Annotated in this window: 49 protein-coding genes (2 of these 49 only partly in view); 31 read left to right on the top strand and 18 right to left on the bottom strand. The window is 43.3% G+C overall.

All coding sequences use genetic code 11. From position 1 onward, the window contains the following. A protein-coding gene (locus KP803_RS02330; protein WP_248007213.1) for a YchE family NAAT transporter crosses the window boundary here: on the bottom strand, positions 1 to 9 show its beginning. 630 nt of this gene lie to the left of the window's left edge; the window shows 9 of its 639 coding nt (coding positions 1-9); the start codon lies at positions 7 to 9; its stop codon lies off the left edge, out of view. Positions 10 to 637: 628 nt separating this feature from the next. On the opposite strand from KP803_RS02330, the gene adhE reads away from it, so the two are divergent. Together adhE and KP803_RS02320 are read left to right on the top strand one after the other, a co-directional pair. Continuing rightward, positions 638 to 3,310 (top strand): bifunctional acetaldehyde-CoA/alcohol dehydrogenase, encoded by a 2,673-nt coding sequence (adhE, locus tag KP803_RS02325; protein ID WP_248007212.1) that lies wholly within the window; start codon positions 638 to 640, stop codon positions 3,308 to 3,310. Between the two features lie 239 nt (positions 3,311 to 3,549). Continuing rightward, on the top strand, positions 3,550 to 3,888 hold the full coding sequence (locus tag KP803_RS02320; RefSeq protein ID WP_248007211.1) for a glycine zipper family protein: 339 nt from the start codon (positions 3,550 to 3,552) through the stop codon (positions 3,886 to 3,888). A 204-nt stretch (positions 3,889 to 4,092) separates the two neighbouring features. Here the strand turns inward: KP803_RS02320 and KP803_RS02315 are convergent, their stop codons facing one another. Then, entirely contained in the window at positions 4,093 to 5,652 is a 1,560-nt protein-coding gene (locus KP803_RS02315) for a SulP family inorganic anion transporter (RefSeq protein ID WP_248007210.1), read from the bottom strand. A gap of 254 nt (positions 5,653 to 5,906) precedes the next feature. Continuing rightward, positions 5,907 to 8,933, bottom strand: a complete 3,027-nt coding sequence (gene rne / locus KP803_RS02310; protein WP_248007209.1) for a ribonuclease E — start codon at positions 8,931 to 8,933, stop codon at positions 5,907 to 5,909. Positions 8,934 to 9,528: 595 nt separating this feature from the next. Here rne and rluC point away from each other — a divergent pair. Further along, positions 9,529 to 10,476 (top strand): 23S rRNA pseudouridine(955/2504/2580) synthase RluC, encoded by a 948-nt coding sequence (rluC, locus tag KP803_RS02305; protein WP_248007208.1) that lies wholly within the window; start codon positions 9,529 to 9,531, stop codon positions 10,474 to 10,476. Positions 10,477 to 10,576: 100 nt separating this feature from the next. Here the strand turns inward: rluC and KP803_RS02300 are convergent, their stop codons facing one another. Beyond that, positions 10,577 to 11,167, bottom strand: a complete 591-nt coding sequence (locus tag KP803_RS02300) for a Maf family protein (RefSeq protein ID WP_248007207.1) — start codon at positions 11,165 to 11,167, stop codon at positions 10,577 to 10,579. Between the two features lie 147 nt (positions 11,168 to 11,314). Between KP803_RS02300 and yceD the strand changes: the two genes are divergently transcribed. The 15 genes from yceD to KP803_RS02225 all read left to right on the top strand — a co-directional run bounded on the left by yceD (position 11,315) and on the right by KP803_RS02225 (position 24,424). Beyond that, positions 11,315 to 11,842, top strand: a complete 528-nt coding sequence (gene yceD / locus KP803_RS02295; RefSeq protein ID WP_248007206.1) for a 23S rRNA accumulation protein YceD — start codon at positions 11,315 to 11,317, stop codon at positions 11,840 to 11,842. A 48-nt stretch (positions 11,843 to 11,890) separates the two neighbouring features. Then, positions 11,891 to 12,061 (top strand): 50S ribosomal protein L32, encoded by a 171-nt coding sequence (gene rpmF, locus KP803_RS02290; RefSeq protein ID WP_004737376.1) that lies wholly within the window; start codon positions 11,891 to 11,893, stop codon positions 12,059 to 12,061. 9 nt (positions 12,062 to 12,070) lie between these two features. Continuing rightward, positions 12,071 to 13,096: a phosphate acyltransferase PlsX gene (gene plsX, locus KP803_RS02285; RefSeq protein ID WP_248007205.1), complete on the top strand. Its 1,026-nt coding sequence runs from the start codon at positions 12,071 to 12,073 to the stop codon at positions 13,094 to 13,096. A gap of 5 nt (positions 13,097 to 13,101) precedes the next feature. Then, positions 13,102 to 14,052 (top strand): beta-ketoacyl-ACP synthase III, encoded by a 951-nt coding sequence (locus tag KP803_RS02280; protein ID WP_248007204.1) that lies wholly within the window; start codon positions 13,102 to 13,104, stop codon positions 14,050 to 14,052. 95 nt (positions 14,053 to 14,147) lie between these two features. Further along, entirely contained in the window at positions 14,148 to 15,074 is a 927-nt protein-coding gene (fabD, locus tag KP803_RS02275; RefSeq protein WP_248007203.1) for an ACP S-malonyltransferase, read from the top strand. A 73-nt stretch (positions 15,075 to 15,147) separates the two neighbouring features. After that, positions 15,148 to 15,885 (top strand): 3-oxoacyl-ACP reductase FabG, encoded by a 738-nt coding sequence (gene fabG, locus KP803_RS02270; RefSeq protein WP_248007202.1) that lies wholly within the window; start codon positions 15,148 to 15,150, stop codon positions 15,883 to 15,885. Between the two features lie 235 nt (positions 15,886 to 16,120). Then, entirely contained in the window at positions 16,121 to 16,354 is a 234-nt protein-coding gene (acpP, locus tag KP803_RS02265) for an acyl carrier protein (RefSeq protein ID WP_005595964.1), read from the top strand. A 90-nt stretch (positions 16,355 to 16,444) separates the two neighbouring features. Continuing rightward, on the top strand, positions 16,445 to 17,686 hold the full coding sequence (fabF, locus tag KP803_RS02260) for a beta-ketoacyl-ACP synthase II (protein ID WP_248007201.1): 1,242 nt from the start codon (positions 16,445 to 16,447) through the stop codon (positions 17,684 to 17,686). A 104-nt stretch (positions 17,687 to 17,790) separates the two neighbouring features. After that, complete coding sequence (pabC, locus tag KP803_RS02255) at positions 17,791 to 18,594, top strand: aminodeoxychorismate lyase (protein ID WP_248007200.1); 804 nt, start codon at positions 17,791 to 17,793, stop codon at positions 18,592 to 18,594. Further along, positions 18,591 to 19,607 (top strand): endolytic transglycosylase MltG, encoded by a 1,017-nt coding sequence (gene mltG / locus KP803_RS02250; protein WP_248007199.1) that lies wholly within the window; start codon positions 18,591 to 18,593, stop codon positions 19,605 to 19,607. Before pabC ends, mltG begins: the two co-directional genes overlap by 4 nt. Then, entirely contained in the window at positions 19,604 to 20,275 is a 672-nt protein-coding gene (gene tmk, locus KP803_RS02245) for a dTMP kinase (RefSeq protein WP_248007198.1), read from the top strand. Before mltG ends, tmk begins: the two co-directional genes overlap by 4 nt. Before the next feature lies 1 nt (position 20,276). Next, positions 20,277 to 21,239, top strand: a complete 963-nt coding sequence (gene holB, locus KP803_RS02240; RefSeq protein WP_248007362.1) for a DNA polymerase III subunit delta' — start codon at positions 20,277 to 20,279, stop codon at positions 21,237 to 21,239. Further along, positions 21,230 to 21,997, top strand: coding sequence for a TatD family hydrolase (locus KP803_RS02235; protein WP_248007197.1), 768 nt, complete (start codon positions 21,230 to 21,232; stop codon positions 21,995 to 21,997). Before holB ends, KP803_RS02235 begins: the two co-directional genes overlap by 10 nt. Positions 21,998 to 22,441: 444 nt before the next feature. Further along, on the top strand, positions 22,442 to 23,875 hold the full coding sequence (gene ptsG / locus KP803_RS02230; protein WP_248007196.1) for a PTS glucose transporter subunit IIBC: 1,434 nt from the start codon (positions 22,442 to 22,444) through the stop codon (positions 23,873 to 23,875). Positions 23,876 to 24,016: 141 nt separating this feature from the next. Next, positions 24,017 to 24,424 carry a hypothetical protein gene (locus KP803_RS02225; protein WP_248007195.1) on the top strand — a complete coding sequence of 136 codons (408 nt, stop codon included), beginning with the start codon at positions 24,017 to 24,019 and terminating at the stop codon, positions 24,422 to 24,424. 79 nt (positions 24,425 to 24,503) lie between these two features. Here KP803_RS02225 and KP803_RS02220 read toward each other — a convergent pair whose 3' ends face one another. The 3 genes from KP803_RS02220 to KP803_RS02210 form a co-directional block, all read right to left on the bottom strand. Beyond that, positions 24,504 to 24,599, bottom strand: coding sequence for a MetS family NSS transporter small subunit (locus tag KP803_RS02220; RefSeq protein WP_248007194.1), 96 nt, complete (start codon positions 24,597 to 24,599; stop codon positions 24,504 to 24,506). A 2-nt stretch (positions 24,600 to 24,601) separates the two neighbouring features. After that, positions 24,602 to 26,071, bottom strand: a complete 1,470-nt coding sequence (locus tag KP803_RS02215; protein WP_248007193.1) for a sodium-dependent transporter — start codon at positions 26,069 to 26,071, stop codon at positions 24,602 to 24,604. Positions 26,072 to 26,545: 474 nt separating this feature from the next. Beyond that, on the bottom strand, positions 26,546 to 27,169 hold the full coding sequence (locus tag KP803_RS02210) for an outer membrane protein (protein WP_427916913.1): 624 nt from the start codon (positions 27,167 to 27,169) through the stop codon (positions 26,546 to 26,548). 107 nt (positions 27,170 to 27,276) lie between these two features. On the opposite strand from KP803_RS02210, the gene cydH reads away from it, so the two are divergent. After that, positions 27,277 to 27,366, top strand: coding sequence for a cytochrome bd-I oxidase subunit CydH (cydH, locus tag KP803_RS02205; protein WP_248007192.1), 90 nt, complete (start codon positions 27,277 to 27,279; stop codon positions 27,364 to 27,366). A gap of 13 nt (positions 27,367 to 27,379) precedes the next feature. After that, positions 27,380 to 28,570 (top strand): patatin-like phospholipase family protein, encoded by a 1,191-nt coding sequence (locus tag KP803_RS02200; protein WP_248007191.1) that lies wholly within the window; start codon positions 27,380 to 27,382, stop codon positions 28,568 to 28,570. Between the two features lie 91 nt (positions 28,571 to 28,661). On the opposite strand, the gene pyk is transcribed toward KP803_RS02200, so the two are convergent. Next, positions 28,662 to 30,107 carry a pyruvate kinase gene (pyk, locus tag KP803_RS02195; RefSeq protein ID WP_248007190.1) on the bottom strand — a complete coding sequence of 482 codons (1,446 nt, stop codon included), beginning with the start codon at positions 30,105 to 30,107 and terminating at the stop codon, positions 28,662 to 28,664. Positions 30,108 to 30,368: 261 nt separating this feature from the next. On the opposite strand from pyk, the gene mlc reads away from it, so the two are divergent. Together mlc and KP803_RS02185 are read left to right on the top strand one after the other, a co-directional pair. Beyond that, positions 30,369 to 31,586 (top strand): sugar metabolism global transcriptional regulator Mlc, encoded by a 1,218-nt coding sequence (gene mlc, locus KP803_RS02190; protein ID WP_248007189.1) that lies wholly within the window; start codon positions 30,369 to 30,371, stop codon positions 31,584 to 31,586. A gap of 120 nt (positions 31,587 to 31,706) precedes the next feature. Beyond that, positions 31,707 to 32,654: a chemotaxis protein CheV gene (locus KP803_RS02185; protein WP_248007188.1), complete on the top strand. Its 948-nt coding sequence runs from the start codon at positions 31,707 to 31,709 to the stop codon at positions 32,652 to 32,654. Positions 32,655 to 32,942: 288 nt separating this feature from the next. Here the strand turns inward: KP803_RS02185 and KP803_RS02180 are convergent, their stop codons facing one another. From KP803_RS02180 to KP803_RS02165, 4 genes are all read right to left on the bottom strand, one after another. Beyond that, the gene (locus KP803_RS02180) at positions 32,943 to 36,074 is read right to left on the bottom strand and encodes an error-prone DNA polymerase (protein ID WP_248007187.1); all 3,132 of its coding nucleotides are present in this window, start codon (positions 36,072 to 36,074) and stop codon (positions 32,943 to 32,945) included. Positions 36,075 to 36,097: 23 nt separating this feature from the next. Further along, the gene (locus KP803_RS02175) at positions 36,098 to 37,561 is read right to left on the bottom strand and encodes a Y-family DNA polymerase (protein ID WP_248007186.1); all 1,464 of its coding nucleotides are present in this window, start codon (positions 37,559 to 37,561) and stop codon (positions 36,098 to 36,100) included. A 2-nt stretch (positions 37,562 to 37,563) separates the two neighbouring features. After that, positions 37,564 to 38,241 (bottom strand): translesion DNA synthesis-associated protein ImuA, encoded by a 678-nt coding sequence (imuA, locus tag KP803_RS02170; RefSeq protein WP_248007185.1) that lies wholly within the window; start codon positions 38,239 to 38,241, stop codon positions 37,564 to 37,566. 192 nt (positions 38,242 to 38,433) lie between these two features. Continuing rightward, entirely contained in the window at positions 38,434 to 39,174 is a 741-nt protein-coding gene (locus KP803_RS02165; protein WP_248007184.1) for a YciK family oxidoreductase, read from the bottom strand. Between the two features lie 109 nt (positions 39,175 to 39,283). Here KP803_RS02165 and sohB point away from each other — a divergent pair, with 109 nt between their 5' ends. Continuing rightward, on the top strand, positions 39,284 to 40,342 hold the full coding sequence (gene sohB / locus KP803_RS02160) for a protease SohB (RefSeq protein ID WP_248007360.1): 1,059 nt from the start codon (positions 39,284 to 39,286) through the stop codon (positions 40,340 to 40,342). A gap of 85 nt (positions 40,343 to 40,427) precedes the next feature. On the opposite strand, the gene rrtA is transcribed toward sohB, so the two are convergent. Continuing rightward, positions 40,428 to 40,988, bottom strand: coding sequence for a rhombosortase (gene rrtA, locus KP803_RS02155; protein WP_248007183.1), 561 nt, complete (start codon positions 40,986 to 40,988; stop codon positions 40,428 to 40,430). Between the two features lie 3 nt (positions 40,989 to 40,991). On the opposite strand from rrtA, the gene KP803_RS02150 reads away from it, so the two are divergent. Next, positions 40,992 to 41,639, top strand: coding sequence for a tRNA-uridine aminocarboxypropyltransferase (locus KP803_RS02150; protein WP_248007182.1), 648 nt, complete (start codon positions 40,992 to 40,994; stop codon positions 41,637 to 41,639). Between the two features lie 11 nt (positions 41,640 to 41,650). Here the strand turns inward: KP803_RS02150 and KP803_RS02145 are convergent, their stop codons facing one another. The 4 genes from KP803_RS02145 to KP803_RS02130 all read right to left on the bottom strand — a co-directional run bounded on the left by KP803_RS02145 (position 41,651) and on the right by KP803_RS02130 (position 47,535). Then, complete coding sequence (locus tag KP803_RS02145; protein WP_248007181.1) at positions 41,651 to 42,970, bottom strand: anti-phage deoxyguanosine triphosphatase; 1,320 nt, start codon at positions 42,968 to 42,970, stop codon at positions 41,651 to 41,653. Positions 42,971 to 42,999: 29 nt separating this feature from the next. Then, positions 43,000 to 45,444, bottom strand: coding sequence for a bifunctional diguanylate cyclase/phosphodiesterase (locus tag KP803_RS02140; protein WP_248007180.1), 2,445 nt, complete (start codon positions 45,442 to 45,444; stop codon positions 43,000 to 43,002). A gap of 116 nt (positions 45,445 to 45,560) precedes the next feature. Further along, a complete protein-coding gene (gene yfbR / locus KP803_RS02135; protein WP_248007179.1) occupies positions 45,561 to 46,163 on the bottom strand; it encodes a 5'-deoxynucleotidase in 603 nt (200 codons plus the stop codon). 157 nt (positions 46,164 to 46,320) lie between these two features. Beyond that, positions 46,321 to 47,535: a pyridoxal phosphate-dependent aminotransferase gene (locus tag KP803_RS02130; RefSeq protein WP_248007178.1), complete on the bottom strand. Its 1,215-nt coding sequence runs from the start codon at positions 47,533 to 47,535 to the stop codon at positions 46,321 to 46,323. A gap of 217 nt (positions 47,536 to 47,752) precedes the next feature. Between KP803_RS02130 and KP803_RS02125 the strand changes: the two genes are divergently transcribed. The 6 genes from KP803_RS02125 to menE all read left to right on the top strand — a co-directional run bounded on the left by KP803_RS02125 (position 47,753) and on the right by menE (position 55,135). Then, entirely contained in the window at positions 47,753 to 49,060 is a 1,308-nt protein-coding gene (locus tag KP803_RS02125; protein ID WP_248007177.1) for an isochorismate synthase, read from the top strand. Then, positions 49,057 to 50,805, top strand: coding sequence for a 2-succinyl-5-enolpyruvyl-6-hydroxy-3-cyclohexene-1-carboxylic-acid synthase (gene menD, locus KP803_RS02120; RefSeq protein WP_248007176.1), 1,749 nt, complete (start codon positions 49,057 to 49,059; stop codon positions 50,803 to 50,805). The genes KP803_RS02125 and menD overlap by 4 nt, the downstream gene beginning before the upstream one ends. Further along, a complete protein-coding gene (gene menH / locus KP803_RS02115; RefSeq protein WP_248007175.1) occupies positions 50,795 to 51,592 on the top strand; it encodes a 2-succinyl-6-hydroxy-2,4-cyclohexadiene-1-carboxylate synthase in 798 nt (265 codons plus the stop codon). The genes menD and menH overlap by 11 nt, the downstream gene beginning before the upstream one ends. 49 nt (positions 51,593 to 51,641) lie before the next feature. Next, positions 51,642 to 52,508, top strand: coding sequence for a 1,4-dihydroxy-2-naphthoyl-CoA synthase (gene menB / locus KP803_RS02110; protein WP_248007174.1), 867 nt, complete (start codon positions 51,642 to 51,644; stop codon positions 52,506 to 52,508). A gap of 210 nt (positions 52,509 to 52,718) precedes the next feature. After that, complete coding sequence (gene menC, locus KP803_RS02105; protein WP_248007173.1) at positions 52,719 to 53,705, top strand: o-succinylbenzoate synthase; 987 nt, start codon at positions 52,719 to 52,721, stop codon at positions 53,703 to 53,705. Further along, positions 53,705 to 55,135, top strand: coding sequence for an o-succinylbenzoate--CoA ligase (gene menE, locus KP803_RS02100; protein WP_248007359.1), 1,431 nt, complete (start codon positions 53,705 to 53,707; stop codon positions 55,133 to 55,135). The genes menC and menE overlap by 1 nt, the downstream gene beginning before the upstream one ends. A gap of 209 nt (positions 55,136 to 55,344) precedes the next feature. On the opposite strand, the gene nagE is transcribed toward menE, so the two are convergent. Continuing rightward, complete coding sequence (gene nagE, locus KP803_RS02095; protein ID WP_248007172.1) at positions 55,345 to 56,814, bottom strand: N-acetylglucosamine-specific PTS transporter subunit IIBC; 1,470 nt, start codon at positions 56,812 to 56,814, stop codon at positions 55,345 to 55,347. A gap of 179 nt (positions 56,815 to 56,993) precedes the next feature. On the opposite strand from nagE, the gene KP803_RS02090 reads away from it, so the two are divergent. Beyond that, positions 56,994 to 57,671 carry the 5' portion of a LysR substrate-binding domain-containing protein gene (locus KP803_RS02090; RefSeq protein WP_248007171.1) on the top strand. The gene runs 201 nt beyond the window's last position, so the window shows 678 of its 879 coding nt (coding positions 1-678); it begins with the start codon at positions 56,994 to 56,996; the stop codon falls past the right edge of the window.

Below are 57,671 nucleotides of genomic sequence, written 5' to 3'. Positions count from 1 at the left end.
TGACGTCATAGCGATAACTCAACAACAAGATAAAGGGTGAATAATTTTGCCGCGATTCTATGGTAAAACGATTGTGGGTACGAGTGAAAATGAAGAGAAAAGTATGATTTTTTTTGACCAGTTCTTTGTAATAAAACTAATCTGATTTATAGCGCTTCGTTGACAGGTGAAAGTTAAATTTCGTCGAAAATAAATGAGTTTAATCCCACATTTATGACAATTTTTTCTATCATTAATGTCACATTTGTCTCAAAAAAGTATATGCTCGTAGCACGAAAAAAGCTTCTTTATGTGTGCTTTTTTGTAGGGAAATGAAACTTTTTTACAGATTTTTGAAAGTTATTTATTTTTATTTATCTGTTTGTTTGATTTTTAAGCATGCAGTGATTCTGTTTTTCTTTATTATTATCATGCTCTTAGGTGAGCGGTGGCGTTTGTAGCACTACTTTGTAGGTAATTGCCTTTTGAGAACTGATCTGCGTCAATTTCTTTCGTGGTGTGAAATATTATACTCAGTCCTGAAAGCAATTTACTAAGTATGTGTGTCAGGTAGAGACCTTGACAGTAGTTTTGAAGAAGGCGCCAACGCAATCTTAATAAAAAGTTTTTAATATTTATTTATTTTAGGAGATCCACTATGCCTGTAACTAACTTAGCTGAACTAGATGCTCTAGTAGCTCGCGTAAAAGCAGCTCAAGAAGAGTTCTCAACTTTTTCTCAAGAAAAAGTAGACGCAATCTTCCGCGCAGCCTCTCTAGCAGCTAACCACGCTCGTATCCCTCTAGCGCAACAAGCGGTAGAAGAGTCTGGAATGGGTATCGTTGAAGATAAGGTAATCAAAAACCACTTTGCTTCAGAGTTCATTTACAACAAATACAAAGACGAAAAAACGTGTGGCATCTTAGAAGAAGATGACAGCTTAGGTACAATGACAATTGCTGAGCCTATCGGTATTATCTGTGGTATCGTTCCAACGACTAACCCAACGTCAACAGCAATCTTCAAGTCTCTAATTTCTCTTAAAACACGTAACGGCATCATCTTCTCGCCACACCCTCGTGCTAAAAATTCTACAAACGACGCAGCTAAACTTGTTTTGGATGCAGCGGTAGCAGCGGGTGCTCCAAAAGATATCATTGGTTGGATTGACCAACCTTCAGTTGAGCTTTCAAACGCGCTTATGAAGCACGACGGTATCGCACTTATCCTTGCAACTGGTGGTCCAGGCATGGTTAAAGCAGCATACTCTTCAGGTAAGCCGGCTATCGGTGTTGGTGCTGGTAACGTGCCAATCGTCATTGACGAAACGGCTGACATTAAACGTGCAGTAGCTTCTATCCTTATGTCTAAGACATTCGATAACGGCGTTGTTTGTGCTTCTGAGCAAGCAGCAATCGTTGTTGACGAAGTATATGACGAAGTGAAAGAGCGTTTTGCTTCTCACAAAGCATACGTATTAAACAAAACTGAAGCAGATAAAGTACGTAAAGTACTTCTTATTGATGGCAACTTAAACGCGAAAATCGTTGGTCAGCCTGCTCCTGCAATCGCTGAAATGGCGGGTGTTAAAGTGCCTGCTGACACGAAAGTTCTTGTTGGTGAAGGTCTTGGTAAAGTAAGCGTTGACGACGAGTTCGCTCACGAAAAACTGTCTCCAACGCTAGGCCTATTCCGTGCTGACGATTTCGAAGACGCTGTTGCTCAAGCAGTAACTATGGTTGAAATTGGTGGTATCGGACACACATCTGGTCTTTACACGAACCAAGATACAAACACTGACCGTATCCGTTACTTTGGTGACAAACTAAAAACAGCACGTATTCTTGTAAACATCCCATCTACTCACGGTGGTATCGGTGACCTTTACAACTTTAACGTAGCACCGTCTCTAACTCTTGGTTGTGGTTCTTGGGGTGGTAACTCTATCTCTGAGAACGTAGGTCCTAAGCACCTTATCAACAAGAAAACTGTAGCGAAGCGAGCTGAAAACATGTTGTGGCACAAACTACCTAAGTCTATTTACTTCCGTCGTGGTAGCCTTCCAATCGCTCTTGGCGACCTAGAAGGTAAGAAACGCGCATTCCTAGTTACTGACCGTTTCCTATTCAACAACGGTTACGCTGATGATGTTGTTCGTCTTCTTAAAGCGCAAGGCATCGAAGTTCAAGTATTCTTCGACGTAGAAGCGGATCCAACGCTATCTGTAGTAGAGAAAGGTGCAGAAGCAATGAAGAGCTTCCAACCTGACGTTATCCTAGCTCTAGGTGGCGGTTCTCCAATGGATGCAGCTAAGATCATGTGGGTTATGTACGAGCACCCAGAAACGCACTTCGAAGAGCTAGCAATGCGCTTTATGGATATCCGTAAACGTATCTACAAGTTCCCTAAGATGGGCCAGAAAGCTGAGCTAGTATGTATTACTACTACTTCAGGTACAGGTTCTGAAGTGACGCCATTTGCTGTTGTAACTGACGATAAGACTGGTGCTAAGTACCCACTAGCTGACTACGAAATCACGCCAAACATGGCTATCGTTGATGCTAACCTAGTAATGAACATGCCTAAGTCTCTAACAGCGTTCGGTGGTTACGATGCAGTAACTCACGCTCTTGAAGCTTACGTATCTGTTCTAGCGAACGAGTACTCAGACGGTCAAGCTCTACAAGCTCTTAAGATGCTTAAAGAGTACCTACCATCAAGCTACAAAAATGGTGCCGCTGACCCAATCGCTCGTGAGAAAGTACACAACGCGGCAACAATTGCTGGTGTAGCGTTTGCGAATGCTTTCCTAGGTGTGTGTCACTCTATGGCTCACAAAATTGGTGCTGAGTTCCACCTACCACACGGTCTAGCTAACGCACTACTTATCTCTAACGTTGTACGCTACAACGCGAACGATAACCCAACGAAGCAGACTGCTTTCTCTCAGTACGACCGCCCACAAGCACGTCGTCGTTACGCAGAAGTTGCTGACCACCTAGGCCTAAGCCAAGCTGGTGACCGCACTGCACAGAAGATTGAGCGTCTACTAACTTGGTTAGAAGAGCTTAAGAAAGACCTAGACATCCCTCTATCTATTAAAGAAGCGGGTGTTAACGAGGCTGACTTCATCGCTAAACTTGATGAGTTAGCGGTAGAAGCGTTTGATGACCAGTGTACTGGTGCAAACCCACGTTACCCTCTAATTACTGAGCTAAAAGAAGTTCTAACAACGGCATACTTCGGTACTGCATACGTTGAAGGTGAAACTTTCGAAGGCACGACAGTAATCAAGAAAAAAGCTGACCAAAAACCAGCTAAAAAGAAGTAAGACTTCTGACGTTATAAGATGTTTCGCTAGCACGAAATATTGATTATCAAGCCCCAGCCAACAGGTTGGGGTTTTTTTATCGTTGTATTTCTCGATAACCGTTTTGTAATGGCTAGGGGAGGTGATTCACCATTGATGGAGAATCACCTTATTACATTAGGAATAATCGTTATTCCATTAATTGTACGGCGTTTCTTTATACTGTTTGAATAACTAAAGCTCAACAGGAAAACCTAGATATGAAACGCGTAACTTTACTATCACTGGCAATGGCTTTCTCTTTAAGTGCTAACGCTAACTTAATCATTGATAAATCTGGTGTGGATGAAAAAGACTATGTCTTTGACATGCACCAATGCGAAGAAATGGCTGGCCAAGTTCAAAAAGATAAGCGTTCTCGTGGTGCTGTCGGTGGTGCTCTAAAAGGTGCTGCAATCGGCTCTGCAGGTGTTGCTATTGCGGGTGGTTCTGGCTCTGAAGGGGCGAAGAAAGGTGCGGCTGTTGGTCTTGGTGCAGGTATTATTGGAGGTAGCCGTGACCGCCGAGAAAATCAAGCAAACTACGAGCAAGATCAGTAAACCGTTATGCGTAACTGTATGACAAACCGTGGTTATGTTGTGCTGAATTAATAGTAAAAATAAAGATAACCTTGAGAGGAAGCCGATGTGCTTCCTTTTTTATTACTTACAGTTTAGGCGTAGGGGTTAACAGGAAGAAAAAGGCTTACCCAGAGGTAAGCCTTATAATTATTTCATATAACGTTAGTTACTGTAATGTGAGACTTAGCCTGCTAAGACGTCAGTCGCAACTTTGTAGCTAGGGTCTTCTTTCACGTTGATTTCGACTAAGCTGCCCGCTTTGTGCAGCAGAGCACGACAATCAGGGCTCAAATGGCGAAGATGAAGAGTTTTGCCTAACGTTGAGTAACGTACAGCCAGTGTTTCAATTGCCTCAATTGCTGAGTGGTCTGCAACGCGTGAGCTTGCGAAATCGACAATGACATCTTCAGGATCATTTTGGAAATCAAAAAGCTCCAAGAAGTTTGCTGCAGAACCAAAGAAGATTGGGCCATTTACGTGATACTCTTTTGAGCCTTCTTCATTAATCTTGCTACTTGCGTAGATATGCTTAGCGTGCTCCCAAGCAAACATCAGCGCCGAGACGATAACACCAACCGCCACTGCTATCGCAAGGTCTGTCAATACGGTAACAATCGTTACTAGAACGATAACGAAGAAGTCTTGTTTAGGTACGCGGCGCGCCAACTTAAAGGTTGCCCACTCAAACGTACCAATAACAACCATGAACATCACGCCAACAAGCGCCGCTAATGGAATCATCTCGATTAAAGCTGAAGCAAAAAGAATAAACGCAAGCAGAGCAACGGCAGCGACAATACCAGACAAACGTCCACGACCACCGGAATTAACGTTGATCATAGATTGTCCAATCATCGCACAACCACCCATCGCGCCGAATACTGAACAGGTGACATTGGCAAGGCCTTGGCCGACACACTCACGGTTTGATTTACCACGAGTGTTTGTCATTTCATCAAGAACGGTCAGTGTTAATAGAGACTCTATAAGGCCGATAGCCGCTAGGATAATCGCGTAAGGCAAAATGATCTGTAGCGTTTCTAGGTTAAACGGCACCATCGGGATAGCAAAGGTTGGCAAAGAACCTGCAAGTGTTGCATTTGCATCACCAGACATTGTTCTTAGAAAATCAACAACAGTATTTGTCTCTAATCCAAGGCCTAGAACAAGGAGTGTCACTGTAACAATAGCGACAAGAGAAGAGGGCACAGCTGTGGTCAATTTCGGCAAAAAGTGAATAATAGCCATCGTCAGTGCAACTAAGCCAAGCATCAGCATCATTTCACCCTGAGGCAACCATGACAATGCACCTGAAGCGTCTGGAGTTTTAAACTGACCGAGCTGAGCAAGGAAAATAACGATCGCAAGGCCATTTACAAAACCGATCATAACCGGATGTGGCACCATGCGAATAAATTTACCAAGCTTGAAAAGACCGGCTGAGATTTGTAAAAATCCAGCTAGCATAATAGCGGCAAATAGATACTGAACCCCGTGAGTAGCAACAAGGCTGACCATAACGACAGCCATCGCGCCGGTCGCACCGGAAATCATGCCTGGTCGTCCACCAAATATAGAGGTGATTAAACCAACGATAAAGGCGGCATAGAGTCCGACCATAGGGTCAACACCTGCTACAAAAGCAAAGGCTACGGCTTCTGGGACAAGAGCTAGGGCAACGGTCAGTCCAGATAGGACGTCATTTTTTACAGAATGTTTAGAAAACTGTGGAAATTCAAACATGATTACTCAGTATTTTGGCTGGTGGGTTTATCCTTAAACAACACTTTCGATGAATAGAGTAAATATCCGAGACTGAAGAACAATCTATCTTGAAGTGTGAGCAAGTGTAAATGAATGTGAATCGGCGCATGCTACCTAAAAGTGTGATTAAGTTCAATGATTAACCTATTATAGATTAATATCACTGTTACTCGCTTTGATACGCTAAAAAAAAGGCCGCTAAAATTAGCAGCCTTTTATACCTGATAAGCTTCTTAGAAACTTTGAGGCTTGGTTGTTACCGCTCCAGCTTGGCTACGAGCAACTTGGCTACCAGCGCCTTTTGCTTGGTAACGTTCAGCTCGTAGAGGCATCGCAACAACTTCAATCTCTTTAATTTCCTGAGGCCCTGGAGCCTTAGTCATTACCGAGGTTGCGTGAGCCTTCACTCGAGTTCCTTTAGGAGAAGTAGCGACTGCTTTAGGTGCTTCGCTCGCTTTTTCAGCAACAGGAGCTGGCTTAGCTTTAGTTTCTTCGTTACTAGCAGTAGGAGTTTCATTAGCAATCGGTGCTTCAAGCGTTTCTACTTTTTCCGATTCAACTGCCTGAGTCACTTCTTCAACTTGCTTAGTTGCAACAACTTCAGTTTTTTCTTCTACAACAGGCTCAACAACAGGTGCTGCCTCTACCACTGGCTCAACTTTAACGGTTGCAGCAGTGTCAACGCTGCTAATTTCGTCGTTCATAAAGGTTGGACGAATAACAATCTTACCCATTGCCATCTCTGGCATTGCAAAGCCCGAAAGAGCGATGTTCGAAGATTGTTCGGCTTTGTTGTCGTTAGAGCGCTGTTTAGCCTTATGGTTTGGCTTAGCAAGATCATAACGAGGCATTACTTTACCCATTGCCATCTCTGGAGACGCAACGCCACCTTTACGTAGACGGAATGGATTCGGGCGACGATCACGGCCACGACGACGACGTTGACCACTTGCACGCAGGTGACGTGGTGAACGGCGATTACGGCGTTGTTTCGGCTGCTCTTCTTGAGCTGTTTCGTTTGCTTCAACTTTCGCTTCAACCTGCTCGGCAGCTTCAACAGCGGTTGCTACTTCTTCTGCCTTGTTAAGCTCTGCTTCTTTTTGTCCATTAACGCGTACTTTCTTGCTCAGTTGACGTCGTTGACGGCGCTCTTTGATTTTTACTGCTTTAGTTTCAGAAGGAGCCTGTTGCTGTTGAGTTTTTTGAGCATCAGCAGCAATTTGTTGGCCTTGTTCTGCAACTTTGGATGTTTTTACTTCATCGCGGTTGTTGCGACGATCATTTCTTGGCTTACGAGTATTAGGCTTGCGTTCTTGCTTGGCTTTATCCTCGCTCCCCGTTACTTGTTCGTCACGAGCTGGTTTGCGCTTGTTACGATCGCGGTTATCTCGATTGTCACGATTATCACGATTATCGCGGTTGTTGCGACGGCGCTGATCATTACGATTACGACGTGGACGTGTATTTCGCTGCTCTTCTGGCTTTTCTTCCTTCACTTCTTCTTTTTTCGTCTCTTCTGGAGAGCCGTTAAAGAAGTCACTCAGTGCTTTGAACATACGAGAAATAAAGCCAGGCTCTTGTTTCTCTGTTTTTTCTACCTGTGCTGCTTGAGCTGCTTTTGGCGCAGGTGCTGGTGTTGGTGCTGTTTGAGCTGGAGATGCAAATCCTTGAAGCGCTGGTTGTTCAATCTTACGTGGTTTAATCTCTTGCTCTGCAGGCTCTTTGCTTTCCGCTTCTTTCAAAGCATCAATTTTTTGAGGAAGCAGGTAAGAAAGTAGATCAAACTCTTCACCTTCACGCACTCGAATAACTTCGAAGTGAGGCGTTTCCATATCAGAGTTTGGAACCACGGTAATCTTAACTTCTTGGTTCTTCTCAATATGATTCACTGAGCGACGCTTTTCGTTAAGCAGGTAAGAAGCGATTGGAACAGGGACGACAGCAAGAACTTGAGCAGTGTTGTCTTTCAATGCTTCTTCTTCAATAAGACGAAGTACAGAAAGCGCTAAAGATTCATTGTCACGAACAACACCAGTACCGGTACAACGAGGACAGATATGGTGGCTTGCTTCTGCTAATGATGGGCTCAAACGCTGACGAGACATCTCTAATAGACCAAAGCGAGAAATGCGACCAATTTGAACACGAGCTCGGTCTAAACGAACGGCATCACGTAAGCGGTTTTCAACTTCACGTTGGTGACGAACTGGCGTCATATCGATAAAGTCGATAACAACTAGACCACCTAAGTCACGCAGACGTAATTGACGAGCAATCTCATCAGCCGCTTCTAGGTTAGTGTTAAGTGCTGTCTCTTCGATATCGCCGCCTTTTGTTGCGCGTGCAGAGTTGATATCGATAGACGTTAACGCTTCAGTTGGATCGATAACAATTGAACCACCCGATGGAAGACGAACTTCACGTTGGAATGCAGATTCAATTTGGCTTTCTATTTGGTAGTGGCTAAATAGAGGTACTTCGCCATCGTATTTTTTAACTCGGCTAACAAAGTCAGGGCGAATTAGTTGGATGTGTGCTAAAGCGCGCTCATAGATAGTATTGCTATCGATCAGAATCTCACCAATATCACGACGTAGATAGTCACGAATAGCACGTACAATAACGTTACTTTCTTGGTGGATAAGGAAAGGAGCAGTATTAGTTTCAGAAGCCTGCTTAATAGCACCCCAATGGTTTAATAGTACATTAAGATCCCACTCTAGCTCTTCTGCACTTTTACCAACACCAGCCGTACGAACAATCAGTCCCATGCCTTGTGGAAGCTCAAGCGTGCTAAGTGCCGCTTTAAGCTGAGTACGCTCATCACCTTCGATACGACGAGAGATACCGCCAGCACGAGGGTTATTTGGCATAAGAACAAGGTAGCTACCTGCAAGTGAAACAAAAGTCGTTAATGCAGCACCTTTGCTACCACGCTCTTCTTTTTCTACCTGAACAATAACTTCTTGGCCTTCTTTCAATACTTCTTTGATGTTAGGACGACCTTGATAGGTGTAACCTGCTGGGAAGTATTCACGTGCAATTTCTTTGAGAGGAAGAAAACCGTGTCTTTCTGCACCGTAGTCAACAAAAGCTGCTTCTAAGCTTGGTTCGATACGGGTGATACGGCCTTTATAGATATTTGCTTTTTTTGATTCGTGCCCAGGACTTTCAATATCTAGATCAAATAGTCGTTGGCCATCTACCAAAGCAACACGCAACTCTTCTTTTTGAGTTGCGTTGATTAACATTCTTTTCATTTAATAATCTCGTTATCTTTCTTTATATTAATTGTTCTTATTGCTTTAGTTCGTTTTCACGGTGCCAGATCCCATGGCTAAAAGTGCAGCCTCCCGGCTGGAGGGGATGCTCTGTGGGCACGTCAGTCGTCACAAACTAAAAGCTTGTGACCCGCGATTTGCGGAGAATACTCAACATGAAAATACGACGAGTAGAGCAATAAGTTGACTAAATTCAGAAGCGTCTTACGCCAGTTGCGGCACTACGGAATAAAGTAATCTACTCAGTTAACTGTGCAGTTTCACGCTTGATTTTGTTTAAATAATCACCGAAGCGTGAATAGCAGCTGTGAACTATAGCAGTGCAAAGAAATCACAGCAATCTGCTTTGTTATAAACAGGCAAAAAAAAACAACATTCTTCCTGCGTTGGGTCACGTATTTCATTGTTTTTCTGTGTATTTATTCTAGTAGGAGGGAAACCAATGAATGAATGTTTATTTTTTATCCACAGCAACGAGGGCATAACTGCTAAAGGAGTAGGTGTTTGCAAGAATTCGTTCGTTCTTCACTAAGAAAATGTGAAATATAACAGGTTAGAGTGATACACTAACGAAATGAGTGAAATAAGAACTAAAGTCCAGTTCGTCGATATCGACGAAGACATGGCGGGTCAGCGAATAGATAACTTCTTACGCAACCAATTGAAAAATCTTCCTAAAAGCATGGTCTATCGGATCGTGAGAAAAGGCGAAGTTCGAGTAAATAAAAAACGCATCAAAGCGGAGTATAAGCTTCAAGCTGGTGATATTGTCCGAATTCCTCCTGTCACGCTTGAAGAGAAAGACGATGAACCGGTAATCAGCACAAAGCTGAACAAAGTCGCGTCGCTAGAAAGCAATATCATTTTTGAAGATGATCACGTTTTGATTTTGAATAAACCATCAGGCCTTGCGGTTCACGGCGGTAGCGGCTTGAAGTTTGGAGCGATTGAAGCGTTACGCGCCTTACGCCCTACGGCGAGGTTTCTGGAGCTTGTTCATCGTATTGACCGAGATACTTCTGGTATTTTACTGGTTGCTAAGAAGCGTTCTGCACTTCGACATCTTCAGGCTCAATTTAGGGAGAAAACCGTTAAAAAGTTTTACTTCGCATTGGTGATGGGGCAGTGGAAGGCGACCTGCAAAGCGATCAACGCGCCGCTATTAAAAAACGAAGTAAACAGCATTGTTCGGGTTAACCCAAAGGGTAAGGCGTCAGAAACGCGATTTAAAATAATCGAGAAGTTTGATGATGCGACGTTAATTCAAGCAAGCCCAATAACAGGCAGAACGCACCAAATTCGTGTCCACACTCAATACGCTGGACACCCTATTGCGTGGGATGACCGATATGGCGATCGTCGATTCGATGCTTATACGGGTAAGTGCGGATTAGATAGGCTGTTTTTACACGCTGCAAACATCAAATTTGTTCACCCTTCAACCGAAAAGGTTGTCGATATTAGTGCACCGTTAGAAGCCAAACTTGAACGAGCTTTAAAGGCCTTAAGAAAAAGCAGTTAGTGCGATTGTCATCTATTATGACTTGTTTGCTTAACCGATTGTGCTCCTAGTTTAGAATAAATACGACTGGCGATTATCGTCAGTCGCATTTATATGTAGCCTACTTCTGAGCCAATACATCAAAACCTTTTGATTTCAACATAGTGATTAAATCAATCAAAGGTAATCCAACGAGTGCGTTGGGATCTTTCCCTTCAAGCCTCTCAAACAGTGCAATACCTAATCCTTCACATTTAAAGCTTCCCGCACAAAAAAAGGGCTGCTCTTTGTCAACGTAGTTTTCAATCGTTGCGCTATCTAAATCACGAAAGTACACATGGAACTCATCAACAATGGTTTCGCACGTTTTTGTTGCACTGTTATACAAAGCCAAGCCGGTATAAAAGGTGATTTTTTTTCCACTTTGAGCCTTAAGTTGTTTAATGGCGTTTTCTCTCTTTAATGGCTTACCTACGATCGTGTCGTTTATCACGCAGACTTGATCGCTGCCAATGATTAAGCTTGGTTGATCAGTGTGGCAAGATTTGGCTTTGGTTGTGGCTAAGCGACTGACTAACGCTTTTGGTTCTTCATTAGGAAGCGGTGTTTCATCGCAGTTAGGCTGGGCTGTGATAAACGGTATTACCAGTTTATTTAAAAGCGCTTGGCGAAATGGCGAAGTTGAGGCCAATACTATTTGGTAATTATGCATTTTTAGATACAATGTGTGGGTTTTAGACGACAGCATAACTTAATAGTGAATGCTGTTAATAATTCTCTCTCTTGAAAGGCAAAAAAGTCCAACTTTTTTACCTTTTTCTTTGACTAAACGTATTTTGAAAGATAAGATTCGCGCCCTATGCAAAAGGTAAAAATACAACGCACGGTTAATCCTGCAAAAACAGCACAAAGAAGAACAGACATAGATGGCATCATCCAGGTCAGTCTTCTTAAGCGTTTAAAGGAAGCAACCGAAGGCGTTAAACGCGACGCAGAAGTCTCAATGTCATTTGGGCTTGATGAGCAGCGACTCGTAGTTATCTCTGGTAAAGCTAACGTCGATGTCGACTTGGAATGTCAACGCTGTAATGAGGTTTTCACACATTGTTGTGAAGTCCAATTCACATATACTCCTTGTAATGAGAAGAGTGAAGAGGAAGCACCGGAAGAGTACGATTTGGTAGATCTGAACGAGTACGGTGAGTTAGACCTTATTGAGTTAGTTGAAGATGAGTTCATCTTAAGTTTGCCTCAAATCGCAATGCACGACGAAGCTGATTGTAGCGTTGATACAAATAACATGGTGTTTGGTGAAATTCCTGAAGAAATTATTGAGGAAGAAGAAAAACCGAACCCCTTTGATGTTTTAAAAAACTTAAAGAGCTAACTTATTAACAAGTAAGTATCTTTAAGAATTTACATAGGAGTAGGGTCAATGGCCGTACAAAAGAGCAAGAAATCACGTTCAATGCGTGGCATGCGTCGTTCACACGATGCACTTACTACAGCTGCACTTTCTGTAGATGCAACTTCAGGTGAAACTCACCTACGTCACAACGTGACTGCCGAAGGTTTTTACCGTGGCAAAAAGGTTATCAACAAGTAAGGTTGACCTTTGCAAAATATAACCGTTGCGCTTGATGCAATGGGCGGGGACTTTGGTCCTCGTGTTACAGTGCCTGCCGCCGTGCAGGCACTGTCGTCTTACCCAGAGCTCAAAGTTATTTTGATAGGTGATCGAACCTCGATCACAACTCAACTCTCTTCACTTGGTTACGCAGCCAATGATCGATTGATCGTTGAACATTGCGACCGAGTCATTTCTAATCTCGAAAAACCTTCCCTGGCCCTACGTAATAGTTCAGGCACATCAATGCGTGTAGCGATTGACGCTGTTGCAAACGGTGAGGCTGATGCTTGCTTAAGCGGCGGTAATACCGGTGCGTTGATGGCACTGTCTCGTTTTCGCCTCAAGCTTCTTCCAGGTATAGAGAGACCAGCACTCATTTCTGCACTGCCTACGGCTCAAGGAAACAAAACTTGGATGCTTGATTTAGGTGCGAATGTTTCCAGTGATGCTGATTCACTATTCCAATTCGCTGTAATGGGAAGCGCTTTAGCTGAACAATATTTATCTCGACCAGCTCGTGTCGCTATCTTAAATATTGGTGCAGAAGAAATTAAGGGCAATGACCTGGTCAAGCGTTGCGCCGAGATGTTATCCCAAAGCCAATCTGTTCACTTTACTGGATATATCGAAGGTAATCAGTTATTACATGATGCTGCCGATGTCGTCGTTTGTGATGGCTTCGTTGGTAATGTATGCCTAAAGGCATGTGAAGGTACTGCTCAACTCTTTATTGATAAATTAAAAGCAAGTATGCGAAAGAATTCGATAAAAGGTTGGGTGGCAAAAAAGTTATTTTCTGGGCTGTTTGATGAGTTAAAAACATTGAACCCCGACCAGTATAATGGTGCAAGTTTGCTAGGATTGCGCGGCATTGTTATCAAAAGTCATGGAAGTGCCGATGTAGCAGCCGTCGTCAACGCGATTGGAGAAGCGGTACATGAGGTCAAACGACAAGTTCCAAGTCGTATCAGCGATCGTTTAGAAGCGGTTTTACTCGAGAGGCATTATTAGTTTTCATGTATAGCAAAATTTTAGGTACAGGCAGCTACCTGCCAACTCAGGTGCGTACAAACGCAGACCTTGAGAAAATGGTAGAGACAAGCGACGAATGGATCGTGACTCGTACGGGCATTAAAGAACGTCGCATAGCAGCAGAAGATGAAACTGTTGCAGATATGGCTTACCACGCAGCAGTGAATGCGATTGATATGGCGGGTATCGATAAACACGATATCGACCTAATTATCGTTGCAACAACGAGTAGCAGCCACGCATTTCCTTCATCAGCTTGCCAAGTTCAAGGTAAGCTAGGTATAAAAGGTTGCCCAGCATTTGATATTGGTGCTGCTTGTTCTGGTTTTGTTTATGCGCTCTCAGTCGCTGACCAACACATTAAGACAGGCATGTGTAAAAATGTGTTAGTGATTGGTGCTGATGCGTTGTCAAAGACATGTGATCCTACCGATCGATCAACCATCATCTTGTTTGGTGATGCGGCGGGTGCCGTTGTTGTCGGCGCAAGTGAAGAGCCTGGCATTTTGTCTACCCACATCTACTCCGATGGAAAATTTGGTGAGCTACTCAGCCTTGGTGTTCCAGAGCGTGGTGGTGATGCTGACAAGTGGTTACACATGGCGGGTAATGAAGTGTTTAAAGTGGCGGTAACGCAACTCTCTAAACTCGTTAAAGATACGCTTGCGGCAAATAATATGGATAAATCTGAACTAGATTGGTTAGTTCCGCATCAAGCGAACTATCGAATTATTTCAGCGACAGCAAAAAAACTAACGATGTCGCTAGATCAGGTCGTTATTACGTTAGACAAGCACGGTAATACCTCTGCGGCTACTGTCCCGACTGCGCTTGATGAAGCAGTACGTGATGGGCGTATTCAACGTGGTCAGATGCTCTTATTAGAAGCATTCGGCGGTGGTTTTACTTGGGGCTCAGCACTGGTTAAGTTCTAAGCTCGAACGAATTTTTAGGCTAAGGCGCACTTGTTGAAGTGAAATCAACGTTGGTGTGCCTTTTCTCTTTTAACAATATTTAAAGGAAAATAACAATGAGCAAATTTGCTATCGTATTTCCAGGTCAAGGCTCTCAAGCTCTTGGTATGCTTGCAGAGCTAGGTGAGCAGTTTGATGTCGTCAAGCAAACATTTGCTGAAGCATCAGATGTTCTAGGTTATGACCTTTGGGCTCTTATTCAAGATGGCCCTGCCGAGGATCTTAATCAAACCTTCCGTACTCAGCCTGCTTTACTTGCTTCTTCTGTTTCTATCTGGCGTGTATGGCAAGAGCTTGGTCTTGAGCAACCTGAAAACCTAGCGGGTCACAGCTTGGGCGAGTACTCTGCACTAGTGTGCGCAGGCGTTATCGATTTCAAACAGGCAATCAAATTGGTTGAGCTACGTGGCCAGTTAATGCAAGAAGCAGTTCCTGCAGGTGTTGGTGCAATGTACGCCATTATTGGTCTTGATGATGAGTCAATTGCCAAAGCTTGTGAAGAAGCAGCGCAAGGCGAAGTTGTTTCACCAGTTAACTTTAACTCTCCAGGCCAAGTGGTTATAGCGGGTAATAAAGACGCTGTTGCTCGTGCGGGTGCACTTTGTAAAGAAGCGGGTGCTAAACGTGCACTTCCACTTCCAGTATCCGTTCCATCTCATTGTGCTCTTATGCAGCCAGCGGCTGATAAACTTGCAATTGCTCTTGAACAGATTGAATTTAACACGCCAACACTGCCTGTTATCAACAACGTAGACGTCGTAGCAGAAAGTGAACCAGCAAAAATTAAAGCAGCATTGGTTCGCCAACTTCATAGCCCAGTTCGTTGGACTGAAGGTGTTCAGCTGATGAACGAGCAAGGCGTAGAAAAATTATTAGAGTTTGGCCCAGGTAAAGTACTAACAGGCCTAACTAAACGAATCGTAAAAACACTTAGCGCAGCGGCGGTTAACGATGTTGCTTCTTTGGAAGCGGCTAAGTCTTAATTGGCCATAGTTTAATTTGCTAACTCAGTTTACTTATTAACGAGTAGCGAGCTAAGAAAATAAGGAAGAACAGATGATTAATCTAGAAGGCAAAATTGCTCTAGTGACTGGCGCAAGCCGTGGTATTGGCCGCGCAATTGCTGAATTGTTGGTTGAACGTGGCGCGACCGTTATTGGTACAGCGACAAGCGACAACGGTGCTGCAGCAATCAGTGAGTATCTTGGTGAGAACGGTAAAGGTCTTGCATTAAACGTGACAGATGTTGACTCAATCGCAGCAACGTTGAAGACGATTAATGAAGAGTTTGGTGTTATCGACATTTTGGTAAACAACGCGGGTATCACTCGTGACAACCTTCTTATGCGTATGAAAGATGACGAATGGAACGATATCATCGATACCAACCTAACGCCTATCTACCGTATGTCTAAAGCAGTACTGCGTGGCATGATGAAAAAGCGTAACGGTCGCATCATCAACGTAGGTTCTGTTGTAGGTACTATGGGTAATGCTGGTCAAGCAAACTATGCAGCAGCGAAAGCCGGTGTTATTGGTTTTACTAAATCGATGGCTCGTGAAGTGGCTTCTCGTGGCATTACTGTTAACACAGTAGCGCCAGGCTTTATCGAAACAGATATGACAAAAGCACTGAATGATGACCAGCGCGCTGCAACATTATCTAATGTCCCTGCAGGGCGTTTAGGTGACCCTCGTGAAATTGCTTCAACAGTCGCATTTTTAGCGTCACCAGAAGCTGCTTATATCACAGGTGAAACTTTGCATGTTAATGGCGGCATGTATATGGTTTAATACCACAGTTTTCGACATTTAGAGTAAGTTTAAATAAGAATTTGCTCTACACTGTTGAGGGCTTGGCTGGATCGTGAACAATAGTTGGGCATGATTTAAGTCAATAATGTACTGAATTTCGGTTAAAATCGCTAAAATTGTGGTTTGACCAGCAAGGTCTCTCTTGCAACTTTCAATAGTTTGAATAAACTACGGAATCATCGCATTTAGGCGACATCTGTAAAGGAAAAGAAAAATGAGCAACATCGAAGAACGCGTAAAAAAAATCATCGTTGAACAGCTAGGTGTAGACGAAGCAGAAGTTAAAAACGAAGCTTCTTTTGTTGACGATCTAGGTGCAGATTCTCTAGATACAGTTGAGCTTGTAATGGCTCTAGAAGAAGAATTTGATACTGAGATTCCAGATGACGAAGCTGAGAAGATCACTACTGTTCAAGCTGCTATCGACTACGTAAACAGCGCTCAGTAATATCTCTCCCAGGCGGCTTTCTAGCCGCCTGTGTTTTTCTAGTATATACACCCCTTTCATAGAACCATTTCATTTCCGGAGAATTATATCGTGTCCAAGCGTCGTGTTGTTGTCACTGGCATGGGTATGCTGTCACCGGTAGGCAACTCTGTAGAATCATCTTGGAAAGCCCTGCTCGCCGGTCAAAGCGGTATCGTTGATATCGATCACTTTGACACTACCAATTTTACAACTCGTTTTGCAGGTCTAGTTAAAGACTTTAACTGCGAAGAGTATATGACTAAAAAAGATGCTCGTAAGATGGATTTGTTTATCCAGTACGGCGTCGCGGCAGGTATCCAAGCAATGGATGACTCTGGCCTACAAATCACTGAAGAGAATGCTCCACGCGTTGGCGTAGCAATCGGTTCAGGCATTGGTGGCTTAGAGTTAATCGAAAAAGGCCATAATACTCTTCTTGAGAAGGGGCCTCGTAAAGTAAGCCCATTTTTTGTTCCATCAACAATCGTAAATATGGTTGCTGGGCACTTATCTATTATGCGTGGCTTACGCGGTCCAAACATTGCTATCTCTACAGCTTGTACTACAGGTCTTCATAATATTGGTCATGCGGCTCGTATGATTGCTTACGGTGATGCTGAAGCTATGCTAGCTGGTGGCTCTGAAAAAGCATCATCTGAGCTTGGTATGGCTGGCTTTGGTGCTGCTAAAGCGCTTTCAACGCGTAATGACGAACCTCAGAAAGCGTCACGCCCTTGGGATAAAGACCGTGACGGTTTTGTTCTAGGCGATGGTGCTGGCATGATGGTACTTGAAGAGTACGAACATGCTAAAGCTCGCGGAGCGAAAATCTACGCTGAACTTGTTGGTTTCGGTATGTCTGGTGATGCTTATCACATGACTTCACCAAGCGAAGATGGCTCTGGTGGAGCGCTTGCAATGGAAGCGGCCATGCGTGATGCAGGCATCACTGGTGAGCAGATTGGTTACGTTAATGCACACGGAACGTCTACGCCAGCAGGCGACGTTGCGGAAGTTAAAGGCATTAAACGCGCTCTAGGTGAAGCTGGCGCTAAGCAAGTATTGGTATCATCAACGAAATCAATGACGGGTCACCTTCTAGGTGCTGCGGGTTCTGCTGAAGCTATCATTACCGCGTTGTCCCTTGTTGACCAAATTGTGCCACCGACAATAAACCTTGATAACCCAGAAGACGATTTAGATATCGATCTTGTTCCACATACCGCTCGTAAAGTGGATATGGAATACGCTGCGTGTAACTCATTTGGTTTTGGCGGTACAAACGGATGTCTTATCTTCAAAAAAATCTAGATAAGCAAAAGTCTTAAATTGACTTGTATTGAAACGGCTTGATGCTTAGCATTAAGCCGTTTCTTTTTTTGTAGTGCCATTGTTTATCACGATAAGGAAGTTGTATGTTTTGGGTAAATGGACAGCCTAGTGAGGCCATCTCGTTAACCGATCGCTCATTTCAATATGGTGATGGCTGCTTCACGACGATGCTAACGCGAGAAGGCAGAATAGAAAACTGGAGTGCCCACCAGTCTAGAATGGAGCGATGTTTAACATTATTAAATATCGATCAACCAAACTGGAACCAAGTCCAAGATTGGTTAAAAAAAGCCGCTTTGACCTCCCCAAAAGGTGGGCTTCGCCTTAATATTACTCGCGGCGAGGGTGGTCGGGGTTATAGTTGTTATGGTGTCTCAAACATCAATATTGTTATCAGCCACTTTGCTTATCCAGCACAATATAAAACTTGGGGTGAACACGGTATCGAGTTAGGCGTTTGCCACTATCAACTCGGACTTAATCCACACCTTGCTGGGCATAAACACAACAATCGCTTAGAACAGATATTGGCTAAGCAAGATATCGATTCACAGGGCTTTTTTGATGGTATTGTTACTGATCTTCAAGGTCATATAGTTGAAACAACGATGGCCAACATATTTTGGATAAAAGAAGGGTCGCTATATACGCCTTCACTTACAAATAGTGGCGTTGCCGGTGTAGTGCGTGAAGCTTTGTTAAAGAAAGCGAAAGAGAAACAATTACCCATCAATATGGGTTCATTCAAGCTGCCAGCGTTACTTAATGCAGAAGAAGTGTTCATAACGAATTCAATTTGCGAGATTGTTCCAGTAACGAAAATCAAAGATAAGTTATTCCCAGTGGGCCCTGCGACCCGAGAATTTCAGGAGAATTATAGTTCGTGATTAAGAAGTTATTTATTTTATTAATGGTTGTATCTGTGACTGCTGCAGGTGCTTTTTTTTATGTGACAGGTGAGGTTGACGACTACCTTGATCAACCTTTTGCTATCGACAATGAACAGATTTTTACGATTGAACCTGGTTCGAGTTTTAATCGTGTACTTTCTCAGTTTACAGCTCAAGGATGGGTGAATGAAAACCAATTCCAACCGTTAGTTCGTCGCCTATATCCGGAATTGACTCAAATTCGAGCAGGTACATTTCGATTATTGCCAGAGCAAAGCTTAAGAGAGGCGCTTTCGTTTCTTATTCAAGGGCGAGAGCATCAATTCTCTATTACGTTCGTAGAAGGTACACGTTTCGATGAATGGCGAGAAGCGTTAGCATCCGATGAGTACTTAGAGCAGACCATTACTGAGCTTAGTGAAGAAGAAATTGCGCAGAAGCTAGGCAGTGAACATTTAAAGCTTGAAGGGCTGATGCTCGCTGAGACCTATAATTACACGCTAGGCTCAACAGACTTAGATATTTTGAAACGCGCTCATAATAAGCTTAATGAAGCGCTGAGTTCTGAGTGGAACGAAAAGCAATCGGGCTTACCACTTAAGTCTCCTTATGAAGCGTTGATTTTAGCGTCGATAATTGAGAAAGAAACGGCTGTCGAATCTGAACGAGAACGCGTAGCGTCAGTTTTTGTTAATCGTTTAAACAAGCGCATGCGCTTGCAAACGGATCCTACGGTAATTTACGGAATGGGCGATAAGTATCAAGGGCGCATTGGTAAGAAAGGCTTAAGAACACCAACACCATACAATACTTATACTATTTATGGCCTGCCACCAACGCCAATTGCCATGCCAGGACGAGCTTCGATTGAAGCAGCATTAAACCCTGAAGACAGTAACTATTTGTATTTTGTAGCCAGCGGTAAAGGTGGTCATGTGTTCTCTAAAAACCTGAAAGATCACAATACAGCTGTAAGAGCCTACCTGAGAGAGATAAGAAGTCAGAAATGAATAAAGCAAAATTTGTAGTCGTAGAAGGCCTTGAAGGTGCAGGAAAAAGCACTGCTATCAATGCTATCTTAGAAACACTCAAAGACGCGGGCATTGCTAACGTGACCCAAACACGTGAGCCAGGTGGTACGGTTTTAGCAGAGAAAATGCGTGCGTTAGTGAAAGAAGAGCACCAAGGTGAACAACTACAAGACATGACCGAGCTGCTGCTTATGTATGCGGCTCGTGTCCAGTTAGTAGAGAATGTGATTAAACCAGCGTTGGATAACGGTTCATGGGTTGTAGGCGATAGACATGACATGTCATCTCAAGCGTATCAAGGTGGCGGCCGACAGATTCCATCGACCACAATGACCGCTCTCAAAGAGACCACATTGGGCGGCTTCAAACCAGACTTCACGCTGTATCTCGATCTCGACCCGCGTGTTGGCTTGGAGCGAGCTCGAGGACGTGGCGAGCTTGACCGCATTGAAAAGATGAATATTGAGTTCTTTGATAGAACTAGAGATAAGTATTTAGAGTTAGCTAAAAATGATAAGGCAGTAGCCGTTATTAATGCTGAGCAAAAAATAGATCAAGTGGCCGCTGATATTAAATTAGCTTTGATTACTTGGCTTAATGAAAATGCTATCAGCTCGAATAACATGAAAAACAGCGAGAATGCATAGCATGAATTCGCTTTACCCATGGTTGGAAGAAACGTGGCAGCTTTGGAAACGAAATCTAGAGAATGACACATTTACCAATTCTACGTTGCTGATTGCTCGCGATGGATTAGGTGCAGACCAGTTAGTTGATCATTTTAGTAAAGCATTAATGTGTACCAATGATAAAAGCGGTGCATGTGGTTTTTGTCATAGCTGCGGTCTGATGCTGTCATCAAATCATCCAGATGTTCACTTCATCACCCCTGAAAAGGCGGGAAAAAACATCTCGGTTGACCAAATTCGTCAATGTAACCATACGGCGCAAGAATCTTCACAGCTATCAGGTTATCGCCTTTTTGTTATTCATCCTGCGGAAGCGATGAATGAATCAGCGGCCAATGCACTGTTAAAAACATTGGAATCTCCTGCAAATCAGTGTCTATTTTTATTGGTAACAGAGAAAAAAGAACAGCTTTTACCAACGATTGTTAGCCGATGCCAGCAGTGGACGATTAAGTCACCAAGCTCAGAGGATGCGTCGTCATGGGTTTCGAATCGCTTGAAACGTGATATTCCCCGTTATGCCGCATTATTAAATGAAAATGCACCCTTAAAGCTAGAGACGTTTATTGAGCAAGGGCATCTTGAACGCTACGCATCGATTGAAAACGCGATGCTCTCAATGGCAAAAGGAGAAGATAGTTTTCTGGTTCTCTTAAAGCCACTTAGTGATGGCGGGATAGACGCACTTCAATGGCTCTGGCATCTTCTTTGTGAAGCACAGAAAGCGCATTTTGAAGTCTGCGAAGACTCTGGGGTAACAGCGGCTCAGCAGCTATCTGAGTCCATGAGCTATGATTTGTTATATCAACAGAGTCAAAGGCTTTGTCAATTGATAGAGCAGTTAAGACAGTTCTCAGGATTAAATCAAGAACTGATGATTTCTGATTGGCTAATTAAATTTAATGAGGAAGTATGTTTGTAGATTCTCACTGTCATTTAGACAAGCTAGACTATACCGAGTGCCACTTAGGTATTGAGGATGTGATTAAAAAAGCTCAAGACGCTAAGGTAACTCAACTGCTCTCTGTCGGCGTGACACTTGATTCATTTCCTAAAATGATAGAGATGATTGCCCCTTTTGAACAAGTCCACGCTTCTTGTGGTGTACATCCACTAGACGTTGAAAGTGATTTTGCTCTAGACGTACTTCATGAGTATGCACGCCATGAAAAGGTTGTGGCGATTGGCGAGACAGGCTTAGATTACCACTACAAGCCAGAAACCGCCGATTTGCAAAAACTGCGCTTTGCTCAACAAGTCGAACTTGCAGTTGAACTCAATAAACCGCTGATTATCCATACTCGTAATGCGCGTGAAGATACGCTCGCCATTTTAAAAGAGGGAAATGCACATCAATGTGGTGGTGTGATTCACTGCTTTACTGAAGACTTATCTTTTGCGATTAAAGCAATGGAGTTGGGATTTTATATCTCTATATCAGGCATCGTCACGTTTAAACAGGCGACTGAGTTGAAGGAAGTCGTGAAATCGCTTCCTATCGATCGCCTGTTAATTGAGACCGATTCCCCTTACCTTGCTCCTATTCCACATCGCGGTAAAGAGAATCAACCCGCCTATGTTGTCGAGGTTGCAGCGTATATTGCTCAGCTTAAAGGTGTGTCGTTATCTAAAATAGGGCAGGAAACAAGCAAAAACTTCTCAGATCTTTTTTTGCGATAGAAACTGTGAATAGATTATAAAAAGAGCTTCGGCTCTTTTTTTTTGTATTAAAAGTGATATCGATCTCAAAAAAAACCTTGTTCACGAAATTTGTTGAAACAATGGAGATGAAAGCGATAAATGTAATTTTGTTACATAAAATAACAATCACGCTGATTTTATTTACGTAGTGAAATTAATCGCTGTGCACATGAAGTTCAATATAAACAACGATTTAAAGTGATGATTGGCACTTGTTATAGCGAGTGCCGACTGTGATCTATCTAGTGTTTTGAAACTAAATTTCGTAACTGTATAGAAAACATGAAGGGCATCAATATATATTTAGAGGCGAAAAATATAATGCAATACGTGGTTACATTTTTGCTGGGTGCTAACATCAAAGCTACGGGGGTATGCCGTTAACACCTAGAAAATTCTAATAATTCATTCAGGAGCATAATTATGTTTAATAACCTTTTTGCTAATCTGCAAAAAGTCGGTAAGTCTCTGATGCTACCAGTATCAGTTTTACCGGTTGCGGGTATTTTACTCGGTGTAGGCGCTGCCAATCTAGGTTTCATTCCAGATATCGTTTCAAATCTAATGGAGCAAGCTGGTGGTTCAGTATTTGGTCAAATGGCACTGCTGTTCGCAGTAGGTGTGGCACTTGGCTTTACAAATAACGACGGTGTAGCAGGTCTTGCTGCAATCGTTGGCTACGGCATCATGACTGCAACACTAAGTGTTATGGCTGGTGTAATGGGCGTTGAAAGCATCGATACTGGTGTTCTAGGTGGCATCCTTGTTGGTGGTGTCGCTGCGTGGGCATTCAATCGTTTCTTCAAACTTCAACTTCCAGAGTACTTGGGCTTCTTCGCTGGTAAGCGTGCGGTGCCAATCATTACTGGTTTCACGGCTATTGGTCTAGGTGTTGTACTTTCTATCGTATGGCCACCAATCGGTTCAGCTATCGGTGCTTTCTCTCACTGGGCTGCCGATCAGAACCCACAAGTCGCATTTGGTATCTACGGCATCGTTGAGCGTTCTCTAATTCCATTTGGTCTTCACCACGTTTGGAACGTACCATTCTTCTTCGAAGCTGGTAGTTGTGTAAACGCGGCAGGCGAAGCGAACACGGGTGTTCTTACTTGTTACCTAGTTGCTGATGAAGCGACACGTGCTGCTGGTAATGGCTTCGGTCAGCTTGCGGGTGGTTACATGTTTAAGATGTTTGGTCTTCCAGCAGCAGCAATCGCAATTGCTCACTCTGCAAAACCAGAGAACCGCGCGAAAGTGATGGGTATCATGGCTTCTGCGGCACTGACATCTTTCCTAACAGGTATCACAGAGCCAATCGAATTCTCTTTCCTATTCGTTGCTCCAGTACTTTACGCAATTCACGCTCTACTAGCGGGTTCTGCATTCTTCCTAACTAACACGTTTGGAATTGTACACGGTACTTCATTCTCACACGGTTTAATTGATTTTACTGTACTGTCTGGCAACGCTCAGAACATGGTACTAATGGTAGGTCTTGGTCTAGTTTACGCTGTAATCTACTACGTGGTATTCCGCGCAGTTATCAAGGCGATGGACCTTAAGACTCCAGGCCGTGAAGATGAAACAGAAGATGCTGTTACAGCAACGTCTGGCTCTGAACTTGCGGGTGAGTTAGTTTCTGCATTTGGTGGTAAAGCAAACATCACTAACCTAGATGCTTGTATTACTCGTCTACGTGTTTCTGTTGCTGACACTGAAGTTGTGGATCAAGATCAGCTGAAGAAACTAGGTGCAGCTGGTGTTGTTGTTGTATCAGGTGGCGTTCAAGCTATCTTTGGTACGAAATCTGACAACCTAAAAACAGATATGGATGAGTGGATTCGCAACAACGCGTAATCTCATTGATTTATAAATGAAAGGAGGCTTTGGCCTCCTTTTTTGATCATGTCATTTCAATTTTCTTCCTCCCATTGACTTTCCCCTGACATTTTGAACGCCATTCAAAATAAAATACGCACACTTATTTTGGAGATCATGATGAAAAAGCTCATACCTTTATTTGCAACTATTGCTTCCTTTTCTGCTCTCTCTGAAGAGTCTTCAGGCGCTAGTGGCTTCTCAGTGGGAATGGCAGTCGATCAACAGCTCAGTGTTGTTGTTGAGTTAGATAGTCAGTATCGTTTTACAATAGGGAACAAAGGCGCGGCGTTTGATTACATTCTTAAGCGCGGTAGCTTCGAAGACGATCTACCTTTGTCTTGGTATGTGGGTGCGGGTGCGTGGGGAGAGTGGGACCACGACTTTGGAGTACGTGTTCCATTAGGCTTATCGGTAGATCTACCACACGGCTGGGATATGTATGCACAAGTACATCCAGAGCTAAACCTTTATAAAGGGCCAGAGCTTCAAATTGGTGCAGCAGTGGGTATCAAATACGCATTCTAATGTTGGTTTTGTTTTAAGAAGAATTTTGAATGTAGAAAAGCCAGCAATTGATGCTGGCTTTTGTTTTTAAAAGAGAAAGTTACTTCTTGTTCATTGCTCGGCGAATACAGTAGATAGCACCACCCCAAGTAATCCCAAGACCTAGAACCATCATGATAATTGCACTAGTTGTCATAATTAAGCTTCCTTCTTGCTAGTTAGGTTGATAATCACACCACCGAGAAACAGTAGCGCTAATAGGCCCCAACCAAGCAGTAATAGATCCGATTGAGCGTAGCCACCATAGCCTTCTGATAAAGTTGTCTTTAGCGTATTAAAGACAATGACTGCAAGGATGGCAGGGCTAATAAAGCGCAGGCAAATTTCGAACCAGCTGCCAATCTCAAAATCAGATACTTTGTTAACGTAACTACGAACGTTTGAAATTTTAAATACCCAAACCATCAGAAGTAGTTCGACAAAACAGCTAACGACAATACCGATGTTGTTGGTGAAATAATCGACTAAATCAAGTAGTAGTAGACCGCCATTCGTTGCGAAGGCCAATGATACTACAGCACCCACGCCACAAACGATGGTTGCAGCTTTTTTACGGCCCCAGTTTAGTTTGTCAATGATCGCTGATGTTACGGCTTCAATGATTGAGATGTGAGAGCTTAAACCCGCAATTGTCAACGCTAAGAACAGCAGTGGACCTAAAATGTACGGTGCCGGGAGTTCATTAATTGCTGCTGGCAGAGTAACAAAGGCTAAACCAACGCCTGCAGACACAACCTCGGTTAACTCTTTACCTTGTTCATGAGCCATGTAGCCAAGGATAGAGAAGATCATGATACCGGCCAAAATAGAGAAGCCACAGTTAATCAATACCGTCATAAAGGCATTGTTATTGATATCAGACTTTTCTGGTAGGTAGCTAGAATATGCAAGCATAATAGCGAAACCGATACTTAGGGTAAAGAAGATTTGACCATAAGCGGCAGCCCAAACCTTGAGATCCCAAATCTTGCTAAAGTCTGGTTCAAATAGGTAGTTCACACCATTAAGAGCACCCGGTAGGAAAATCATACGACCAATGAGCAAAAGCACCATAATAAACAGTACGGGCATCATTATTTTAGCGGCACGTTCAATACCAGATTTAACGCCGCCAACGATCGCTGCATAGGTGACACCCCAAGCAATTAGCATGGCACCGGCAATCTTCCACTGTATAGAACCTAGGTTAGAAGGGGAGTTGTCACCAAGCTTTAGATACTCACTAAAGAAGAAGGCATTGGTATCTGTCCCCCAGCTTTGAGTAAACGACATACCTAAGTATGAAATTGACCAACCAATAACCGCGACATAGTAGACGGCGATAGCGGCGGCAATACCCACCTGGAACCAACCTAGCCACTCAAATTTATTGTGAATTTTAGATAGGGATATCGGTGCTGAGCCTCGATTTCGTTGCCCCATACTGAATTCCATGATCATAAATGGAATACCAGCAGTCAGCATTGCAAAAAGGTATGGGATAAAAAATGCGCCGCCACCATTCTCGTAAGCCATGTAAGGGAAACGCCAGATGTTCCCAAGACCGATTGCGGACCCTACTGCAGCTAAGATAAATCCAGCTCGTGATCCCCATTGTTCTCGCTTCATAATAACTCCTTTACAATCTCCTGAGGAATGAAGCTTTTCTTGAGCATGCGTGTAGATAAAAAGGAAGGCAAATTAAGTCATCTAAATATGACTTGAATGGCTGCTCTATCATCCGTGATATCGCGCAATATTAGATTTATATTCTAACTGCTGTGAGAAAACTCAGAATATTGTTCTTAATTGTTTTAAATGTGTTTGCGTAATCTGAAATAATAAACTACGCGTTGACTGGGAGGTTACCGAGTTATCGAGGTGAGTGCAATATAATATATATGGATAAGAGATTACCTTGCATTGATAAACTGTTGATTTTTTCGTGATAAATTAGGGTTATATGTCGTCAAGTTGGTTTTATTTGGCGTTATTGGTCTGCTTGTTGTTTTTTCAGTGGTTTAATTGACTTATTTGGCATTTAGGGCGTATGACTGGATTTTCGCCACAATAACGAATTAATCGACTGTATAAAGATCAAAGTTAGAAACGTACGACTAATCCAATGTTGGCTGAGAATTGATTCATCCAGTCAGTTTTGAAGCGAATGACGCAAGACTCGTCGGTTGGAAGGTTACAAATCCCAGTTGTTTCATTATCAACGACAGTCCCTAACCAACGTAACTGGCTGTTAAGTGATATTGTATCGTTAATGTCATATTCAATGCCTCCAAACATGCTTGCTGAAAACCCATATTTATCGCTGGCCCAATCCACATCGACATAAGACGCCCCAAGACCAACGCCAACGTAAGTTTTTACTTTATCTCGTACCGGGTAGTAAATACTGCTTTGAAAGTGCAGGTATTGAATCGTACTTTTTTCATTGAGTGTTTCTATTTGGCTATTTTGGTTGCTGTAGAACAGCCCGATGCGGCCTTTATCTAACGTAGATTCAAAAGTGAATGCGAAACTTTCTGAGTTCTTTAAATCGTATTCAACATCGTCTTGATCAATAACGGCACCACCCCCTGTATAGCCAACCCATGGAGTTAGATAAAAGTCAGCATAAGAGAGTGGAGTTATGAATAATGCACTCAACCACACGGCAGTGACTGTAAAAGACTTAAAGAACTGATTCATAATGATCCACTTAAACTGTTGCATATATAATCAATTGTGAGGCTAACAGCATAATTGTGCACGAAAAATACACATAAATTGAAGATGCTTCACAGTGCTGTTATTACTTTTATATGCACAAGGAGGAATTTATGGAACAAGATTTAAAATACTCGCTTCTCATCACCGCCATTATTCTTGGAGTCTTGGCAGGATTTGGAGCGATTGTTATCACTCACTAGCGGGGTGTTTTCTATGAAAAATTGTGGTGTGGTAACCAACCTTACCAAAAGTCTCGATCTTCAACAGTTTTCCCAATATGTTAGCGGGAAGCATGCTCTCGTCGCTCAAGGAGGGGGCCAGCGTAGTATCTTTACTGCTGGTGTCCTTGATGCGTTTTTGATTTCAAATTTTGATCCTTTTCATGAGTTTTACGGCACCTCCGCAGGTGCGTTGAACTTATGTGCGTATATCTGCCGGCAAAAAGGGTTAGGTCACTCCTTCCTCACTGAGCTGACCACTGATCCGCGATTTTTTAACCTATTTCACTATATTCGTCGTAAACAGTATTTAGGTATCGAGTGGGCGTTAGATACGATCAGTAGCCATCCGTATAAACTTGATATTGATATGGGACGGCTTGTTCTTGGTGAACGTAAAGCTTTTGCAGCAGTAACGCATGCGACAACGTTGCACGATCATTATTTACCTATGCTTCAAGACGATTGGTATAAGGTCATGGTTGCAACCTGTGCCATACCGAGGCTTTACCCTAAAGAAGTCATGATTGGCGGGGAAGGTTATGTAGACGGTGGTGTTTCAGCGGCGATCCCAGTCCAACAGGCGTGGAGAAATGAAGCCCGCTGTATCGTAGTTATACGCACAGAAGGTGCAGACCTAGACTCTGAGAGCGATCTTTTGACTGATCAGCCTAGAGACGTTGTGTGGTATCGAGAATCACTCAATTCTATTCAAGAGCAATGGCAAGAGAAAGTCGGGCGTTGGAAATTGGATTGGAATGTTTTTTTTCAACAGCAAGTCGAAAAATCAAAACAACAGAAATTGGATCACAGGCATTTAGAATCCATCAATGGAGGTCGATGGCTGTTTGGCGCGGACGACATTTATCGCCTGAGTCACCTCATTGGTGACAAGTTTGACTCGGGTTTGACGGATATGCTGATGGCACACTATCAAACCTATTCATTAACTCAAGACTTTCTGCATCATCCGCCGGATGACTGTTTTATCGTTCAAATTAAGCCGGATAGCCCATTAAAATCCAACTCTTTGATGAGCAATAAAGACGATCTTTTGCATGATTACCAACTTGGTCTTGATGCGGGTTATCAGTTTGTCGACACGCATGTTGAAGTCACTTCTGATAATGAGATAAATAGAGCCTTGTCGGGTATTCAACTCCCTTGTAGTTTCGATGAGAGCTGAATTCATAGAGCGGCTTTTTGAGTAGGACCTAGCGATATGTTTGGCTAGGCCCTAAGTAAACGAATAGAACGGAAGATGGTTAACGATCGAGTTACGTTACCGCTAAGATTCTAAGACAGTTGGTGGACCCTGCTACATCCATAATATCACCTTGGGTCATGATTAAAATATCACCAAACTCAACCAGCTTTCGTTCCTTCAATGACTTTAACGCCTCAAGCGCGACATCGATACCTGACTCTTTGGATGTATCAAAATAAAGAGGCGTCACGCCACGATATAAACTACATCGGTTCAACGTCCCCTCATTTCTCGATAAAGCGAAGATAGGCAATCCTGAGCTCAGTCGTGACATCATCAATGCGGTGCGCCCAGACTCTGTGAGAGCAACCATCCCTTTAATACCTTCCATATGATTTGCAGAGTAGATCGTCGCCATAGAGATGGTTTCCTCTGCGGTCACAAAGGTTCGATCAATGCGGTAGCTTGAGGTGCTCTCTAGTGCCTTTTTCTCCGCTCCCACACATACTTCAGCCATCGACTTCACCGTTTCGACAGGGTAAGAGCCTGCTGCGGTCTCCCCAGATAACATCACGGCATCAGTCCCATCTAAGACGGCATTGGCTACATCCATAACCTCAGCTCGTGTTGGCATAGGGGCGTTGATCATTGACTCCATCATTTGCGTTGCAGTAATCACAGTGCGGTTAAGCGCTCTCGCACGTTGAATCAGCTGTTTTTGTACGCCTACAAGTTCAGGGTCACCAATCTCAACACCTAAATCACCTCTGGCTACCATAACGGTGTCTGATGCCATGATGATGTCGTCAATATTTTCTAACGTTGCAACGGTTTCAGCTCGCTCGACCTTTGCGACAAGATTAGCTTCAAGGCCGGCATCTCGTGCGAGGCGTCTGGCGTACTTCATGTCTTCACCATTTCTTGGGAAAGAGACGGCTAAATAATCAACCTTGAGCTCAGCGGCAAGTAGAATATCTCTTTTGTCTTTTTCTGTGAGAGCGTCAGCAGAAAGGCCGCCGCCTTTCTTGTTGATGCCTTTGTTGTTTGAAAGAGGTCCACCAATAGTGACAACAGTATGAACTTTATTCCCTTCAACTGACATCACCTTCAGCTGCACGCGTCCATCATCAAGAAGAAGAATGTCATCAGGCTCAACATCATTTGGAAGTTCTTTGTAATCAAGCCCAACAGATTCGCTATTACCTTCACCTTTACCTAAATCACTATCAAGCGTGAAGCGGTCCCCCTGTTCTAGGGTGATTTTGCCATCTTTAAATGTTGAGACGCGGATCTTTGGTCCTTGTAGATCACCTAATATGGCGATGTGTATACCAAATTTAGCGGCGATGGCTCTTACTTTTTCCGCGCGGATTTTATGATCTTCGGCAGTGCCGTGTGAGAAGTTCATTCGAACAACATTTGCACCTGCTTTAATAATTTCGAGTAAGTTATCGTCTTTATCGGTGGAAGGGCCAAGAGTGGTTACTATCTTTGTTCTGCGTGTCGCTGGGGTCATCCTGTTCTCCTAAATTACACGTAACCTTTACAGTATATGCGGTGTTTAAAGTTTGGGATGTCGAATTAATGATAATCAATAGGAACAGCGAATTAGTTCGCGCTCATAAAAAAGTTTTAGAGAAAATTAGGTCCACAATTCGACATCTTCCGCAAAGATGAGTTTTTCTCCGTGATACTTGTCACGGCAATATATCAAAGCACTTCACAATTACTTCGCAAAGTAAAAAAATTAATATGTTGTTGAATTTTGGAGTACATCATGTACATCGCCCAACCCGGTCACATTGATCATATTAAGCAGGTTAATGCTGGTCGAGTCTATAAACTCATAGACCAAAAAGGTCCTATTTCTCGAATCGATTTATCGAAAGAGAGTGCGCTTGCACCTGCAAGTATCACAAAAATCACTCGTGAGTTAATAGAGTCTCACCTTATTCATGAAACGACAGTTCAAGAGTCGACAAGTCGTGGTCGACCTGCTGTTGGTTTGCAAGTGAATAATCAAGGCTGGCAGTTCTTATCAATGCGTTTAGGTCGAGGCTATTTGACGATTGCGCTTCATGAGTTAGGTGGTGATGTTCTTATTGACACGAAAATTGATATTCATGAGCTAGACCAAGAGGATGTTCTTGCCCGTTTGCTGCATGAAATTGATGAATTTTTCCAAACCTATTCAGAGCAGTTAGACAGGGTGACGAGCATAGCGATTACGCTTCCTGGGCTTGTTAATTCAGAAGATGGCATTGTGTTGCAGATGCCTCATTACAATGTGAAAGATTTAGCGTTAGGTCCTGAAATCTATAAAGCAACAGGATTACCTGTTTTTGTTGCTAACGATACTCGTGCATGGGCGTTGGCGGAAAAGCTTTTTGGGCACTCTCAAGACAATGACAACTCTGTGTTGATTTCGATTCACCATGGGTTAGGTGCGGGTATTATTTTGGATGGCCGCGTGCTACAAGGTCGTCACGGTAATATTGGTGAGCTTGGTCATATTCAAATTGATCCGAATGGTTCACTGTGTCAGTGCGGTAATCGAGGTTGTCTTGAAACGGTGGCAAGTTCTCAAGCGATTAGAGAAGAAGTGGCAAGACGAATAGCCAATGGGGAAGAGTCTGAGCTTAGTACCCAGGAAGAGATGACATTAGAATCAATTTGTTCTGCTGCTGCCAATGGCGATCCTTTAGCTGTTGATGTTATTGAAAAACTCGGCCGTTATTTAGGGGCTGCTATTGCTATTGTGATTAATCTATTCAACCCAGAGAAGATTTTGGTTGGCGGTGTTATTAATCAAGCGAAAGATGTTCTTTACCCTGCAATATCAAAGTGTATTAAAGAGCAAAGCTTACCTGTTTATCATCATGACTTAGAGTTAGTGGAATCGCGCTTTTATAAGCAGGCTACCATGCCTGGTGCTGCACTAATTAAGCAAGCGCTGTTTGATGGACTACTCTTAATGAGAGTCATCGAAGGCTAGCTCACGATATTCAATGGTGAAAAGTATGCCCACGTGACGTAGCTGTTGTGTGGGTTATTTTTTGTCTAAGGCCCATACTATGGACTATGTTATTTATAGACCAGTAATCCGAGAGAATGTATGTCCGGAGTTCTTAATTCAGTTGATCAACGAACTAACCTAGTTGGAGAAAACCGTCTAGAGCTATTGTTGTTTAGCTTAAATAGTCGACAGATTTTTGCCATCAATGTATTTAAGGTCAAAGAGGTGCTTAAAGTGCCTGTTATGACTAAAATGCCCGGCTCACATCATAATATTACAGGCGTTGCATCTTTGCGTGGAGAATCCGTTCCTGTGATTGATCTTCGTAGCTCTATTGGTTTCCCGCCGGTGAGAGGTGAGGAGCAAGAGCAGAATTTGATCATTACTGAGTACAATCGGTCTACTCAGGGGTTCCTCGTGGGACAAGTACGAAATATAGTCAATACCGCATGGACAGAGATACAGCCACCACCGAAAACCACCGGAAGATCTAACTATCTGACTGCAATCACTCACATCGAAGAGGAGGGACAGTCTCATATCGTTGAAATTATTGACGTAGAAAAGGTACTCGCTGAGATCATTGATTATGATGTCTCAATCTCTGAAGGGATCTTAGATGAAGATCTAGCCTCGCAAATGATTGGTAGAAATGTGTTGATTGTTGATGACTCTTCTACGGCGAGAAATCAAGTGAAGGGAACACTGTCGCAGCTTGGCTTGAATATCATAGAGTGCAATGATGGTTTGGAAGCTTTAAATCTGCTCAAATCTTGGTGTGATGAAGGCAAGGATATTTATTCTGAATTACTGTTGATGATAACCGATGCGGAAATGCCAGAGATGGACGGCTATAAGCTGACTTATGAAGTTAGAAATGACCCTAGAATGAAGAATCTTTACATTACTTTGAATACATCACTTAGTGGAAACTTCAATGAAGCGATGGTAGAAAAAGTAGGGTGTGATCGCTTTATCTCTAAATTCCAACCGGATTTATTAGTTCAAGTTGCTCAAGATAGGCTGCGAGATCTTTTATCCGGCTAGATCTCATTTTATTGCTTTTTTGAGAGGCTTATTCCGTACTCTTGCTACAATTACTGAGGTTTTTATAAACCGTACTATCTGTAATCTTTTTTAAATTCCTTTTAGGTAGTTTTATTCTATGATCTTGATAGCAACAACATTAAGCATGTTATTGTGGAAAGTATGGAAGAAAAGATGCACGGAAGCAGAAGTCGAACTGTAAATAGTCAGTTCAACCACTGATTAAAAATGGGAGGTTCTCCTCCCTTTTTTATGCCTACTATTCAATGACATTGATGACGTTTAGCCCTAATGGAAGTCACGTGAGTGCGTATCAATTTGCTCAAAATGTTCCGTTAAATCAATCAAGCGCCCTGCAATGATATGCGTTACATCCCCCTCTCGCTCTAATATCCCTTTCACCATTAATACTTTTGCCGTTAAGTAGGCTTGTTTTTGTGCGCGAGCTGTCGCTTTCCAAACCACAACGTTAACGTTACCTGTATCGTCTTCTAGAGTGAGAAAAGTAACGCCGGCCGCGGTGGCTGGCGATTGTCTTCCCGTCACTAATCCAGCAACGGTAATCATTGATTGATGCGCTTTTTGAGTGAGGTCTTTTTGGCGAGTAAAGGGGCCAAGAAGCTTTGAATTATCAAGTAAGGTAATGGGGTGCTGAGTTAAAGAAACGCCCATAGAGGAAAGATCCTCAACCAATATTTGCATATCATTTGGGGCTTCGATTTGAGGCTCATTGCCTTGATAGCTGCTATTTGGATTAGTGTTATTTTGACAATTGTTGCTTTGAGTATGGCTATCTTCATTGATGTGTTGAAAGAGTGGCAGGTCGGTGATGGAGTCCATCATGCTCCAACGAGCCTGATAACGATTATTAGCAAATTCATGCATCGCATCTGCAGATGTCAGTAATTCAATATCACGCTTGTTTAACCCAATATGCTGTAATTGGCTTGGATGCTGGTAACCATGGCTAGGTCTCGCTTTACTGAGCTGACGTATACCATCTGTGCTGAGCCCTTTTACTAGGCGAAACCCTAGGCGAATGGCGAGTCCAGATGGCCCACTTACTACGGTATGTTGATGATTAGAGTGATTAACACAGACGGGCAAGATGGTAATGCTGTGTCGCTTTGCATCTTGAATCAGCTGTGCAGCGCTATAGAAGCCCATAGGTAAACTGTTGAGCAGCGATGTGTAGAAGGCTTCTGGATAATAATATTTTAGCCATGCTGAGCAATAAGCTAACACTGCAAATGACGCCGAGTGGCTTTCCGGAAAACCGTATTCACCAAATCCACAAATTTGTTCGAAGATGCGTTCGGCAAACTCTTTTTCGTAACCCCGATCAAGCATGCCATTAATCAACTTCGTCTTGAACTTAATCAGTTCGCCATTTTTTTTCCAAGAGGCCATGGCTCTGCGCAGCTGATCGGCTTCACCTCCTGAAAATCCCGCGGCAACCATCGCGAGCTTAATGACTTGCTCTTGGAAAATAGGCACTCCCATTGTCCGTGAGAGAACTTGTTTTACTTCGTCAGATGGGTAAGTAATAGGCTCTATGCCATCACGTCTTTTTAAAAATGGATGCACCATATCGCCCTGTATGGGCCCAGGACGTACAATCGCGATTTGAATGACTAGGTCGTAGTAACAAGTGGGTTTAAGCCGTGGCAGCATACTCATTTGCGCTCGTGACTCTATTTGAAACACGCCAACGGTATCGGCTTTCTGAATCATGTTATAGACATTTGGCTCGTCTTTTCTTCGTGTAATGTCGGCAATAGAGAGTGATTGACCGTGATGCTTTTCGACCAAAGAGAAACATTTTCTAATGGCCGTGAGCATACCCAGTGCTAAGACATCGACTTTGAGTAATCCAAGGCTTTCAAGATCATCTTTGTCCCATTGAATTACTGTGCGCTCCTTCATTGCCGTATTTTCAACCGGCACCAATTCATATAATGGGCCTGAAGAGATAACGAAGCCGCCCACATGCTGAGACAGATGGCGTGGAAATCCCATGATCTCGTTAACCAATGAGATAAATTGCTCACCTTTGAGCGACTCAGGCTTTAACCCAAGCTCGATGAGTTGAGCCTGCCAGCCGAGTTGATGATCCCTTCGATTGATATTTTTGATGAAAAAATCGAGTTGAGTTTCATTGATTCCTAATGTTTTACCTATGTCTCGAATGGCGCTTTTTAAGCGATAGGAGATCACGGAAGCGGCGAGTGCAGCACGCTCTCGGCCATACTTTTTATAGATATACTGAATGACCTCTTCACGACGTTCATGTTCAAAATCAACATCAATATCGGGCGGTTCATTACGCTCTTTACTAATAAATCGCTCAAATAACACTGAGACTTGTCTTGGGTCGACGGCTGTTATTTCAAGGCAATAACAGACAACGGAGTTTGCCGCGGAGCCTCGACCTTGGTAGAGGATGTTTTGACGTTTAGCAAACATCACAATGTCGTGAATGGTGAGAAAGAAAAAAGCATAATCAAGCTGTTCGATCAGCATTAACTCTTTATCAATGGTTTGTTCAATGTGTTCTGGGGTGCCATTTGGGAAGCGCTTGTTTTTACCTTGTTCTGTGAGGGCGCGTAAATAGCCGATTGGGGTCATTTGATTGGGGATGAGCTCGCTTGGGTACTCATATCGCAGAGATCCAAGGTTGAACTTACATCGTTCAGCAATAAGGTGGCTCTCAAGAAGCCATTCCGGTTTGAACAGTTTGGACAGTTTCTCTTTAGTGCGCAGTGCTCTTTCGGCGTTAGTGAGCATATGAGGGCCAATCGATTCTAATGTAGCGCCATGCTTAATCGCGGTTAAGGTATGCTGTAACGGCAGCCGCGTTGCCGTGTGCATAAGAACCCCACCACAGGCAACAATGGGTAGATGAAGCTCGGCGGAGAGTGCTTCACAATGTTTTATAAATGCTTTGTCGTTGGCATTAAGGTGACGCTGTAAACCAAGCCATAATCGGTGTGAGTGGTGTTGAGTGAGCCAATGACCCCAGTGATGGTCTGTTTCTTGATAGCAAGGTAGCCATAAAATGAAACAGTGTTGAACAGACAGAATATCCCATTCAGAAAGCTGATAGTCACCTTTTTCAGCGCGCCTTCTTGCGTTCGTAATAATACGGCATAGCTCAGCGTAGGCTTCTCTCGTTGGGCACAGCAGTATGAACTGGCACTCTGAATTGAGCCAAAACATACTGCCCACGATCTGCTTAATGGAGAGTTGGTGGTCTTTTATTGCGGTGTGCGCTTTTACTACGCCTGCAACCGAGCATTCATCGGTGATCGCTAATGCTTGATAACGTAAAAAGTCGGCTTGAATAGCAAGCTCTTCTGCGTGAGAAGCACCGGTTAAGAATGAGAAATTACTTTGGCAAAAGAGCTCGGCGTATTTCATAGTGTTACTCGAAGGCTGTGAGCTCAACTGAACTGGCCATGTAAAAACCACTGCTGCTTATTATCGCGAAATACCCATAACCAACGACCTTCATTGCTGCGTACGACAAAGTAGTCACGCGTGATCTGATCGCCATCCCACCAACCTGAAACAATCCTTTCGGGGCCATCAATAATGCTCACTTTTTCATATAGCGGCAGAGGGGTTGGCTCCATAATTGAGGGACGAAGACGCGGTTCTATAAGCGGGGAATGAACTTCTGGCATTGAGATAGGGTTATACAATCGTGTTGCCTTTTCTGGCCTAGGATCGTGAGTTTTTTGCGTTTTACATATCCGTTCGCTACCAAGTTTTGCTTGAAGCAGTGAGATGAGCTCAAGTTCGGTTTGTTGGGCATTGATTCCACGTGCCGTTGTCCCAGTAAAAATATCCTGAGTATGACTTTGCCGCTCACCGCCACGGGTGATTCTCAGTGTCATACCGTGAGCAGGGGCATTAAGGGTGATAGACTCCAGTGAAAGCTTGCTGAGCACGGCCCATTTTGCAGCAAAGTAATCGCCTCCCGCAGAGGTGAATGATTGGTTTTGGTCTGGGTGATCACGAAGATGTAAGGTTAAGCAAAGCTCATAGGCCACTTGGTTACGTAGGGTTAAAAAGAGCTCTAATTGTTCAAGCAGTTTCATCAGTGGTTTCTCAAGCCATAGTACATTATCAATATCAAACAGCAGTTCTAGGTAACGGTTGAACGCTTCTGGCGGGTGATAAAAGATCACAGGGTGCTTGAACTGACCAAGTAATCGACCCACATAATTGACTAATTCAATATTGAAGCGTTTAGCCAGATCCTGAAGAGGTAAAGCAAGCAGCTCTTGAAAGGTCTTAATTCCCACGCGGCTTAGTTGCTCAACCTGTTTTTTTTCTAGTTCACTAGCTGCTAGAGGGTGGGGTTTTAGTTGGGCCATGATCGCTTCTTTATCGCGATAAAGCGTATCCTTTGCGGATTTCGCTAAAACCATTGCAGAGTAAGGAGAGAACCCTGTGGCAAAGTGAAAGCGCAGGTTAAGTTTGGTGATATGTGCATAGAGAGTTTGCCAGTAGCTATCAAGGTCATGATATAGCGAAAGCATATTGGTCACTTTGAGTAACAACCCTTTTGATGGGTACAAGGTGATGTCTGAGGTTTTTAAATAGAGCCACTGGGCAATATGAGTTAACGTTTGGTGTTCAGTATCACTGTCGTAGGCGTGTACTTGTAGATCAGAGCACAGTGCCGCTGCGCTTCCTAGCCCCATTCCAACTTTTATCCCTTGCTCTTGCGCCACATTGTTTAATTGAACAATTTGATGTTTTTTCTCATCAACAATAACGAGCGGCAGCGTTAACGAACTCTGCTCAGAAGATGGCCCTTGTGAAGAAAGTGACGCAGGTGAAGAAAACAGGGCATCAAGCTGCAAATAAGGAAAATGTAAATAGAGCCAAACCTGCATGTTTAACCCTGCTTGAGTAGAGGGAAAGGGACAACAACAGGCGAATCTTGGACAAGAGTTAGGCTTGGCCACAAATGGTCCATATGAAGAATAAAGCTGCCTTGAGGCCAGCCACCTTTACGTTTTGTCACGGTGACTTCAAGCCCGTGTCGATGAGGGGAAAGCGTCATACTTAAACTCACGGGCAAAGAAAATCGCCCCTCTTGCGGGTGACGAAAAATAAACTGCAAGCAATCGCCTTCTTCACTCGCGACTTGTAGCCTTCGTGCTTGATGAACTTCAAGATCAGAGTGCCATAAGAGCACCTGCTCGCATGCACCACTTTTTAAGCATTGCTCGGCTGCCCATAGTGCATGTTGCGGTGTTTCAGGGTAGATGATCAGAACTTTTCCATGATCAACTTGCTCCGCTTCAAGTTGCTCGGCACATAGGTTTCCCGGTGGTTGGATAAAGACAGTCAATCGTTGGCTATTACTCTGTCTAATATGAGGAAACATAAGGCGAAGCTCACCAATCCCACTAAGAGATTGAATCTCAACAACACCATGCTTTGGGTAGCCGCCTTCTAGCTTCTGATCCAGAGTATCAAAGCCTGTTGAAAGGTGTTCACCAGAGATCGGAGTATGGGCGCCTTGCCATATTAAGTGATTGCTTTTTAATTGTTCGATCGTTTCATACATATCAGTACACACACAATAATTTAACTGTACATTTATACAGTATATATTATGCAGTCAGAGCAGCAATAAAAAGATCAAGATATTGGAATGAAAAAGCGTGAAGGGATGAGAGTGTTAACTTGTGTTGATCAAAAATGCCTCACTATGTTAATGAGGCATTTTTAACGTATCGATATCTGTTATTTCAAGACGTTACTTAGGCTGAGCATCAATACATTGGCCATGTAGCTCTTTACCTTCTGGTGCCATTAGGTACAGGTACAGAGGCATAATATCTTTCGGCGTTTTTAATAGCTCTACGTCTTCAGCTGGGAATGCTTTAGCGCGCATACCAGTGCGAGTACCGCCTGGATTAATCGCATTCACTCGAATAGATGAGTCAGACACTTCATCAGCGAGTACTTGCATCATGCCTTCTGTTGCAAATTTAGAGATCGCGTAAGCGCCCCAATAGGCGCGACCAACGTGGCCAACGGTTGATGAGGTGAAAGTCACACGAGCATCATCAGATTTGTGCAGCAGTGGCAGCAGGGCTTGAGTCATCAAGAACTGAGCTTTCACATTCACCTGCATGACTTCGTCAAAGGTGTCTTCACCAATTTGGTCAAACGGGCTAATCACACCGAGAAGGCTCGCGTTATGTAATACCCCATCAAGACGACCAAATTGACCTTGAATGGTTTCAGCCATATCAATGTAATGCTGCTTTGTTGCGCCTTTCATATCTAAAGGGACAATGGCAGGTTGAGCAAAGCCAGCTTCAACGATCTGATCGTAGGTTTGCTCTAATTTTTTCACGGTACGGCCAAGTAAAATAACCGTCGCTCCATGCTCTGCAAAACTCATCGCAGCTTGTTTTCCGATGCCTGCACCAGCCCCTGTGACTAAAATGACTTTATTTTTGAGGGCATCTGCAGAAACTGAATAATTCACCGTAAGCTTCCTTATTGTTATGATTTTCTTTTTTTCTTTATGATAAGACGGTTACAATAACCGAGTAGAACGAACAATACACTAATTCGCACATTTGAGGATAATGACATTGGAATTTTTGTTGGACTATGGCCTGTTTTTGGCCAAGATTGCGACTGTCGTCGTCGCGATTATTGCGATTTTAGTGATTGCTAAAGGCGTTAGTGGAAAAGGCGCAGCGAAAGGTGAACTCGAAATCACTAACCTAACTGAGCAGCATAAAGAGCGTGTCGAACAGCTAGAACATCACTTACATGATGAAGCCTTTCTTAAAGCACGTGATAAAGCTGAGAAGAAAAGCGAGAAAGAGAAAACTAAGTCTCGTGAAAAAGACATTAAAAAAGCAGTGAAAGAGGGGGAGCTTGACTCACAACGCGAACCTCACCTGTTTGTTTTAGACTTCAATGGCAGTATTGATGCCAAAGAAGTGGCGTCACTGCGTGAAGAAGTCACGGCTATTTTAGCAGTTGCACGTGAAGGTGATGAAGTGCTACTTCGTTTAGAATCTGGTGGTGGCATGGTACACGGCTATGGTTTGGCATCGTCTCAACTTGATCGTATTAAAGCGGCTGGCTTACCACTGAGTATCTCGGTTGATAAAGTAGCAGCAAGTGGCGGTTACATGATGGCGTGTATTGCTGACAAAATTATCTCTGCACCGTTTGCGATTGTTGGTTCAATTGGCGTGATTGCGCAGCTGCCTAACTTCAATAAACTGCTTAAGAAGCACGACATTGAATTTGAACAGCTGACGGCGGGTGAATACAAGCGTACCTTGACCATGTTTGGTGAGAACAGTGATAAAGCGCGTGACAAGTTCAAGCAAGAGCTAGAAGAGACGCACGGTCTATTCAAAGACTTCATTCGTGAGCGTCGTCCTGAGCTTGATCTTGAGAAGGTGGCAACGGGCGAGCACTGGTTTGGTACTCAAGCGAAAGAGCTTGGCTTAGTTGATGAGATAAAAACGTCAGACGATGTTGTGGTTGAAGCGTGTAAAGATAAGACAGTATTGTCGATTCATTATGTGCAGAAGAAAAAGATCACCGATAAGCTGGCAGGTGTTGCAGGCGAGGCAGCTGACAGTGTACTGATGAAGCTGATCAGTCGAGGTCAAAAACCGATTGTCTAAGTAGTAGCTAGAACAGTCTAGATAGCTCATCGCGATTAATGAGCGTTAATATCCACAAAATGCCTAACTTTTTGATTCTTAGTAGTTAAAAATGTTGGGCATTTTGTTTTTTATTAAAGAGACAAATTAGGCTTGCAAGCAGTAGCCCTGATAAGGCACCAAAGAGGTGGGACTCAATCGCCACGCGTGCCTCAATTAAACCGCTGGTCGCGGTGGGTGCACCGAAAAAAAACTCCCATACAATTTTCAAGCATAACCCCATCACCAGTAACCAGCTCCCTTTTCGCCCTTGTAGGCTTTCACGTAGTGCGTAATAACCAAATAATCCATGCAGCGCTCCCGACAAACCCACATAGATTTGCATGTCGGTGAATAGATTACCGATACCAACAGCGATGCAGGTGACCAGAAGAGGAATCCACAGTGTGTTTACGCTTGGTTTAAAAATAAAGCTGATGGCCCATAGTCCAATCAGGTTCATTGCCAAGTGGGCAAAGTTGGTGTGGGTGAAATTTCCTGTTAGGATCCGCCACCATTGTCCCGAATGGATTGCAGTCGCATTCCATTCGACATAGGATTGCATCGGCTCAAATTGTAAGCCAAAACAGATGACGCTGATAACAGATAACAGAAGGTAAACGCGCAAGATATGTACCGATATTGTTTACAATGTGGAAAATCACACAAAGCGTGTATTTGTCGTTGGATTAAAAGCTTACCATCGAATGTTGAATTGATCATCCTTCAGCATTCCGGCGAAAAAAACCGCCCGATGGGAACGGCTAAGATTTTGACGTTGTCGCTTGAAAATAGTGTCTGCTTTATTGGTGAAGACTTTAGCCAGCATACAGAGCTAAATAGTTTACTGGATGATTCACACTATACGCACTACATCATGTACCCATGTGACCAATCTTATTGTGTTTCATCTCTTTCAGTGAATGGTGATGAACAGAGTGGTTTAGGCCTCAATCCATCGTCTAAAAAAATCAGAGTCATATTACTGGATGGTACATGGAAGAAAGCCTACAAGATGTGGCAGGTATCCAAGAATCTACATGAACTGCCGATGCTGCATTTACCTAAAGGTTTAAAAGGCAATTACCGTATTCGTAAAGCGCCCAGTGACAACAGTTTATCGACGGTAGAGGCAGGGTATCATGTGCTTAGTATTCTGCAGCCAGAGCAAGACTTCACACCACTACTGACTGCGTTTGACAATATGATCCAGTTTTACATCAATCAAATGCCTGAAGGTGTTTTTGAGCGTAACTATCAAAAGAGTTTATCTGAATAAACTCTGACAGATTAGCTACTTGAAAAGAGCTGTTGATGAAGTCGCTGAGCATGGCCATCGGTCATCGCGGAAATATAGTCAGCAATCACACGTAGCTCTTGGCTTTGATTACCTTTTGCCAACTGCCATTTTCTTTTCTCCACCTCAGGCAATAACCGGTCGGCATTCGCACTTAGCGCTTCAAACAAATCCATGATGATCTGTTGTCCTTTGTACTCAACGACCTGAACTTGCGGTATTTGAATCACGTATTGGCTAACGAAGCGCTTTAGAATATTCAGGGCTGTTGCCATGTTACGGTCTAAGTAAGCGTTGTAAGCGAGTAATGGGCTCTGAAAGTCAGCATTAACCGATTGAATGGTAACACTGGTGAGTAGGGCGTTAACCATTCCCCCAATGGCATCTTTTCGTTGGTGGTGTTTACCTGAAAAAAGCATCTCAGTGATAGAGGCAATATGTTCTTCAAACCAAGGCTCTCCACATTCTGCTAGCTGGCTTGCTGCCGCTTCTACCCACTGGTTTCTGTCTATCATGCCTAATGCGATAGCATCTTCGAGATCATGAACCCCATAAGCAATATCATCCGCAAGCTCCATAATAGAGCAATCGAGAGATTTAAAGCGTGTCTTATTGTGCTGGCGACTAGACAGTGGTGCATTACGAAGCTCACACAGGAGCTCTTGTTCTTCACTTGATAATGGCTTAATTACCCAATCAAAAAAGTGTTTGTCACAGTCATAGATGCCTTTTGCAGGATGCCATTCATTGGCGTTTAGTCGGCGTTGGTCGACACTCGCTGTGGGTTTCTTTTTGGCTTGAGTTTGGCTAAGGAAGGCGGGGTATTTAATTAATCCAAGTAGTGCTCTTCGTGAGAGGTTCATACCGAAGTGTTCAGTGTAAGGCTCTAGTTGAGTCACAATTCGAAATGTTTGAGCGTTACCTTCAAATCCACCATGGTTCCGCATCATAAAATTAAGCGCAATTTCACCACCGTGACCGTAAGGCGGGTGGCCGATATCATGAGCGAGGCAGAGAGAGTCGATTAGGCTATCAGAGGGAAGCAACTCACGAAATTTTGGTTGTTTCTTTTTTAGCTGAGCAACAATACCAGTGCCTAATTGAGCCGCTTCTAAAGAGTGGGTTAGGCGAGTGCGATGAAAATCATTCTCGCTGTTGCCATGAACCTGAGTTTTAGCTTGTAGTCGCCTGAATGCGGCAGAATGAAGTATTCGAGCGCGATCGCGTTGATACGGGCTACGGTGATCATCGCGCCTAATTTTGTGTTCATCATCGTGCCGAGCTTGCCAAAGTGGGCTAATTTCCATATCCATTGTTATTATCCTTCTATTATGGATGGCCTTTAGTCTAATGTACGGTCATTACGATAGTTTACAAGTTCTTGAATTAAAATAGGTTTGGAAAAGTAGTAGCCCTGACCGAGATTGCATTGGTATTGATTAAGTTTGCGGTATTGATCTAAAGACTCAATACCTTCCGCCACTACTGTGAGAGAGTGTGAATCACCAATCGCGATGATGGCTTTAATCAAGGCATCACTTTGCTTGCTGACTAGCAGTTTATCAATGAAACTCCGGTCGATTTTTATCTCCGTTATTGGCAGATTAGACAGGTAGCTGAGTGATGAAAACCCAGTGCCAAAGTCATCAAGAGAAATCGAGAAATCTTGCTCTCTGATCTGCTTTAAAATTGGCGTGACGAGTTCTAGGTCGTTAATCAATACGTTTTCAGTGATCTCAACCGTGATGCGTTCCCTAGCAATACCGCGAGCATCGACGATGGCCGTTAAAGTATCCACAAACCCTTTAGCTATAAGCTGGCTAGGGGATACGTTAATAGATAGTGCGATACTATTAGCGCCATTAGGATAGTGTTCAATTATCTGTTGGCACGAACGCTCGATGACAAACTTTCCAATATCATGGATAAGGCCAATTTCTTCTGCTTTACGAATGAGCTCTACAGGTGATACATGCCCTAGCGTCGGGTTTTCCCAGCGGATGAGTGCTTCCACGCCCTCTAGTTTCCCGTTGCTCAGAGCAATCTGAGGTTGGTAGACCATGGAGAGTTCGTTACGTTCCAGCGCACAACGAAGCTCTTTTTCTAAAGTGAGTTCGTATTGGACTTGTTGATTGATGGATTCATCATAAAAAAGAATTTGTCCTTTTTTACGGGCTTTCGAAGTGTAAAGTGCGGTATCTGCCTTAGCGATTAACTCCTCAGAGTCTCGCGCATCTTGAGGATAGATGGAGACACCAATGCTGCACGTTGATGAAATAACTTTACCAGCAATAAGGAAATCACTTAGGAAGGTCTGACTTATTTGTGCGCCTTTTTCTTCAGCTTCTAAGACGCTAGAGAGATTAGAGAAGCAAAATACAAACTCATCCCCGCCAAACCGAGCGACAATTTCATCTTGATTGAGCAAGGTTTCAAATTGAGCCCCCACTTTTGCCAATAGGCGGTCACCGATTGAGTGTCCAAAAGCATCATTTACTTTTTTAAAATCATCGAGATCAACGAACATGATGGCAAGAGACTGACCATTCAATTGACATTTTTTAATTTGGCGATCAATAAACTCAATTAAGAACAGTCGATTTGGTAATTCGGTTAGGCTGTCATGCAGTGCGAGATATTGAAGCTGGTTTTTGGTTTCTTCTAGCTCATGAAAGTCTTGCTTAATCTTATGTTGTAAGCGTAAAAATCGATGACCAACCGCATTCCCGATAAATAAAGACAGAGCCGCCAATACCAGAGAAACCACTATCCCTAAAAAAGTGATTTTCAATACTTCTTCTGAATTTTTTTGCTGGATCAACGCTTCTCTTTCTGCGAGAAAACCATCGATTTTTTCGGTATACACACCAGTACCGATTATCCAGTCCCAATCGGGCAGATAATTTACATAGCTGATTTTATCGGGTGTCATGGTCCCAATAGGGGTATAACTGGACTGGTATTCGACAAAACCGCCGCCACTACGCGCTTGATTGATTAGCTCCTGTATGTAATACGTTCCGTTACTATCTTGGGCGTCCAATCTTCCTACCCCTATAAGGGATTGATTGGGGTGTGAGAGCAGTTCCCCTTTACTGTTCATAATAAAGATGTAACCGCCTTCACCATAACTATAATCCGAAAAACGTTGTATTAGACGATGTTGAATATCTTCTTCGACATCCACAACATAATCGCCAGCTCCGATAAACCAGTTAAAAGGCTTAAATAGCGAGAGGTACCCGATTTTGTCAAATTCCTGATCGATGGCGTCTGGTTTCACCCACCACCAGCGGTGAAATGCTTGTGTTTGTGTTTGAGCTAGCTCTGCTGAATCTCTGATGACAAAGGCACCGCGGGCATCTTGCAGATCCCAAAGAGATTTCCCTTCTACATGAGGCAAAATGGGGTGCATAACATTGGTACCGTCGAGCTGGTAGATGAAAAAGTATCCGCGATCATTATTAAAGCGTATCGGTCTTAGAGCATCTGTGATCATTTTACTGACGGTAGATTTATTGAGATGTTGGTTTTGAGCATAAATATTATTTGCCGCTGCTACTGCTTCATCAACTCGGTTTTTAATATCGTTTTTTAGGATTCTCTCTGTGTTTGATTTTTCAAATTCGATTTGTTCTATGACATTTGCCACTCGGTATTGGATCGTGTCACGTTGTGTTTGATAAAACCCAGTATGAAGGGTGGCGAGATCCTCTTTCAAAGCCGTTCGATTGGCTGATAACACGATAGTAACGAGTACCAAGAGAGAAAGTCCAATTATGACCATTGGTAAGTACTTTATTAATCGCAGTAATTTTTGGTCGCTCGTTATTGACACACAACACCTACAAATTTTTAGTTGTTAATCAAAGTGTAGTTAAGCTCGCTTTACAGCGTTCACAATTAGGTGATTTCATCGAGTGACAGCTCAAAACTAGGTGCGAAAGTATTTAAAAAGTATTCCATTTCATCGGTGCTTCGCTCTTTTAGGGTGATATCTAAACGCTTTTTGGCCAGCGCATATTCGTGGTTCCCTGCACTGAGTTCTTCTAGGCATTTTAGATAAGCACAAATCGTGTCGGCTTGTTTAACGACTGCGGCGTCTTCTGGGTGAGCGTCTTGGCTTGTGAGGAAAGGTGCGAAATCTTCCTGGAACTCTTCAGGAAGCATTGAGAGCAGCTTTTTCTCCGCTGCGGCTTCAATCTTTTTATACTCTTTTGCTATTTCTGCGTTGTAATATTTAACAGGGGTAGGGAGGTCGCCGGTAAGCACTTCGCTTGTATCATGATACATGCCCAAAATAGCGATTCGTTCAGGGTTTAGTGTGCCGTTGAACTTTTTGTTTTTTATGACTGCAAGTGCATGAGCCACAAAGCCGACTTGAAGGCTGTGCTCAGAAATGTTCTCTGTCGAAATTGAGCGCATTAAAGGCCAGCGCTGAATCAATTTCATTCGAGCTAAGTGCGCAAAAAAATGGCTCTCTTTTACGGTGGGAGAATCATCCATAACAATAGCTATCCTTGAGTATTACCATTCATTTAAGCATAAGCTAAATAAGAAAAAACAAAAATGGACACCTTCTCATTTTATAAATACCTGTCTTTAAAAGACCGTATCCTTTGTGAGAAAGCATCCATGTATTACGTATCTAGTAAGTCAGTATTTATTGCTTATAAGTCGTTAAGAAGCGTTCAAAACGCCCGATTGCTGTTTCCAAATCTTCGATATGCGGCAAAGTGACGATACGGAAGTGATCGGGTTTAGGCCAGTTAAAGCCGGTACCCTGTACCAGCAATACTTTTTCCTGAATAAGGAAATCAAGGACCATTTTTTGGTCATCTTTAATGTTGTATTTCTTAGTGTCAATTTTAGGGAACAGATACATTGCGCCTTTCGGTTTCACACAAGAAACACCAGGGATTTGGTTGATCAGCTCCCAAGCTCGATCGCGCTGTTCTAGTAGGCGTCCACCCGGTAAAATAAGCTCATTAATACTTTGGTAGCCCCCAAGTGCGGTTTGTATGGCATGCTGCATCGGAACGTTGGCACACAAACGCATCGAGGCAAGCATCTCCAAACCTGAAATATAACCAGCGGCAGTATGCTTTGGACCGGTTAAAAACATCCAACCACCACGGAAACCACAAACGCGGTAAGCTTTCGACAAACCGTTAAAGGTAACAACCAAGACATCTTCTGTTAACGTTGCAATAGAGGTGTGCGTTGCGCCGTCATAAAGCACTTTGTCATAAATTTCATCCGCAAAGATAATGAGTTTATGCTGGCGAGCAATTTCAATGACTTCTAGCAGGAAATCTCGGCTGTATACTGCGCCTGTTGGGTTGTTAGGGTTGATGAGGACGATGCCACGAGTCTTAGGACCGATCTTCTTTTTTATATCGTCAAGATCGGGGTACCAATCGGATTCTTCATCACACATATAGTGAACGGCTTTACCGCCTGATAATGCCACAGAAGCGGTCCATAATGGATAATCAGGCGCGGGTACTAACATTTCATCGCCGTTATTGAGCAGTGCTTGCATCGCCATCACAATAAGCTCAGAAACACCGTTACCGATGTAGACATCTTCTACATCAAGTGAATGTATTCCTTTCTTTTGGTAATGCTGAACGACGGCTTTACGAGCTGGGTAGATCCCTTTTGAGTCACAGTAACCTTGCGAAGTAGGCAGATTACGAATTACATCAACAAGAATTTCATCTGGGGCGTCAAAACCAAAAGGGGCGGGATTACCAATGTTCAGTTTAAGAATTTTATGCCCTTCTTCCTCCATGCGTTTAGCATGTTTGAGTACTGGACCCCTAATGTCGTAGCAGACATTATCGAGTTTTGACGACATCCCGATATTTTGCATTGCGTAATCCCAAAAAATAATTCAATTATATATTTAAAGTATCTCAATTTTGGCTTTGATAGAATTAAAATCTACCATTTATTTATCTGATGATTGATCTTTGTACGTTTGTTATCACAGGAATATGGAAAAAGTGTGTGACAGTCTTGATTTGAAAGGAGTCTATAAATAAAGTAGCCATCTAATAATAGCAATATCATTGATATACGAGGTTGGTTTGTCGCATTTTCATCAAGCTGTTTCTGAACTCATTGAACGTGTAAAGAACGCCAAAGATGGCGAAGTACGTCTAGTTCAAGTTCTTGAAGAAAATCCTAATATTGCTTTTATCGATTGGCTAGAAGCCCAGCCGATATTTCCAAAGTTCTATTGGCAGTCTCGAGATACTCGTGAAGAGGTGGTTGCACTTGGTCAGTTATATACTTTTTCTGACCCTGCACCCGCGTATGCAATCTTAGGTGATGAGCAACGAATTTGGGGTGGCCGTTCTTTTGACGGGAATACAGAGAAAAACCGTCGTTGCATGCCATCATTTTTCTTCTTGCCACAAATTGAATTAATTCGATTTGATGATTCGTACTCACTCGTCGCCAATATTACGATCGATAAACAACGGACATTAGCCTCTTTAAGCAAGCTTCAGTTTGACGTTGCACCTTTATTGCCTCTTTCTTCTCATATAGACCGTGTTGAGCACACTCCGAGTAGCTCGGATTGGCAAAGCTTGGTGGATAAAGTATTAGATGGCATTGCGGTCGGTGATTTTAAAAAAGTGGTATTAGCTCGAAAGACGGTATTACAGCTTGATAAACCGGTATGTGCAGCCCAGCTTCTTAAAGCGAGTTACCAACAAAACCACCATAGTTTTCATTTCCTAATCGCTTTGGATCAGAAACACAGCTTCATGGGGTCAACCCCTGAGAGATTGTATTCACGTTTAGGGCAAGAGCTGCATACTGAAGCGCTGGCGGGAACGATAGGGCGCGGCTTAAATGCTGCTCAAGATATGAAACTGGCGAATTGGTTATCGCAAGATATTAAGAATTTAAACGAAAACCAATATGTCGTTGATGACATCGTTGACCGATTAACACCGCATTCAGAAGAGATCCATGTAGAGCAGGACACGCGGCTTGTTAGGCTGCGTAAAGTTCAGCACTTGAAGAAAAGCATTCGAGCACACCTGAATAAAGGGACCAATGGCGTACAACTGTTAAGCGCGTTGCAACCAACCGCGGCAGTAGCTGGGTTACCACGAAAAGAATCGATTGAATTTATTCGTCAAAATGAACCCTTTGCACGTGGCTGGTATGCGGGCTCTGTTGGGTACGTAAGCCATAAGAAAGCGGAGTTTTGTGTGGCGATTAGAAGTGCGCTAGTGGTGAATGATCAAGTACAACTTTTTGCCGGAGCCGGTATTGTGCCAGGCTCTGATGCCAGTCTTGAGTGGCAAGAGCTGGATAAAAAAATGTCGACTCTCCTTTCTCTCATTTCCGATAGTGCGCCTTTGGGTGTTGCTTCATGATGCCGCATCAAGCGGTGATGAATCGTATTTGGTGTGAGACAGTCTTAGAAGAGCTTACTCGCTTTGGTGTTACTGAGGTGTGCATTGCCCCAGGCTCCCGTTCTACACCTCTGACTCTTGAAGCAGACTTAAATCCAAAGCTAAATATTCATACTCACTTTGATGAGCGTGGATTGGGCTTTTTAGCTTTAGGAATGGCGAAAGCAAGTAAACGACCGGTTGCGATTATTGTCACTTCGGGGACTGCAGTTGCTAATTTACTTCCCGCGATTGCGGAAGCTAAGCTTACTGGTGAAAAGCTGGTGGTGTTAAGTGCAGATCGACCACAACAGTTGGTTGGGTGTGGTGCTAACCAAGCGATAGAGCAACGAGGTCTATTTTCAAATCATGTCACTCGTGAATTAAGTCTTCCAAGCCCGTCTGAGCAAGTTTCCTTAAATTGGTTACTAACAAGTGTTGATGATGTCCTGCATCAGCAAGCTCGAATAGGCTCTGCTGTACATATCAACTGCCCATTTCCAGAACCGCTCTATTCAGATGAAGATAAAACCCTCTTCCAAGATTACCAAGACTCAGTCAATAGGTGGAAAGAGGGAAGCGATTGTTACACTAGGAAGAGCGTCGGCCAGCGTAACCATTTAGCCCATGATGATCTTTTTACTAGGAAGGGGCTTATTGTCATTGGCAGTGTGTGCCGACATGATGCGATTAACGTGTTGGAGTTTGCTGCTAAGCTAGGTTGGCCCGTGTTATGCGACCCACAATCTGGAGTAAGCAGTGACTGGGCGCATTACGACCTTTGGTTGCAAAATCTTGGAGTTTTTCCTCAACACCAAGCTATCCTGAATCAGTGTGACGTCATTTTACAGTTTGGTTCCCGAGTGATCTCTAAGCGATTAAATCAATGGCTAGAGGCACACTTATCTGATTCTCGATGTGACTACTACTTTATTGATCCTAGTGAAGATAGAAATAATCAAGCACACCTAAACCAAATCCACTATGTTGCCCCTATTTCAGATTGGCTACACGCTCAGCTGAACGGCTTGCAGCACAGCCAAGCCGAGATAGAGCCGGTTCATTTGGGTTGGGCGGATGCATTAACGCCGTTATCTCATAACGTGGCACGACAAGCAGACAGGTTTTTGGTTCAGGGTGATCGATTAACAGAGTTAAGCTTGGCTTATTCGTTAGGTTCAATTAATGACTCTATTGAAAAGGATGTATCTCTTTTCTTTGGCAATAGTCTGTTTATTCGCCTAGTTGATATGTTTTCGGCCCTAAACCAACGAGACGTTTATACTAATCGTGGCGCCTCTGGTATTGATGGATTGATCGCAACAGCGAGTGGTGTTCTAAGAGAAACAGAAAGACCATTGCTGATGTTTATTGGTGATACTTCTTTGCTTTATGATCTCAACTCTTTGGCCTTATTAACTCATCAAAAAGTACCGATGGTTATTGTCGTGACAAACAATGACGGTGGTGCAATATTCGATTTACTTCCGGTCCCTGAAGAGCAAAAAAAAGCGCTTTATCAAATGCCACATGGCTATCAATTTGACTATGCCGCTAAACAATTTGGTTTGGCCTACGATAGGCCAACGACTCTTTCTCAATGTGTAGAGAGTGTGACTCGACATCTAACTAAGGGGAGTGGCGCGCTTATTGTGGAAGTACTGACCACCCCAGGCGAAGCGTCCAATCAACTAAAAGAGTTCCAAAAAATCATTCATGCTGCATAGTCGTCACTTCCATCAACCTCATAATCAACAGAAACCAACGCTGGTTTTTCTTCATGGGTTGTTAGGTAGTGGCGAGGATTGGTCGGCAACTCTTGATCGGCTTCACTCATTTTCCTGTATTACCATCGATCTTCCGGGACACGGTCAAAGTGTAGAAATGACGTGCTACGACTTTGATGATTGTTGCGATATGATTTCTAAGGCGCTGATAGCACATTTGCCCAAAGCGCAGCCGATTGTGATTATTGGCTACTCGATGGGGGGGAGAATTGCAATGCATGGCGCAGCAACTTGTCGATTTTCAGCGCTTAACCTTCAAGGCTTAGTGATCGAAGGGGGCAACTTCGGTTTACTCGATGCAGAGAATAAACAGAAGAGACTGTCGAACGATGAAAGGTGGGCAGAACGTTTCATTCATGAGCCAATTGAACAAGTGTTAATCGATTGGTATCAGCAAGGTGTTTTTAGTTCACTAAACCATGAGCAAAAACAACTATTACAACTCAAACGTAGTGCTAATCTTGGTTGCTCTATTGCAAAGGTGTTGCTCGCGACCTCTTTGGCAAAGCAACAGCATTTGCTTGCTGCACTAACAAGACTCGCGATTCCCATGCACTATGTTTGTGGTGAAAAAGACACTAAGTTTAGCCAAATAGCGTTTAAAAGTGGTTTGCGCTACAGCAAGGTTTCAGGGGCTGGGCATAACGTACATCAAGAGTGCCCAGAGCAATTTGCACAAGTGGTTCATCAGTTTGTGAACGGCTTTTATGAAAGAGAAATAGAATAATTTCAGCTCATGTTAGATGAGTATTTAATCAAATAAATGGACATATAAGATGGCAAAAACAGTAGGAATTACCGAAGAAGAGCTTTATGCACCCGTTGATTGGCAAGACTGTACCAATGAGTACGAAGATATCCAATACCATAAGTCGTCAGATGGTATCGCCAAAATTACTATTGCCCGCCCTCAAATACACAATGCGTTTCGCCCACAAACTGTTAAAGAGATGATCGATGCGCTTGCAAATGCACGATACGACGAAAAAGTTGGCGTCATTATTTTAACTGGGCTGGGCGAGAAAGCGTTCTGCTCTGGTGGTGACCAAAGTATCCGTGGCGATTACGGTGGTTACAAAGATGACAGCGGTACGCATCACCTTAACGTACTAGACTTCCAGCGTCAGATTCGTACTTGTCCTAAACCGGTTATCGCTGCGGTAGCGGGTTGGGCCGTGGGCGGTGGTCATGTTCTGCATATGATGTGCGATCTAACCATTGCCGCAGATAATGCACAATTTGGCCAAACTGGTCCGAAAGTCGGTTCATTTGACGGCGGCTGGGGTGCTTCATATATGGCTCGTATTGTTGGTCAAAAGAAAGCACGAGAAATATGGTTCTTGTGTCGATTCTACGATGCACAAGAAGCGCTGGATATGGGATTAGTGAATACTGTGGTTCCTGTTGCCGATCTAGAAAAAGAGGCGATCCGTTGGTCTCGTGAAACGCTACAACATAGCCCAATGGCACTGCGCTGCTTGAAAGCGGCACTGAATGCTGACTGTGATGGTCAAGCGGGCCTTCAAGAACTCGCAGGTAATGCGACCATGATGTTCTATATGACAGAGGAAGGCCAAGAGGGGCGCAATGCCTTTAATGAGAAGCGCCGTCCTGATTTCGATAAGTACCCGCGTAATCCATAGACACTGATTCTTTACTCGGCAAAACAACAGTGATTAGGCGAAATGTATGTAACTGATGAGTGCATTTTGCCTTTTGAGAAAAGAAATCTCAGTATTTAGCGGTCTACTTGATTTGATACCTTGGATTGGCAAGTTTTAGGATGAACTTATTCCCTGATTTGGTGGTCTATGTACTACTCATGATCGCGCATTGCAAAAGCGGAATCTTATATGAAATCAGCTAAACTGTATCGTTATCAGCTACCTATGGATAGCGGTGTTATTTTACGAAATCATAAGCTCACAGAACGTGTTGGCTTTATCGTAGAGCTTACCGAAAATGGTCGAATTGGCCGCAGTGAAATTGCCCCCTTAATTGGCTTTAGTGTTGAAACAACCGAAGAAGCAGGAATTCAAGCTCAGCAACAGCTAGAAATGTGGGTTGCAGGTGATAAGTTTGATTACGATGAACTTTATCCATCGGTCGCATTTGGCTTATCCATGGCTGAATTAGAGCTTTCAGGCGAATTACCTGAAGAAGGTAACTATCGTGCTGCACCTTTGTGCAGTGGCGATCCAGATGAGCTTATTCCCGTACTCAGTGCAATGGAAGGGAAAAAAGTCGCGAAAGTTAAAGTCGGTCTCTACGAGCCGATTCGCGATGGCATGATTGTTAGTCTATTACTTGAATCCGTTCCCGAACTTTCGCTACGTTTAGATGCGAACCGTTCATGGACCTTAGAAAAGGCGCAGAAGTTCGCTTCCTATATTGCCCCCTCGCTACGTCAGCGCATTAATTACTTGGAAGAGCCTTGTATGGTACCGGGAGACAGTTTTTCTTTAGCGATAGACACAGGTATTGCCATCGCCTGGGATGAAACACTTCAACACGCGGTTCAAAAACATGACTTTGCTTTGGAAGATCTTACCGGAGCGAAAGCCATTGTCATTAAACCGACATTAATTGGCTCTGTTCAGCGTTGTATCGGCTTAATTGAAAAAGCAAAAGTGTTGGGTATTCAGGCGGTGATCAGCTCAAGTATTGAGTCAAGTCTAGGTTTAAGTCAGCTCGCACGCTTGTCAAAACGCTACCTACCAGAAGAAGTCCCTGGGCTAGACACGTTAAATCTGTTCCAGTATCAACTCGAAACATCTTGGCCAGAGTCAACGCTGCCAATGCGCTACTTGAGCGAGCAGCAACTTATGTGGCAGTCCTAATGCCGTTAGATAATCTTTTGCTCACGACTCAGTCAGCAATGAAACAGTGGGCTCTTCAGAGCCCATTTTCTTGTGCGCTTATTACCCCTCAACAGAGCTATACATGGCAACAACTTAGTCAGAAAGTAAACGACTACGCGTACCAACTTAAGTTAGCAGGCGTTACTAAGGGCGACGTTGTTACTTTAGTAGGGAAGAACCAGCCAGAGACGCTGTTTGTCTATTTAGCATGTTGTGAGTTAGGCGCGATTGGTGCAATAACAATGCCGCAACCAAGGGCTAAGTTGCAGCAAAAACTAGACTGTTTGTACCAACAAAATCAAACTCGATATTTGTGGTTCTCAGAAGAGACTTGGCAAAGATTCACTGAGCTAGAACAGATTGAAATTCATAAGGACTGTAAGGTTCTCACTCTAGAACATCAGAATGCAGTTTTAGATAGAGAAACCGTAACCAGTATTGATCCCAATACGCTTGCGTCAATCATCTTTACTTCAGGCTCTACAGGGGTCCCTAAAGCCGTAACTCACAATTATAAACAACACTTCGCCTCTGCTGATGGGTTACTACAAGTGTTCAGCTATACGACGGAAGATACCTGGCTACTCAGTTTACCGATGTACCATGTATCAGGAATGGCAATAGTTTATCGCTGGCTATCTGCTGGTGGTCAATTGAAGGTCGGTAGCGGGGATATTAGTTTTGATATACAAGACGTCACACACGCCTCCTTGGTGGCTACCCAGTTAAACCGTCTCATTGATAGTGAGCAGCCACTTACCCTTTCAAGAGTGCTACTAGGTGGCAGTCATATTCCTTCAGTACTTCTAGCTAAATGCGCAAGAAAAGGCATCGACACTTGGGTGGGCTATGGGATGACCGAAACCGCTTCCACGGTGACTGCAAAAAAGGTAAATGAGAATTCAAGTTCGGGTAAGTTATTACCAAACCGTGATCTTAAGATAGTGAATCAACGTATCTTTGTTAGCGGAAAAACGTTGGCGTGTGGGTATTTTTATCAAGGGGAGGTGACGCCTCTGGTTGACGAAAGCGGTTGGTTTGATAGTAAAGATTTAGGCGTTTGGTGTGATGAAGAGCTCACAATTATTGGCCGTGCAGATAATCAATTTATCTCTGGCGGTGAGAACATTCATTGTGAAGAGATTGAAGCGCAATTGAATCAGCACCCCGACATCATTCAGGCCTTTATTGTCCCTGTTAAAGACAGAGAATTTGGGTATCGACCTGTCGCACTGTTAGAAAGCCTTGGCTCTATTAAGTCTCTAAACGTAGAGATATTTTTGCAACAGAGGTTAGAAAAATTTAAATGGCCGAAGGCGTATTACCCTATACCCGCTGAACTTATTAATAAAGGTATGAAAGTCTCGAGAGAAGAGTTAAGGTCATGGTTAGCAGAACAAATCTCGTAATTAATTTCTGTAAATAATCAAAAGGAAGTTAGAAACCTCGGCTACTTTATTGGAGTACTGGAGGGAAGGGTAGGCTTGAGAGAAGGACATTATCTAGCAGATAAAGTGAAGTGCAGAATCGGTGACTAATCGTTCCTGCACTTCGGGGGGCGTGGTGGAGGTGAGGCCACCACAATTTCAAAACGTGTTACTTTTAATTAGGTTGAAGCTTAGTTAGCTAAAACAACTTTCATCTGAGCGGCAACCTTATCGACCTTACCAAGGCCAATGATAACTTGTAGGCCGCCTTTGCCAACTTTCACGACACCTGCAGCGCCAAGCTTTTTAAGCGTATCACTGTCTGCTAAAGAAGAGTCTTTCACTGTTAAGCGTAAGCGAGTAATACAGTTATCCACTTCTAGGATATTCTCTGCACCACCAAGAGCGGCGATGTAATTATCAGTTAGGATGGCTAAACCTTCTTCAGTGTTACCTGATTCAGATTCTGCTTCCATCTCTTCACCGCGACCTGGAGTCGGTAAGTTAAATTTGATGATAGCGAAGCGAAATACTGCGTAGTAAAGTGCGAAGAAAACAAGACCTTGAGGGATTAGCATATACCACTTGTTAGCAAGTGGGTTTTGGCTCGATAGAACAAAGTCTACGAAACCAGCCGAGAAACCAAAGCCAGCCATCCATTCCATGCTTGCAGCAATGTAAAGAGAAATACCCGTTAAAATTGCGTGGAAAAGGAACAGTAGAGGCGCTAAGAACATGAAGCTGAATTCTAGCGGCTCTGTGATACCAGTGAAGAAAGATGCCATTGCAGCGGCAATCATGATTGCGAATACTTGGTTCTTATTTTTAGCATCGGCACAGTGGTACATAGCCAGTGCAGCACCAGGAAGACCAAACATCATGATAGGGAAGAAACCAGCTTGGTACATACCTGTCTTACCCACAATACCAGTACCGTTAGCGATAGATTGCGCACCGCCAAGGAAGTTAGGGATATCGTTAATACCAACAACGTCGAACCAGAATACAGGGTATAAGGCATGATGCATGCCAACCGATAGGAATAGACGGTTGAAGAAACCGAATAGACCAGCGCCTAGCGCGCCCATGCTTTCAAGTTTAATACCGAATGCAATTAAAGCGTCGTAGATTGCAGGCCAGATGTATAGCAATGCAAATGATAAAACCATACCAGCAATAGAGGTGAGGATAGGAACTAAACGCTTACCACTGAAGAAAGCCAGAGCTTGTGGTAGTTCAACATTAGAGTAACGGTTGTAAATCTCAGCTGAAATAATACCGATGATAATACCGATAAATTGGTTACTTATTTTTCCAAACGCATCAGGCACTTCACTTGCGTCGACACCGATCAGTTGTGCCACTGAGCCAGGCGAAAGTAGCGTTGTCACGACTAAGAACATAACAAAGCCAGACAGTGCTGCAGAGCCGTTTTTGTCACGGCTTAGTCCAAATGATACACCAACGGCAAAAAGTACGGCCATATTGTCGATGATTGCTGCACCAGATTTAATTAAAAATGCCGCTAAGATGCTCTCTGAGCCCCAACCGACAGGGTCAAGCCAATAGCCTATGCCCATAAGAATTGCAGCAGCAGGAAGTGTTGCAACTGGAACCATCAGTGCCTTGCCTACTTTTTGCATATATCCAAGAATATTCATGTATGCCCCTAAGTTTTCAATAGATTAGTAATTTTTAATGCGCCAAAACCGATCAAATGTAGTCAATAATTGATGCTGCTTGCACTGTTGTTATCTGGGCGTATTAAAAACTTATTTATCGATGCAAACAAACGAAATGAATAGTAGTATGGATTAAAAAATTTAATGGGTTACGAGTTATGACTAACCATCAATCACTGCTAAGAAATCTGCACACTTTTAATATTGCTGCTCAACAAATGAGCTTTACACTTGCCGCAAAAAAGCTGCATTTAACGCAGGGGGCGATCAGTCACCGAATTAAAGTTTTAGAAGGTGAGCTTGGCTTTAATCTGTTTGTTAGGGGGACACGTAAATTAGTGTTAACGGAAGAGGGGGAAAGGTTTCAAAGAACATTATCAAAGTCACTGAGCACGATTTTTGGTGAAATTGAAGATATTAATAACGCGGATCTCTATGGCCAGATAAATATAGGTACTAGCCCCGCTTTTGCAAGTGACTGGTTGATCCCTCGAATCAACGATTTCAAATTACGTTACCCTAAATTTAATCTCAATATTTTCTCTCAAGAGGAGCAAGACTTTCATAATAATCAATTAGATATCGCTATTTACTATGGTGAAAATGAACTGAAAGATATGTATCGACAACGAATGTTTGGAGAAAAATACATCCCTGTCTGCACTCCTGAATACGCGAAGAAGCATCGAATTTTTGAAGATGGGCTAGATTCGCTGCACAGAATCAATTTTATTCATGCATTAGGCTCGGATGCGTGGCAGCGATGGATTAAGCATTTTAATCTTGATGTGAACCTATTTAACCAGTTTTATTGTGTCAGTCACCGAGAAATGGGC

Origin of the sequence: Vibrio amylolyticus (assembly GCF_023145695.1) — a bacterium.
Classification (GTDB): Bacteria; Pseudomonadota; Gammaproteobacteria; order Enterobacterales; family Vibrionaceae; genus Vibrio; species Vibrio amylolyticus.
The sequence above is the reverse complement of the archived record's forward strand: the minus strand, read 5'-3'. Positions and strand labels throughout refer to the sequence as shown.

What these genes read in the sequence shown, in the direction of transcription:
- yceD (WP_248007206.1), top strand. Translation starts at nt 11,315, where the DNA reads ATGCAAAAGGTAAAAATACAACGCACGGTTAATCCTGCAAAAACAGCA.
- rluC (WP_248007208.1), top strand. Translation starts at nt 9,529, where the DNA reads ATGAGTGAAATAAGAACTAAAGTCCAGTTCGTCGATATCGACGAAGAC.
- KP803_RS02220 (WP_248007194.1), bottom strand. Translation starts at nt 24,599, where the DNA reads ATGACAACTAGTGCAATTATCATGATGGTTCTAGGTCTTGGGATTACT.
- holB (WP_248007362.1), top strand. Translation starts at nt 20,277, where the DNA reads ATGAATTCGCTTTACCCATGGTTGGAAGAAACGTGGCAGCTTTGGAAA.
- tmk (WP_248007198.1), top strand. Translation starts at nt 19,604, where the DNA reads ATGAATAAAGCAAAATTTGTAGTCGTAGAAGGCCTTGAAGGTGCAGGA.
- fabG (WP_248007202.1), top strand. Translation starts at nt 15,148, where the DNA reads ATGATTAATCTAGAAGGCAAAATTGCTCTAGTGACTGGCGCAAGCCGT.
- KP803_RS02315 (WP_248007210.1), bottom strand. Translation starts at nt 5,652, where the DNA reads ATGTTTGAATTTCCACAGTTTTCTAAACATTCTGTAAAAAATGACGTC.
- acpP (WP_005595964.1), top strand. Translation starts at nt 16,121, where the DNA reads ATGAGCAACATCGAAGAACGCGTAAAAAAAATCATCGTTGAACAGCTA.
- menE (WP_248007359.1), top strand. Translation starts at nt 53,705, where the DNA reads ATGCCGTTAGATAATCTTTTGCTCACGACTCAGTCAGCAATGAAACAG.
- adhE (WP_248007212.1), top strand. Translation starts at nt 638, where the DNA reads ATGCCTGTAACTAACTTAGCTGAACTAGATGCTCTAGTAGCTCGCGTA.
- KP803_RS02130 (WP_248007178.1), bottom strand. Translation starts at nt 47,535, where the DNA reads ATGCAAAATATCGGGATGTCGTCAAAACTCGATAATGTCTGCTACGAC.
- KP803_RS02300 (WP_248007207.1), bottom strand. Translation starts at nt 11,167, where the DNA reads ATGCATAATTACCAAATAGTATTGGCCTCAACTTCGCCATTTCGCCAA.
- KP803_RS02225 (WP_248007195.1), top strand. Translation starts at nt 24,017, where the DNA reads ATGAAAAAGCTCATACCTTTATTTGCAACTATTGCTTCCTTTTCTGCT.
- menC (WP_248007173.1), top strand. Translation starts at nt 52,719, where the DNA reads ATGAAATCAGCTAAACTGTATCGTTATCAGCTACCTATGGATAGCGGT.
- menB (WP_248007174.1), top strand. Translation starts at nt 51,642, where the DNA reads ATGGCAAAAACAGTAGGAATTACCGAAGAAGAGCTTTATGCACCCGTT.
- fabD (WP_248007203.1), top strand. Translation starts at nt 14,148, where the DNA reads ATGAGCAAATTTGCTATCGTATTTCCAGGTCAAGGCTCTCAAGCTCTT.
- KP803_RS02320 (WP_248007211.1), top strand. Translation starts at nt 3,550, where the DNA reads ATGAAACGCGTAACTTTACTATCACTGGCAATGGCTTTCTCTTTAAGT.
- menD (WP_248007176.1), top strand. Translation starts at nt 49,057, where the DNA reads ATGATGCCGCATCAAGCGGTGATGAATCGTATTTGGTGTGAGACAGTC.
- rne (WP_248007209.1), bottom strand. Translation starts at nt 8,933, where the DNA reads ATGAAAAGAATGTTAATCAACGCAACTCAAAAAGAAGAGTTGCGTGTT.
- KP803_RS02140 (WP_248007180.1), bottom strand. Translation starts at nt 45,444, where the DNA reads ATGGTCATAATTGGACTTTCTCTCTTGGTACTCGTTACTATCGTGTTA.
- ptsG (WP_248007196.1), top strand. Translation starts at nt 22,442, where the DNA reads ATGTTTAATAACCTTTTTGCTAATCTGCAAAAAGTCGGTAAGTCTCTG.
- KP803_RS02145 (WP_248007181.1), bottom strand. Translation starts at nt 42,970, where the DNA reads ATGGATATGGAAATTAGCCCACTTTGGCAAGCTCGGCACGATGATGAA.
- imuA (WP_248007185.1), bottom strand. Translation starts at nt 38,241, where the DNA reads ATGTATGAAACGATCGAACAATTAAAAAGCAATCACTTAATATGGCAA.
- pabC (WP_248007200.1), top strand. Translation starts at nt 17,791, where the DNA reads ATGTTTTGGGTAAATGGACAGCCTAGTGAGGCCATCTCGTTAACCGAT.
- yfbR (WP_248007179.1), bottom strand. Translation starts at nt 46,163, where the DNA reads ATGGATGATTCTCCCACCGTAAAAGAGAGCCATTTTTTTGCGCACTTA.
- menH (WP_248007175.1), top strand. Translation starts at nt 50,795, where the DNA reads ATGCTGCATAGTCGTCACTTCCATCAACCTCATAATCAACAGAAACCA.
- KP803_RS02280 (WP_248007204.1), top strand. Translation starts at nt 13,102, where the DNA reads ATGTATAGCAAAATTTTAGGTACAGGCAGCTACCTGCCAACTCAGGTG.
- KP803_RS02200 (WP_248007191.1), top strand. Translation starts at nt 27,380, where the DNA reads ATGAAAAATTGTGGTGTGGTAACCAACCTTACCAAAAGTCTCGATCTT.
- nagE (WP_248007172.1), bottom strand. Translation starts at nt 56,814, where the DNA reads ATGAATATTCTTGGATATATGCAAAAAGTAGGCAAGGCACTGATGGTT.
- mlc (WP_248007189.1), top strand. Translation starts at nt 30,369, where the DNA reads ATGTACATCGCCCAACCCGGTCACATTGATCATATTAAGCAGGTTAAT.
- KP803_RS02175 (WP_248007186.1), bottom strand. Translation starts at nt 37,561, where the DNA reads ATGCAGGTTTGGCTCTATTTACATTTTCCTTATTTGCAGCTTGATGCC.
- KP803_RS02185 (WP_248007188.1), top strand. Translation starts at nt 31,707, where the DNA reads ATGTCCGGAGTTCTTAATTCAGTTGATCAACGAACTAACCTAGTTGGA.
- rpmF (WP_004737376.1), top strand. Translation starts at nt 11,891, where the DNA reads ATGGCCGTACAAAAGAGCAAGAAATCACGTTCAATGCGTGGCATGCGT.
- KP803_RS02210 (WP_427916913.1), bottom strand. Translation starts at nt 27,169, where the DNA reads ATGCAACAGTTTAAGTGGATCATTATGAATCAGTTCTTTAAGTCTTTT.
- KP803_RS02215 (WP_248007193.1), bottom strand. Translation starts at nt 26,071, where the DNA reads ATGAAGCGAGAACAATGGGGATCACGAGCTGGATTTATCTTAGCTGCA.
- cydH (WP_248007192.1), top strand. Translation starts at nt 27,277, where the DNA reads ATGGAACAAGATTTAAAATACTCGCTTCTCATCACCGCCATTATTCTT.
- KP803_RS02150 (WP_248007182.1), top strand. Translation starts at nt 40,992, where the DNA reads ATGTACCGATATTGTTTACAATGTGGAAAATCACACAAAGCGTGTATT.
- pyk (WP_248007190.1), bottom strand. Translation starts at nt 30,107, where the DNA reads ATGACCCCAGCGACACGCAGAACAAAGATAGTAACCACTCTTGGCCCT.
- KP803_RS02180 (WP_248007187.1), bottom strand. Translation starts at nt 36,074, where the DNA reads ATGAAATACGCCGAGCTCTTTTGCCAAAGTAATTTCTCATTCTTAACC.
- KP803_RS02235 (WP_248007197.1), top strand. Translation starts at nt 21,230, where the DNA reads ATGTTTGTAGATTCTCACTGTCATTTAGACAAGCTAGACTATACCGAG.